General features: G+C 62.1%; 54 protein-coding genes, 1 tRNA gene and 1 pseudogene (2 of these 56 running past the window's edge). 34 read left to right on the forward strand and 22 right to left on the reverse strand.

The features are described from left to right. From NKJ81_RS23680 to NKJ81_RS23690, 3 genes are all read left to right on the forward strand, one after another. Nucleotides 1-922, forward strand: partial view of an ABC transporter permease gene (locus NKJ81_RS23680; RefSeq protein WP_023675966.1) — the 3' portion only. Its footprint begins 77 nt before the window's first position; the window shows 922 of its 999 coding nt (coding positions 78-999); its start codon lies beyond the left edge, outside the window; its stop codon occupies nucleotides 920-922. Further along, nucleotides 919-2100 carry an ABC transporter permease gene (locus NKJ81_RS23685; protein ID WP_352450251.1) on the forward strand — a complete coding sequence of 394 codons (1182 nt, stop codon included), beginning with the start codon at nucleotides 919-921 and terminating at the stop codon, nucleotides 2098-2100. Before NKJ81_RS23680 ends, NKJ81_RS23685 begins: the two co-directional genes overlap by 4 nt. Nucleotides 2101-2308: 208 nt before the next feature. Further along, nucleotides 2309-2788 (forward strand): class I SAM-dependent methyltransferase, encoded by a 480-nt coding sequence (locus NKJ81_RS23690; protein ID WP_352541938.1) that lies wholly within the window; start codon nucleotides 2309-2311, stop codon nucleotides 2786-2788. A 37-nt stretch (nucleotides 2789-2825) separates the two neighbouring features. Here NKJ81_RS23690 and NKJ81_RS23695 read toward each other — a convergent pair whose 3' ends face one another. After that, entirely contained in the window at nucleotides 2826-4241 is a 1416-nt protein-coding gene (locus tag NKJ81_RS23695; protein WP_352541939.1) for an adenylate/guanylate cyclase domain-containing protein, read from the reverse strand. A gap of 204 nt (nucleotides 4242-4445) precedes the next feature. On the opposite strand from NKJ81_RS23695, the gene NKJ81_RS23700 reads away from it, so the two are divergent. The 3 genes from NKJ81_RS23700 (at nucleotide 4446) to NKJ81_RS23710 (ending at nucleotide 7460) form a co-directional block, all read left to right on the forward strand. Beyond that, nucleotides 4446-5252 (forward strand): hypothetical protein, encoded by an 807-nt coding sequence (locus NKJ81_RS23700; protein ID WP_352541940.1) that lies wholly within the window; start codon nucleotides 4446-4448, stop codon nucleotides 5250-5252. Between the two features lie 93 nt (nucleotides 5253-5345). Beyond that, on the forward strand, nucleotides 5346-5870 hold the full coding sequence (locus tag NKJ81_RS23705) for a GNAT family N-acetyltransferase (RefSeq protein WP_352541941.1): 525 nt from the start codon (nucleotides 5346-5348) through the stop codon (nucleotides 5868-5870). A gap of 204 nt (nucleotides 5871-6074) precedes the next feature. Continuing rightward, entirely contained in the window at nucleotides 6075-7460 is a 1386-nt protein-coding gene (locus NKJ81_RS23710) for a hypothetical protein (protein ID WP_352541942.1), read from the forward strand. 78 nt (nucleotides 7461-7538) lie between these two features. On the opposite strand, the pseudogene NKJ81_RS23715 reads toward NKJ81_RS23710, so the two are convergent. Further along, nucleotides 7539-7749, reverse strand: a pseudogene (locus tag NKJ81_RS23715) (adenylate/guanylate cyclase domain-containing protein); the annotation flags it as partial. Nucleotides 7750-7920: 171 nt separating this feature from the next. Here NKJ81_RS23715 and NKJ81_RS23720 point away from each other — a divergent pair. Both NKJ81_RS23720 and NKJ81_RS23725 read left to right on the forward strand, forming a co-directional pair. Further along, nucleotides 7921-11220 (forward strand): adenylate/guanylate cyclase domain-containing protein, encoded by a 3300-nt coding sequence (locus NKJ81_RS23720; RefSeq protein ID WP_352541943.1) that lies wholly within the window; start codon nucleotides 7921-7923, stop codon nucleotides 11218-11220. A gap of 19 nt (nucleotides 11221-11239) precedes the next feature. Further along, nucleotides 11240-11920, forward strand: coding sequence for a peroxiredoxin-like family protein (locus tag NKJ81_RS23725; RefSeq protein WP_352470916.1), 681 nt, complete (start codon nucleotides 11240-11242; stop codon nucleotides 11918-11920). Between the two features lie 86 nt (nucleotides 11921-12006). On the opposite strand, the gene NKJ81_RS23730 is transcribed toward NKJ81_RS23725, so the two are convergent. Next, entirely contained in the window at nucleotides 12007-14979 is a 2973-nt protein-coding gene (locus NKJ81_RS23730) for a trifunctional glycosyltransferase/class I SAM-dependent methyltransferase/polysaccharide deacetylase (protein WP_352541944.1), read from the reverse strand. An 80-nt stretch (nucleotides 14980-15059) separates the two neighbouring features. Further along, on the reverse strand, nucleotides 15060-15191 hold the full coding sequence (locus tag NKJ81_RS23735; RefSeq protein ID WP_352541945.1) for a glycosyltransferase: 132 nt from the start codon (nucleotides 15189-15191) through the stop codon (nucleotides 15060-15062). A 408-nt stretch (nucleotides 15192-15599) separates the two neighbouring features. Here NKJ81_RS23735 and NKJ81_RS23740 point away from each other — a divergent pair, with 408 nt between their 5' ends. The 5 genes from NKJ81_RS23740 to NKJ81_RS23760 all read left to right on the forward strand — a co-directional run bounded on the left by NKJ81_RS23740 (nucleotide 15600) and on the right by NKJ81_RS23760 (nucleotide 23176). Further along, nucleotides 15600-16265, forward strand: coding sequence for a DUF3450 domain-containing protein (locus tag NKJ81_RS23740; RefSeq protein WP_352470876.1), 666 nt, complete (start codon nucleotides 15600-15602; stop codon nucleotides 16263-16265). A 7-nt stretch (nucleotides 16266-16272) separates the two neighbouring features. Further along, nucleotides 16273-18930, forward strand: a complete 2658-nt coding sequence (locus NKJ81_RS23745; protein ID WP_352541946.1) for an OmpA family protein — start codon at nucleotides 16273-16275, stop codon at nucleotides 18928-18930. A gap of 15 nt (nucleotides 18931-18945) precedes the next feature. Beyond that, nucleotides 18946-19437 (forward strand): Rab family GTPase, encoded by a 492-nt coding sequence (locus NKJ81_RS23750; RefSeq protein WP_254818889.1) that lies wholly within the window; start codon nucleotides 18946-18948, stop codon nucleotides 19435-19437. Nucleotides 19438-19440: 3 nt separating this feature from the next. Next, on the forward strand, nucleotides 19441-20511 hold the full coding sequence (locus tag NKJ81_RS23755) for an adenylate/guanylate cyclase domain-containing protein (RefSeq protein ID WP_352470874.1): 1071 nt from the start codon (nucleotides 19441-19443) through the stop codon (nucleotides 20509-20511). Nucleotides 20512-20950: 439 nt separating this feature from the next. Further along, a complete protein-coding gene (locus NKJ81_RS23760) occupies nucleotides 20951-23176 on the forward strand; it encodes a mechanosensitive ion channel family protein (RefSeq protein ID WP_352541947.1) in 2226 nt (741 codons plus the stop codon). 131 nt (nucleotides 23177-23307) lie between these two features. On the opposite strand, the gene NKJ81_RS23765 is transcribed toward NKJ81_RS23760, so the two are convergent. Beyond that, a tRNA-Gly gene (locus NKJ81_RS23765) sits at nucleotides 23308-23382 on the reverse strand. Between the two features lie 230 nt (nucleotides 23383-23612). Between NKJ81_RS23765 and NKJ81_RS23770 the strand changes: the two genes are divergently transcribed. The 4 genes from NKJ81_RS23770 (at nucleotide 23613) to NKJ81_RS23785 (ending at nucleotide 26347) form a co-directional block, all read left to right on the forward strand. Then, the gene (locus tag NKJ81_RS23770) at nucleotides 23613-24110 is read left to right on the forward strand and encodes a prolyl-tRNA synthetase associated domain-containing protein (protein ID WP_352458336.1); all 498 of its coding nucleotides are present in this window, start codon (nucleotides 23613-23615) and stop codon (nucleotides 24108-24110) included. 85 nt (nucleotides 24111-24195) lie between these two features. Continuing rightward, the gene (trxA, locus tag NKJ81_RS23775) at nucleotides 24196-25188 is read left to right on the forward strand and encodes a thioredoxin (RefSeq protein ID WP_352541948.1); all 993 of its coding nucleotides are present in this window, start codon (nucleotides 24196-24198) and stop codon (nucleotides 25186-25188) included. A gap of 163 nt (nucleotides 25189-25351) precedes the next feature. Continuing rightward, on the forward strand, nucleotides 25352-26023 hold the full coding sequence (locus NKJ81_RS23780) for an LON peptidase substrate-binding domain-containing protein (RefSeq protein WP_352470870.1): 672 nt from the start codon (nucleotides 25352-25354) through the stop codon (nucleotides 26021-26023). An 84-nt stretch (nucleotides 26024-26107) separates the two neighbouring features. Then, on the forward strand, nucleotides 26108-26347 hold the full coding sequence (locus NKJ81_RS23785; protein ID WP_023675986.1) for a Trm112 family protein: 240 nt from the start codon (nucleotides 26108-26110) through the stop codon (nucleotides 26345-26347). Between the two features lie 42 nt (nucleotides 26348-26389). On the opposite strand, the gene NKJ81_RS23790 is transcribed toward NKJ81_RS23785, so the two are convergent. The 4 genes from NKJ81_RS23790 to NKJ81_RS23805 all read right to left on the reverse strand — a co-directional run bounded on the left by NKJ81_RS23790 (nucleotide 26390) and on the right by NKJ81_RS23805 (nucleotide 32581). Further along, nucleotides 26390-29698, reverse strand: a complete 3309-nt coding sequence (locus NKJ81_RS23790; RefSeq protein ID WP_352541949.1) for an error-prone DNA polymerase — start codon at nucleotides 29696-29698, stop codon at nucleotides 26390-26392. Further along, the gene (locus NKJ81_RS23795) at nucleotides 29695-31173 is read right to left on the reverse strand and encodes a DUF6504 family protein (protein ID WP_352541950.1); all 1479 of its coding nucleotides are present in this window, start codon (nucleotides 31171-31173) and stop codon (nucleotides 29695-29697) included. The genes NKJ81_RS23790 and NKJ81_RS23795 overlap by 4 nt, the downstream gene beginning before the upstream one ends. Then, nucleotides 31106-32188 (reverse strand): ImuA family protein, encoded by a 1083-nt coding sequence (locus NKJ81_RS23800; RefSeq protein ID WP_352541951.1) that lies wholly within the window; start codon nucleotides 32186-32188, stop codon nucleotides 31106-31108. Before NKJ81_RS23800 ends, NKJ81_RS23795 begins: the two co-directional genes overlap by 68 nt. A 141-nt stretch (nucleotides 32189-32329) precedes the next feature. Then, a complete protein-coding gene (locus tag NKJ81_RS23805; RefSeq protein WP_352541952.1) occupies nucleotides 32330-32581 on the reverse strand; it encodes a hypothetical protein in 252 nt (83 codons plus the stop codon). Between the two features lie 114 nt (nucleotides 32582-32695). On the opposite strand from NKJ81_RS23805, the gene NKJ81_RS23810 reads away from it, so the two are divergent. Together NKJ81_RS23810 and NKJ81_RS23815 are read left to right on the forward strand one after the other, a co-directional pair. Beyond that, complete coding sequence (locus tag NKJ81_RS23810) at nucleotides 32696-33118, forward strand: metallopeptidase family protein (RefSeq protein ID WP_352541953.1); 423 nt, start codon at nucleotides 32696-32698, stop codon at nucleotides 33116-33118. Nucleotides 33119-33125: 7 nt separating this feature from the next. After that, nucleotides 33126-33551, forward strand: a complete 426-nt coding sequence (locus NKJ81_RS23815; protein WP_352541954.1) for a hypothetical protein — start codon at nucleotides 33126-33128, stop codon at nucleotides 33549-33551. An 11-nt stretch (nucleotides 33552-33562) separates the two neighbouring features. Here the strand turns inward: NKJ81_RS23815 and NKJ81_RS23820 are convergent, their stop codons facing one another. Continuing rightward, nucleotides 33563-33769 carry a DUF1737 domain-containing protein gene (locus NKJ81_RS23820; RefSeq protein ID WP_352458330.1) on the reverse strand — a complete coding sequence of 69 codons (207 nt, stop codon included), beginning with the start codon at nucleotides 33767-33769 and terminating at the stop codon, nucleotides 33563-33565. A 28-nt stretch (nucleotides 33770-33797) separates the two neighbouring features. After that, entirely contained in the window at nucleotides 33798-34679 is an 882-nt protein-coding gene (locus tag NKJ81_RS23825; protein ID WP_352541955.1) for an HpcH/HpaI aldolase/citrate lyase family protein, read from the reverse strand. Between the two features lie 278 nt (nucleotides 34680-34957). On the opposite strand from NKJ81_RS23825, the gene NKJ81_RS23830 reads away from it, so the two are divergent. The 5 genes from NKJ81_RS23830 to NKJ81_RS23850 are packed head-to-tail and all read left to right on the forward strand — an operon-like array spanning nucleotide 34958 to nucleotide 39975. Then, entirely contained in the window at nucleotides 34958-36220 is a 1263-nt protein-coding gene (locus tag NKJ81_RS23830) for a DUF4153 domain-containing protein (RefSeq protein ID WP_352541956.1), read from the forward strand. Beyond that, the gene (locus NKJ81_RS23835; protein WP_352541957.1) at nucleotides 36217-36507 is read left to right on the forward strand and encodes a hypothetical protein; all 291 of its coding nucleotides are present in this window, start codon (nucleotides 36217-36219) and stop codon (nucleotides 36505-36507) included. The genes NKJ81_RS23830 and NKJ81_RS23835 overlap by 4 nt, the downstream gene beginning before the upstream one ends. A gap of 4 nt (nucleotides 36508-36511) precedes the next feature. Beyond that, complete coding sequence (locus tag NKJ81_RS23840; RefSeq protein WP_352541958.1) at nucleotides 36512-37204, forward strand: response regulator; 693 nt, start codon at nucleotides 36512-36514, stop codon at nucleotides 37202-37204. Then, the gene (locus tag NKJ81_RS23845) at nucleotides 37192-38778 is read left to right on the forward strand and encodes an ATP-binding protein (RefSeq protein WP_352541959.1); all 1587 of its coding nucleotides are present in this window, start codon (nucleotides 37192-37194) and stop codon (nucleotides 38776-38778) included. Before NKJ81_RS23840 ends, NKJ81_RS23845 begins: the two co-directional genes overlap by 13 nt. A 30-nt stretch (nucleotides 38779-38808) precedes the next feature. Continuing rightward, complete coding sequence (locus NKJ81_RS23850) at nucleotides 38809-39975, forward strand: NAD(P)/FAD-dependent oxidoreductase (RefSeq protein WP_352450228.1); 1167 nt, start codon at nucleotides 38809-38811, stop codon at nucleotides 39973-39975. A 36-nt stretch (nucleotides 39976-40011) separates the two neighbouring features. Here the strand turns inward: NKJ81_RS23850 and NKJ81_RS23855 are convergent, their stop codons facing one another. From NKJ81_RS23855 to NKJ81_RS23870, 4 genes are all read right to left on the reverse strand, one after another. Then, nucleotides 40012-40500, reverse strand: coding sequence for an SRPBCC family protein (locus tag NKJ81_RS23855; RefSeq protein WP_352541960.1), 489 nt, complete (start codon nucleotides 40498-40500; stop codon nucleotides 40012-40014). Between the two features lie 38 nt (nucleotides 40501-40538). Then, nucleotides 40539-40985, reverse strand: a complete 447-nt coding sequence (locus NKJ81_RS23860; RefSeq protein ID WP_352541961.1) for an SRPBCC family protein — start codon at nucleotides 40983-40985, stop codon at nucleotides 40539-40541. After that, on the reverse strand, nucleotides 40985-41296 hold the full coding sequence (locus NKJ81_RS23865; protein ID WP_352450226.1) for an ArsR/SmtB family transcription factor: 312 nt from the start codon (nucleotides 41294-41296) through the stop codon (nucleotides 40985-40987). The genes NKJ81_RS23860 and NKJ81_RS23865 overlap by 1 nt, the downstream gene beginning before the upstream one ends. Before the next feature lie 92 nt (nucleotides 41297-41388). Further along, nucleotides 41389-41814, reverse strand: coding sequence for a GNAT family N-acetyltransferase (locus NKJ81_RS23870; protein WP_352541981.1), 426 nt, complete (start codon nucleotides 41812-41814; stop codon nucleotides 41389-41391). Between the two features lie 166 nt (nucleotides 41815-41980). On the opposite strand from NKJ81_RS23870, the gene leuD reads away from it, so the two are divergent. The 6 genes from leuD to NKJ81_RS23900 all read left to right on the forward strand — a co-directional run bounded on the left by leuD (nucleotide 41981) and on the right by NKJ81_RS23900 (nucleotide 46285). Then, nucleotides 41981-42586 carry a 3-isopropylmalate dehydratase small subunit gene (gene leuD / locus NKJ81_RS23875; protein WP_352541962.1) on the forward strand — a complete coding sequence of 202 codons (606 nt, stop codon included), beginning with the start codon at nucleotides 41981-41983 and terminating at the stop codon, nucleotides 42584-42586. 61 nt (nucleotides 42587-42647) lie between these two features. Then, a complete protein-coding gene (locus NKJ81_RS23880; RefSeq protein ID WP_352541963.1) occupies nucleotides 42648-43577 on the forward strand; it encodes an Ivy family c-type lysozyme inhibitor in 930 nt (309 codons plus the stop codon). 318 nt (nucleotides 43578-43895) lie between these two features. Continuing rightward, nucleotides 43896-44279: a RidA family protein gene (locus NKJ81_RS23885; RefSeq protein ID WP_352470853.1), complete on the forward strand. Its 384-nt coding sequence runs from the start codon at nucleotides 43896-43898 to the stop codon at nucleotides 44277-44279. Nucleotides 44280-44327: 48 nt separating this feature from the next. Next, nucleotides 44328-44681: a VOC family protein gene (locus tag NKJ81_RS23890; protein ID WP_352541964.1), complete on the forward strand. Its 354-nt coding sequence runs from the start codon at nucleotides 44328-44330 to the stop codon at nucleotides 44679-44681. Between the two features lie 136 nt (nucleotides 44682-44817). After that, entirely contained in the window at nucleotides 44818-45921 is a 1104-nt protein-coding gene (gene leuB, locus NKJ81_RS23895) for a 3-isopropylmalate dehydrogenase (protein ID WP_352541965.1), read from the forward strand. A 7-nt stretch (nucleotides 45922-45928) separates the two neighbouring features. Further along, nucleotides 45929-46285, forward strand: a complete 357-nt coding sequence (locus tag NKJ81_RS23900) for a hypothetical protein (RefSeq protein ID WP_352541966.1) — start codon at nucleotides 45929-45931, stop codon at nucleotides 46283-46285. 20 nt (nucleotides 46286-46305) lie between these two features. On the opposite strand, the gene NKJ81_RS23905 is transcribed toward NKJ81_RS23900, so the two are convergent. After that, on the reverse strand, nucleotides 46306-47022 hold the full coding sequence (locus tag NKJ81_RS23905; protein WP_352541967.1) for a DUF805 domain-containing protein: 717 nt from the start codon (nucleotides 47020-47022) through the stop codon (nucleotides 46306-46308). An 88-nt stretch (nucleotides 47023-47110) separates the two neighbouring features. After that, nucleotides 47111-48943, reverse strand: coding sequence for a DEAD/DEAH box helicase (locus NKJ81_RS23910; RefSeq protein WP_352541968.1), 1833 nt, complete (start codon nucleotides 48941-48943; stop codon nucleotides 47111-47113). Between the two features lie 202 nt (nucleotides 48944-49145). On the opposite strand from NKJ81_RS23910, the gene NKJ81_RS23915 reads away from it, so the two are divergent. Both NKJ81_RS23915 and NKJ81_RS23920 read left to right on the forward strand, forming a co-directional pair. Then, nucleotides 49146-49295: a hypothetical protein gene (locus NKJ81_RS23915; protein ID WP_352541969.1), complete on the forward strand. Its 150-nt coding sequence runs from the start codon at nucleotides 49146-49148 to the stop codon at nucleotides 49293-49295. Between the two features lie 106 nt (nucleotides 49296-49401). After that, entirely contained in the window at nucleotides 49402-50436 is a 1035-nt protein-coding gene (locus tag NKJ81_RS23920) for an aspartate-semialdehyde dehydrogenase (protein WP_352541970.1), read from the forward strand. 398 nt (nucleotides 50437-50834) lie between these two features. On the opposite strand, the gene NKJ81_RS23925 is transcribed toward NKJ81_RS23920, so the two are convergent. Beyond that, complete coding sequence (locus tag NKJ81_RS23925) at nucleotides 50835-51242, reverse strand: ACT domain-containing protein (RefSeq protein ID WP_352541982.1); 408 nt, start codon at nucleotides 51240-51242, stop codon at nucleotides 50835-50837. A 256-nt stretch (nucleotides 51243-51498) separates the two neighbouring features. Between NKJ81_RS23925 and NKJ81_RS23930 the strand changes: the two genes are divergently transcribed. Beyond that, on the forward strand, nucleotides 51499-51909 hold the full coding sequence (locus tag NKJ81_RS23930; protein ID WP_352541971.1) for a DoxX family protein: 411 nt from the start codon (nucleotides 51499-51501) through the stop codon (nucleotides 51907-51909). A gap of 191 nt (nucleotides 51910-52100) precedes the next feature. After that, nucleotides 52101-52364 (forward strand): YMGG-like glycine zipper-containing protein, encoded by a 264-nt coding sequence (locus tag NKJ81_RS23935; protein WP_023680734.1) that lies wholly within the window; start codon nucleotides 52101-52103, stop codon nucleotides 52362-52364. Between the two features lie 72 nt (nucleotides 52365-52436). Here NKJ81_RS23935 and rpsP read toward each other — a convergent pair whose 3' ends face one another. From rpsP to NKJ81_RS23955, 4 genes are all read right to left on the reverse strand, one after another. Then, complete coding sequence (gene rpsP / locus NKJ81_RS23940; protein ID WP_254817891.1) at nucleotides 52437-52838, reverse strand: 30S ribosomal protein S16; 402 nt, start codon at nucleotides 52836-52838, stop codon at nucleotides 52437-52439. A gap of 50 nt (nucleotides 52839-52888) precedes the next feature. Beyond that, nucleotides 52889-53215: a chorismate mutase gene (locus NKJ81_RS23945; RefSeq protein ID WP_352541972.1), complete on the reverse strand. Its 327-nt coding sequence runs from the start codon at nucleotides 53213-53215 to the stop codon at nucleotides 52889-52891. A 7-nt stretch (nucleotides 53216-53222) separates the two neighbouring features. Beyond that, entirely contained in the window at nucleotides 53223-54851 is a 1629-nt protein-coding gene (gene ffh, locus NKJ81_RS23950; RefSeq protein WP_352541973.1) for a signal recognition particle protein, read from the reverse strand. A gap of 409 nt (nucleotides 54852-55260) precedes the next feature. Continuing rightward, nucleotides 55261-55788 carry the 3' portion of a CPBP family intramembrane glutamic endopeptidase gene (locus tag NKJ81_RS23955; protein WP_352541974.1) on the reverse strand. The gene runs 441 nt beyond the window's last position, so the window shows 528 of its 969 coding nt (coding positions 442-969); its start codon lies beyond the right edge, outside the window; the stop codon is at nucleotides 55261-55263.

Genomic DNA, 55788 nt, shown 5'->3' on the forward strand with positions numbered 1-55788 from the left:
CATCGAACTTCCCCCAGGCGACTATTTCGACAGTTATGTTGCCGAGCTTCGGGCTCAGGGCGAAGCGGTGGATTCCGATCGCATCGAGATGATGCGCAAGGAATATGGTTTCGACAAGCCACCGGTCATTCGCTACTTCTACTGGGTCGGCGGGATGCTGCACGGCGATTTCGGCTATTCCTTCGAATATGAGCTGCCGGTTCGCGACGTCGTCGGGGACCGAATGTGGCTGACGGTGCTGGTTTCCTTCGTCACGATCATCTTTACCTGGCTCATCGCCTTTCCGATCGGCATGTACTCCGCCACGCATCAATACAGCTGGGGCGACTACGGCCTGACTTTCTTCGGCCTTCTCGGCCTTGCGATTCCGAACTTCATGCTGGCGCTGATCCTGATGTATTTCGCCAACATCTGGTTCGGAACGTCTATCGGCCATCTCATGGACCAGCAATATCTCGGCGAGCCGATGAGCTGGGCCAAGGCGAAATCGATCCTCGCCCATCTCTGGATTCCGGTCTTGATCATCGGCACCGGGGGCACGGCAAGCATGATCCGGCGGCTGCGCGCCAATCTGCTCGATGAGCTACATAAGCAATATGTCGTGACCGCGCACGCCAAAGGCCTTCATCCCTTCAGGGCGCTGGTCAAATATCCGCTGCGCATGGCGCTCAATTTCTTCATTTCGGATATCGGCTCTATCCTGCCGGCCATCATCTCCGGTGCCGAAATCACGGCGATCGTGCTGTCTTTGGAAACGACCGGGCCGATGCTGATCAAGGCGCTGCAAAGCCAGGACATGTATCTCGCAGGGTCGTTCCTGATGTTCCTCGCCTTCCTGACGGTCATCGGCGTCCTGATTTCCGACCTGGCGCTGGCGCTACTTGATCCGCGAATTCGTTTGCAAGGCGGCAGCACCAAATGAACACGCAATCGCCGCTGCCCGCTCCGGGTGCCCCACTGCAACACTACGTTTCCATCGAGCCCTTTGACCTGCAGTCGGTCGAGGCGATGACGCCGGAGCAGGAGAAGGTCTTTCAGGCGTCGCAGTTGCGGCTGATGTGGTGGAAATTCCGTCGGCACCGGCTTGCCCTTGTATCCGGCATATTCCTGGCAGCGCTTTATTTCGGGATACTGATCTGCGAGTTCCTGGCGCCCTACGATCTGCACACGCGCAACATGGACTACATCTATTCACCGCCGCAGCGGGTGCACCTGTTCCACAACGGCGAGTTCGTCGGGCCGTTCGTCTATGGCCGCCAGATGACGCTGGATATGGACACGCTCAAGCGGAACTACGTCGAGAAACAGGATGATGTTCAGCGGATCCGTTTCTTCTGCAAGGGCGACAGTTACCGGTTCTGGGGCCTTATCGAAGGCGACAGGCATTTTGTCTGCCCTGCCGAAAACGGCCAACTCTTTCTGGCCGGCACTGACAGGCTGGGGCGCGATGTGCTCTCGCGCATCATCTATGGCGCACGTATTTCACTGACAATCGGCCTCGTCGGCATCAGTTTCAGCTTCCTGCTCGGCATTGTCATCGGCGGACTGGCCGGCTATCACGGCGGTATCTTCGACCTGATCGTCCAACGGATAATCGAAGTTCTGCAATCGATCCCCAGCATTCCGCTATGGCTGGCTCTGGCGGCGATCATGCCGATAACCTGGAGTCCGATCCTGATCTATTTCGGCATCACCGTCATCCTCGGGCTGCTCGACTGGACCGGACTGGCGCGGGCCGTGCGTTCGAAGCTTCTAGCCTTGCGCGAGGAGGATTACGTTCTGGCCGCGCAATTGATGGGCGCCAGAAGCAGCCGCATCATCGGGCGGCATCTCATTCCTGGCTTCATGTCGCATCTGATCGCGACGGCGACGATCTCCATACCCGGCATGATCCTGGGCGAGACGGCGCTGAGCTTCCTCGGGCTCGGCCTGAGGGCACCGATAACCAGCTGGGGCATCCTGCTCACCGAGGCGCGCAGCGTCAGCGTGATCGCGTTCTATCCATGGCTGCTTTTGCCGATGCTCCCCGTCGTTCTCGTCATCTTGGCGTTCAACTTCCTGGGCGACGGGTTGCGGGACGCCGCGGACCCCTACAAATGACATCGCTGTTCCGCCGCGCGCTGCGCCGCCGATTCCACCCGGTATGATCCTTGTCGGCAGCCTGTTCGCTTGTTGCAGTGTTCATCGTTCGCCTCTACACGCGGCAAGACTCGATCGGGGTTTAGCTCGTCGGCCTGGGTTTCAGCCGCGAAACGCTCTGGTCGGGGGCAGTTGATTTCGTGAACTGGTTCTGGACATACAATCGCACATGAGTCGCCTTGACAGTTTCATCCGGAGGATGACCGCACAGCGCGACATACTCGATCATGTCTGCGCCGAGGTTGCGAAGATGGAGGGGCCCGTGCTCGAGCTCGGCCTCGGCAATGGCCGGACGTTCCACCATCTGCGCGAGCGCCTGCCCGGACGCCGGATCGTAGCGTTCGATCGCGCACTTGCCGCACACGCCAGCTCAATTCCCGAAGCTGAAAACCTCGTGCTCGGCGAAATACGCGAGACGGCGAGCAGGTTCATTGGCATCGACGCCGCTCTTGTTCATGCCGACATCGGCACCGGCTATGAAGATCGCGATGCAGTGACCTCTACCTGGCTTCCCGATCTGACCGCGCGCCTGCTTCGCGTCGGCGGCATCGCGGTCAGCGGCACGCCGCTCGATCACCCGCAGTTGCAACGCCTCTCGCCGCCACCTTCGATTGCCGCCGATCGTTATTTTATCTGTAGGCGCGTGTGAGGGGCCGGGACGAGCCAACTCTTCAGGGGCCAAGCCTTCAGGGGATCGTGTATACTGCTATCTCCCGGTCAATGCCGCGCAGCGAGACCTCGTGGGGCACGGGCGTCAGCGCGTTCCTATGTAAGAGATCGGCGGTGAGATTGTCGTCGACCACCGCTCGAGTGGCGAAGATCGCCTGTGCGTTGGCAAGGTTCTGCACCCGCGAAGCAATGTTGACCGTCTGGCCGAAATAGTCCTGTCGCTCATTCATCGACACGGCGATGCAGGGGCCGGCATGGACTCCGATCTTGAGCAGCAGATCCTCGCGGCCGCTCTTGTCGTTGAGCGTACGCATGGCATCGCGCATCCTGAGGGCTGCAGCAATCGCACGATCAGGCGTCGCGAAGGTCGCCATCACCGCATCACCGATCGTCTTCACCACCGCGCCTGCCTCCGCCGTGACGATCTCGTGCAGAACCTGGAAATGCTCGCGCACGAGATCGAAGGCTGAAAGGTCGCCCACCCGCTCGTAAAGCTCGGTCGATCCGCGCAGGTCGGTGAACAGGAACGTCAGGCTGGTGATCTTCAGGCGCTGGTTGATGTCGAGTGTATCCGTGCGATAGAGATCGCGGAACGTCTGGTTGGTGAGCAGGCGCTTGGCGGTCAGGAAGGGCCGGCGTTTTCCCAGGAAATCATGCAATGTCTGGCCGGCGATGAAGACTGTCGGCAGCACGCGGGTGTCGGTCCGGTTTTCCAGCGAAATGCGCAACGGGCCGGGTTGCATCTCCAGCGTCTGGTTCTGGACATGGTCGCGGTCGAAGGCCAAAGAGAGGCTCCGGCGCTCCTTTGTTGGTTCGCCCTTCCCGTCGATGAACTGCGCTGAATGGGTGACCGGCTCGAAGACGATGATGAATTCAGACGGAAGCTGTATGGTCAGAACCGCCTTTTCACCGGGCGCAAGCTCGATATCCTCCAGCGAGAACGCTTCCAGCTTTTCCGCGAAATCCTCTTCCGGCAGATCGACTCCGGACGCCCAGTAGATCTGGCGGAAATATTCCGCCACCGGCAGTTCGTGTGGATTGTGTGCGGCAATCCTGCGCACGCGGGGACTGACGGTGAATGTCACCTCGACCATCTCATCGAGAGTCGGTGAATAGCCCTCGGAGCACAGCGCGCAGGTGTATTCGTCCTTTTGCAGGGTTTTCAGCGTGGCGTTGGTGTCGAGCACGCCGCCGCAGCCGGGACACAGAACATTCCAGGAAATGTCGAAGATGCCCACCCGCGCCGCATGGAGAAAGGCGCCTATTGCGCGCTCCTCGTCGAGGTCATGCTTGCTGGCGAAGGCTGGCGCATTGATGCGGCAAAGTTCGCGGTCCTCGCCCTCCGCGATGGTTCGCTTGATCGCGTCGATCGCCTGCGGATCGACATCGGCCGATTGTCGCAGAAGTGAGAATAGATCCTGAGCTTCGTTCATCGTGCAGGCTCCGGAAAATGCACCTCGAGGCGTTTTGACCGGACCGATCTTTGGTCCGAGTGTTCCATCTTACTTCGAAACGGACCGTACGGCCATTCGAATGGATAAGCCTGGTGACCGTTCAATTTCCATTCGGCGGATTTTAACCGGCCGCAAGCAGCACTATGATGGTCCATGGAGCATTCATCTTTGGGATTTTCTCCCATGCCGACATCAGACAATCCGCCATTTCCCGCGGTCCTGCGCCTTTTTTCTGCGGGGGTCATCGTTGTCCTGATCGTAGGCGCCGGCCTGTTTTTCATGCCTGCGCTGGTGAAATCGGGCTGGCCTTGGGCCGTCACGCCGTTCAATGCGCGCTTCCTCGGTGGCTTCTACACCGCCGAAATGGTCGTGATGGCGGCACTGCTGGTCTGGAATCGCTGGTCGCCCGGCAGGCTCGTGCTCGTCATGGCCTTCATCTTCACCGTCATCGTGTCGGTGGCTTCGTTCATCAATCTCGGCTATTTCAACTTCGAGCGCAAAGCGCCTTGGCTGTGGTTTTTGGTCTATCTTGCTTCGGCCGCGGTATCCGGGCTGTTCCTGTGGCGGGCCAGGGCCCGTCCTTCTGCAAAAGGCGTGACCTTAAATCCCGCATGGCGCGGCTACATGCCGGCGGAATCCGCGATCCTTGGGCTCTATGGCGTCGGCCTGTTGCTGTTTCCCCTGACATTCAGTGGCATCTGGCCATGGCCGATCGATGCCTTCCACGCTCAGGTCTACAGCGCCATCTTCCTCGCCGGTGCGGGCGGTATATATCTCGTCTGGAGAAGCGCGCCGCGCGAGGAACTGCTGGTGCTCGGGTTGGCCCAGTTTCTGGTTGGCCTGCTTGCCATCCTCGGCGTCGTCATCACCGACGCTGCGGTGCACCGGATCGACTGGACGGCGACCGGGACATTGGGCTGGCTCGCCCTTTTCGGCTGGATAGGCATCAGCGGCGTGTTCAAACTCTACGCTGCCTCCCGGTATTTTTAGCCCGCAATCGGCATCATATAGGTCAGAGACGGCTGGATTTTCGGGTGGCGTCCGGTGCATCGTACCGGGCCGCTTGCCTTCGCCGGGAACGCCATGACCAGCACGACCTCGCCACCCGCCGAGAAAATCCAGCCGCTGCTGCGGTCCGTCCGGCCAAGCGATGCGGAGGCGCTTTGCGCTATCTTCAACATGCCGGGCTTCCGCTGGGGCACGCTCAGGATGCCTTTCGAGATGGTGGAGCAGGTGGCGCGGCGCATTGCCAAGTCCGGCCCGGAAACCACCTGGATCGTTGCCGAGCTGGACGGCAAGGTCGTCGGCCATGGCAGCCTGGTCGTGCAAGGTTCACCGCGCCGTTCGCACATCGGCGAGATCAATATTGGCCTTGACGATGCCTTTGTCGGCAAGGGTATCGGCTCTGCCATACTTGGCGCGCTGCTTGACGTGGCCGACAACTGGCGCGCCCTGAAGCGAGTCGAATTGACCGTCTATGCCGACAACGAAGCGGCCCTCCGTCTCTACAAGAGCCACGGCTTTGAGATCGAAGGCCGGCATGTGAAGGCCGGCTTTACCGACGGGCAGTACCACGACCTCCTGAGCATGGCCCGGCTGCGGTTCTAAGATCCGCTGTTTGCCTTAGCTGTTTAGCCTATCTGACAATTCGTGCCGAGGCAGCGAACAGGTGATTGCTCAAGGAGAATTGCGTAGGATACGGTCATTTCGTCTCACACCACCTTGATCGAATTGACGATCTATGTGGGCCGGCCGCATCCAGCAAGTCTGGTCTCGCTTGGCGTTTACACCGCAAGCGGCTAGACGGGACCAATGACCGCCGTCTTTGATCCAACCCCTACCCCTCCGCGGGAAATTCTGGCTGTGCTGTCGCTGCTCTGCCCGGAGGTCGTGCGCGACATCGAGCAGAACTGGAATGCACCGGTTTCCGACTACGCCCGCCATCTTTGGCGGCCGGTGGCAAAGCCTGCATCGGGCCCGGCGATCGCTGCCCGCTCGATCCTGCGCGAAGTCCTGCATCAGCGCCTCGGTAGGATCATGCAGCCTGAGAAGATCGGCAAAGCCCTCGACGAGTTCGAGCACAGACCGGTGATTCAGTCCGGCCTGCACTGCCTGCTTCTGATGGACCGGATCACCTTCGATGCTCTTCTGCTTGCCTGGCTCGGCGCGGTCGAAAACGGGCTGTCGGCCTTCGTCGGCTTCATGGGAACGACGATGACCATGGAGACAGTTGGCCGGGAGGGGCCGGGATGGCTCGATGTCGGCGACGACAAGGTCAACCTGTTTGGCATGGGACGCCACAAACTGTGCCGCAAAAGCGCCTGCGTGGCCGGTCCCGTCTCCCTCAACAAGCGCGCGCTCGAAGCGGTGGGCGATGAAACGGATGGCAGCCGCTGGCTGGGCACACTGCTTGCCAGCCGGGACAAGGTGTTTGAAACCGCCGCCGATGCGCTGACTGAACTGAATGAGGATCTGGTCGCCAATTGGGATCGTGCCAGCATGGCCCTGCCGGTTTTCGTCGATGATCGGGTCGCCGCGGCTGCCATGGCGCGGCATCTAGAATATGACGGCAGCCTTCTTTCCAGGCTGCTGATTGAACCCGCAAGACGCCAGCGTCTCGAACATGCCTGGCAAGAGGCCGCATCGAGCCCATTTGGCAGATTCCTGCCCAATGCCACGGACTATTTCTGGGGCATCCGCGAGGAGCGCGTGCGCAAGCTCGTTCTCGAGAACGGGCACCTGATCGAGCCCGACAGGCCGCAAGGTCTTTCCATCCCGTTCGAGCGGCCGTATCTCAGGCAGGCGCTGCTGGACGGCGTGCTGCTGCCGAACTTGTTCCTGACGTTCCTCGTCCTTGCCATATTGCCGCGCGTGCGGGTCGTGGGCGGCCTGAGACAGATTGGCTATGTAGCGCTTTTCCACTCGATCCTCCTGGCCGTGCTGGACGAAAACGTGCCGGAAGAGCGCGATCTGGCCGCGGAACTGCAGGTTCGGGAAAATGCCTGGGGCATGCGGGTCATCGATGAAAAGATATCAGTCCGCGAGCAGCTTGCCGTCCTGCCGGAAGGAGCGCTCTTCCCGGACCTGCTCCGGCAATACCGATTGCGGACATTTGCCGAGACGACCGACGACCTGAAACTGGTTCGCGAAAACGCCAGATGGCGCAAGATCGGCCAGGCAGAGATCAAGCCGACCTGAGCCTAATTCGCAACCGCAAGCGACGGCGATCCATCGGGGAGCCTCTGGCGTCTGACCCCGCCGCACAGGCCTCACCTGTCATTGCACCACACCGCCCTTGCGGAGCCCATCCACCACGTGTTCGAAATCGACCGGTTCTTGTGGCAGACCAAGACTTTGTAGCGGTATCCAGCGAATAGTGGAGATTGACGCGAAGCACCTCCTGCCATGGCGCGCGGGCCTCGGCGAAGCGGCCCAGATGACCGTAGCTGGCGGCCAGAAACGCGCGCGAGACGTCGGTGACAGCGTTTGCGAGCCAGCCGTTGCATCAGAGGTCATGGGTAGCGGTCTGCCACCGGACCCACACGGATCGCCCGCTGCCGCTTGCCCGCCGACGGCTATCGGTGCATCCTTGTGAATAGCCTGGCCGTGAAGTGCGAGCGAGATCACGCCGTCACGGCCACTAGTGAGGTCTTGTTCGATGGACTGCTCGGGCTGCGGTTTCGAGATTGAGGGCGGTTACGCCTTCTGTCCGAGGTGTGGCAGGCGCCAGCCCGTGCCATGCGCCAGTTGCGGCTACACCTGCGCACCTGATTTCGAGTTCTGTCCGAAATGCGGGGCAAGCGTCGGTGCGCCCGCAAAAGCCGTCGAACGGCCTGCTCCGGCACCAAGCCGGACCATTGTGTCGCCTTCTCGAACTCCGTCGCTGCTTCCGAACATCGAAAGCGAAGAAGGGCTGCATCCCGTCTCTGACGCCGATCGCCGGACGGTAACGGTCCTGTTCGCCGACCTTTGCGGCTTTACGACACTCAGCGAGCAGCTCGACCCCGAGGTCATGCAAGCGCTGCAGAACAAACTGTTCAAGGAATTGACGGCGGCCGTGCGAAACTTTGGTGGGTTCGTCGACAAATTCATCGGCGATGCGCTGCTCGCTTTGTTCGGTGCGCCGGTCGCGCATGAGGACGATCCGGAACGCGCGCTTCGTGCCGCTCTCGACATGATCGCCCGGACGGCGCGGCTCGGCGAAAGCACCCCCCACTCCGGCTCGCCTCTGTTACTCCACATCGGCATAAACACTGGTCCGGTCGTTACTGGCGGATTGGGCATCGGCACCGCCAGATCCTATTCCGTGACCGGCGACACAGTGAATACGGCGCAACGCCTGCAATCGCTGGCCGCACCGGGTGAGGTGCTGGTAGGCGAGCTCACTCACAGGCTGACCCGGCATGCCTTCTCTTATGAGTCGCTGGGTGATGTCGTGTTTCGCGGCAAGGCTGGCAGCGTGCTCGTTCATCGACTGGACGCACCGCTAGCGGTGCCGCGTGCAGCGCGCGGGCTCGAGGCGCTCGGCCTCAGTGCGCCGCTAATAGGTCGTGGTGCGGAGCTCAATAGAATGATGGCGAGCCTTGACCAGGCGTGCGGCGGCTCGGCCCAACTTGTCCGCCTCGTCGGAGAAGCCGGCATCGGGAAATCGCGGCTGGTGAGTGAGTTCGTCGCCCGCGTCGGCGACGACGAGCGTTTTCGCAACGTCGCCGTGCGGCAGGCCACGTGCTCACCGCTGGGTGAACAATCTTTTGGCGCCTTGGGCGCAGTGGTGCGCAGCGCTGCCGGGATGATGCAAAACGACAATGGGGACGAAATGCGGGGGAAGCTCGCAGGCTTGCTTGCCGATCTCGGCCTGCAGGGCGAGGAGGCGAAGCGGCTGATGCCTTTGCTCTACCATGTGCTTGGCCTTGGCGACCCCGATGCCACCTTGCAGCATGTCGAGCCCGAGCAGCTGCGGCGGCAAATTCTCTACGCAGTCCGCACAATCATCGAACGGCGGCTTGCGTTGTCGCCGCTATTGATTGTCGTCGAAGACCTGCACTGGGCCGACGCCGTGTCGCTCGAGGCACTACGTTTCGTGATGGACAGGTTGGAACGCACGCGGTTGATGTTGCTGGTCACGCATCGTCCGGCGCCGGACAACGACCAGCTCGACTCAAGTCGGGTCAGTCACACAGCGCTCAGGCTTCCGCCACTCAACAATGATGACGGACGCAGCCTGCTGGCAGCGCTTTTCGGCGAGAGCTGGGTAAGCTCCGCGGGAGGGCTTCTCGACCAGATCCTCGAGCGCGCGGGCGGCAACCCCCTTTTTGTAGAGGAAATCGTTCGCGGCCTTATCGATCGCGGTGTACTGGTGCGAGAGGGCCAGCGATGGCGGACTGTGGCAGGCGAAGTCGCAACCGGCATCCCCGCCACTATCCAGGCAATGTTGCTTGCCCGCGTCGACCGGCTGCCCCAAGAGGTGCGCCGGTTGGCCCAGGAGGCCGCGGTAATCGGCCCGCGCTTCGATGCCACACTTCTGAAAACCGTGACAGCCGATCCCGGCCGGCTCGAAGCCGGCTGCGAACTGCTTTGCGATGCGGAAATCATCGAGGAAGTTGCCGGATCAGGCTCGGTCTCGTCTCAAAGCTACCGCTTTACGCAAACATTGCTGCAGGACGTGATCTACCAGAATCTGCTCCTGCAACGCCGGACCGAAATCCACGGGCGGATCGGTGCTGCCTTGGAGCAACTGTGCGGCGACGAGCCGGAACGGCTCGAGGATTTGACCGTGCTGGGTCATCATTTTGCACAGAGCGCCGAGCGGGAGAAGGGCGCGCATTACCTGCAGGCGGCAGGCGATCGCGCTCGCATGATATATGCCAACGACGACGCCCTTCGTTTCTACGAGCGAGCACTGACTGCGTTGGGCGCGATCGGGCAAACACCGCTCAAACTGGCAATTGCAGAGCGCATTGCCGATTTGAGCGGCCCGGCAGGCCGCCGTGAGATCGCGCACCACCACTACGAGACGGTGTTGCAGGCATACCGCGAGTCAGCCAATCGCGTCGCCTCGGCGCGAGTTTTGCGTAAGATCGGTCGGCTACTCTGGGATGTCGGCAAGCGGGACAAGGCAGAACCCCGCTATGCCGAGGCGGCAGCGCTCCTCGATGGAGCGGATGCCCCGATCGAGCAGGCGCATCTGTGGCAAGAACGTGGCCGACAGGCGTTCCGTAGCGGAGATCACGCTCTCGCGGCAAAATGGGCAGACGCGGCGCTGGATTGCGTAGGCACACTGACAACGGAGCATGTCTCCGAGGTAAGGTGTGATGCCACTCTTGTGACCGCCGAGGCACTCAATACCAAGGCTGTCGCGCTGGCTCGCCTTGGGCGAAACCGTGAGGCCGTGCGTCAGGTTGAGCGTAGCATTGAATTGGCCGAAGCCGCCGGTCTGCTGGGCGCGGCCTGCCGCGGCTACACCAATCTCGGCGTGCTTTACACGACCATCGATCCCGCAAAGGCGATGGAGGTCTGTCGGCGCGGTCTTGAAGTGGCGCGCCGTATTGGTGATTTGGGTTTCCAGGCGCGCCTCCTCGCCAATCTGGCGGTCGCTTGTTGTACTTTCACGGATCGCTGTCCAACGGAGGGCGTACCCGCTGCCGAGAAGGCCATTGAGATCGACCGTGCGCTCGACCAGCGCGAGCACCTGCCGGTGCCTTTGATCGTGCTTGGGCAAATCCACCAGTGCAACGGCCGCCCGGACCTGGCGGTTGGGTTGTTCCACGAAGCACTGGACGTAGCTCGCGAAACGGGCGAACCCCAACTGCTGTTTCCGTGTTATGATGGTCTCGCAACGCTTAATCTCGATCTCGACAATCTGGCCGAGGCCGAACGCTACTTTTCCCTGGCGCAGGGTATATGCGCCCAGCACGGGCTCGACCCGGAAGCGCTTGTGGTGCTGCCTTTTCTCGACTAGCCGGGGTTGGAGGTTGGAAATGTCCGCGCGTAGTGACTTGGTGCCGCTTCAACCGGGCGACCGTGCGCCAAACGTGGTACTCGACGCCATTACCCAGGAAGGCAAGATCGCGCTTGACGATTTTCGCGGCCAAAAACCGGTGCTGGTCGGCCTGTTTCGAGGTCTGCATTGCGCGTTTTGCCGGCGCCATATCGCCGCCCAGGCGCGGCTTGATCCGGAGCTGCGCGAAAGGGGCGTGGAGAGCCTGACGGTGGTCAACACGCCGATCGAACGGGCGCGTCTCTATTTCCGCTACCATCCGATGCCGAATCTGCTTGCGGCCTCCGATCCTGAACGCGCTTCACATCGTGCTTTTGGACTGCCCAATCTCGAATTCACCCAAAACGAGACGAACTGGCCGTACAAGGTCTCGATGGCAGCGGCAAAGGATATGCGGGTCGACATACCAGGCGAGTTGCCCGGTCCTATGGATCCTCTTGCGGCCAGTGAAATGCTCAACAAGAGGGACCATTACGAGCTGACCGAAGCCGACGAGCAGATGCTAGCAACGGGACACGGACAATTGGTCGGTCAGTTCCTGCTGGACCGGCAGGGGATCGTCCGCTGGAGCTTCACGGAGGTTCCAGAGGGTGGGCGATACATGTTTGGGGCGCCAAGCCCGCAGGAGCTGATGTCAGCCGTATCCCAAGTCGCCCAATAGACTTGCGAACGAGGTAAGCGGGCGGGACACGGAACAAAAAAGCGGAACCAATTTGGTACGAATCTAGACACTGACAAGTTCACGGTTCATGCGAGCACGGCCTCGACAACGGCAACAAAGTCATCGAGCGAACGATCCCCACGAATCTCGATGCGCGGAAGGTCGATGGGATCGCAATCGAGGTCCGCCGGTCCGTGTCTGCCGCCGAAGCCGATTCGATAGCCGCACTCCTTGGCCAGCCTGCCAAGCCGTCGGTCGGTGACAGAGAAGGGTGCCGCGAACGCCGCGGTTGGCCGACCGGTCCACCGTTCGATGAACATACGAGAGCGCAGGAGCTCGGCGGCCAAGTCAGAGCTCGACAGACCATCGATCGCGCGATGCGTCGCCAGATGGCTTCCGAAGAACGCACCTTCGCCGGCGAGGCGTCGCACCGTCCCGGCGTCCATAAGCTGCGTCGGCGGGCCGCTGTAGGCGTCCCACTGTGCACTTTCACCCACCAAGTCCGTCACCAGGAACACTTCCGCGGTCAGGTCGTTCGCGCGCAAGGCCGGCCAGGCATGGTCGGCAAAGTTCTGGAAGCCGTCATCGAAGGTGATGAGCACTGGGCGGCCAACGAAAGGCTGACGGTTGGCGATGAACCATTCCAGCTGCTCGGAGCTAATCGCGTGAAAGCCATTGGCGCGCAGCCATGTCATTTGGCTGGCGAATGCGGCGGGCGCGAGCCGAAAACGGGCGAGCGCGGCCGGACCTTCATCGGAGACGCTGTGATACATGAGGACAGGGATACGCTGCCGCCGCTCGCTATGTGCGACGTCGCGGCGCAAGGCCCGCGCCCCGCCCCAGACGATATTTCGTGCGACTCCGATTTCGACGGGTGCGCGGATTGGCACATGATCTATCGTCGGTTCCGTCGCCACGTCGCCTGGTGACAGGCGGCGGAAGCGGTCTATGCGGTAGAGCTCGGTCTGGATCGATTGCTCGAGAACGAGGCCGTGGCCCGCTGCCAGCGTCTCTGAGATCGCTTGTGCACCGAATGTGTTCCAGTCGAAGCCCGTCCTTTCAACATTGTCTCGTAGCACGAATGCGTGTGCGCTGATGAAACTGCCGCCAGGCGCCAACGCCTCAACAAGTTTTTTGGCGATGCGCCGCAACTCGGTGAGATCGTCCAGGTAATAGAGCACTTCCGAACAGACGATCAGATCCATCTCGCCCGGCAGCGTGTCCGCAGAAAAATCCAGTACGCCGAACTCAACGTTCGGCTGATCACTGCATCGCGCGCGCGCCCGCCCGACGGCTACGGCGGAGATGTCAGTTGCGGTCAAATGGCCCACGCGCGGCGCCAGCTGTCGCGTGAAGTGGCCCTCCGCGCAGGCCAGCTCAAGCGCCCGTCCGATGGGACCGGCAGGCAGAATTTCGAGCTGCCGCTCATATTTTTCCTGCTCATAGAGCGAACCGTAGTTCCAGGGATCCTCGATCGCAAAATGGCGATTCCAGAAAGATGTGCGGTCATTGTCGCGCCCATCCGCGGCCCGTGCACGGCGCGGCGCTGCAAAAGGCTCTTTAGTTTCGGCGCTCGACCGAACCAGCGCCTGCGCTTCCGCGGCCAATCCCGCAAGTTTGCCGAAATGGCTGTCCCGATCAGACCGGCGTCCCGCCATGGACAACAATGCCTCGGCTGCAGACATGTTTGACTTGTCGGCACCGGCGCCCTTTTGCGGTGCATCTACAGGCGATCGCCTCGCAAGTCGCGCGGCACTGTGCATAGGCCGCTCAGAGGGCAGGAAATTCAGGATCAATTCAATCCAATGACGCCTCGTCACTCTCCCGAGTACGCCGAACTGCACGAGAGCCTCGATCTGGCCATCCATCATCAGATGGGCATAGATTTGATCGATTCCTTCCGGTACTTCGATCGAGGCCGGATTTCGCGCGTCGACACGAATTCCAAGTGTCCGCGCCAGCCTGCGCGGCGCGGCAAGATCGTCGACATCGAGCAGCATTTGCTCAAAGTGATACTGCACGCGGCGAGCCGCGTCCGGATTATTCCAGACCTTGCCGAGTTCGAGGATCAACTCGGTGAGGGAAGCGCCGAACCTGTCCCACCTGGCAGCCAATTGCGCTGGCACCGACAGGCTTCCTACCATAAGGCCATCGACGGCCACCTTGGCGATCTCACGCGCCCACTTACGTCCTGCTGGGAGCGCGCGCAGGGACTGCGGGTTGATCGAGCGCGAGCCGCAGCCGCAATCCGATGCGGCGTTCCACAACGCGAACCACGCGAGTGCTTCTGAAGCGGTGTGGCCGTTCGCGTCGGTCGCTCCATTGGCGTGAGCCGATGCCGGGTGTTTGACCCTGGGATCGGCGGAAAAGCCGCGAGCGATCACGACTTCGCCATCTGCCAGCATCTGCGCCGAATTGCGGCTGAGCGCGTTGGGGCTGGCCCGATAGAAAGCGAGCGGCTCGTCGACCATCACCCAATTTTTGCCTAGACGTGCGAGGCGCTGCCACAGATCCCAGTCCTCGCAGGTGCGCAGCGACACGTCGAAACCGCCCAACTCGACAATTATCTCCCGATCGACCAGCAGCGCGTGAGTGCGGACAGCACACCGGCGGGCGAACGTTTCGAAGGGTTGAATCGCAACCTCCGTTGCGATGCTCGACGCCGTGAGTTCGCCATCGGGCATCACGCGTCGGGAACCGCAATAGGCAGCCACTGCATCGGGAGCGGATTTCAGTGCGGCCAGCATTTTGGCAAGGAAGCTGGCATCCACCCAATCGTCCGCATCCAGAAACATGAGCCAGTGGCCGCGCGCCTTCGAAATCCCGCTATTGCGCGCGCCGGCGGGGCTATGCGCGCAAGAGCTCAACATCCGAAATCGGGCATCGTGCTCTACATAACCGGCGATGATCGCAGGGGTGCGGTCCGTGGAGGCGTCGTCGACGATGATCGCCTCCCAATCCATTATTTCCTGATCAAGAAGGCAATCGAGTGAGCGCGCCAGCGTTACCTCCGCGTTGTGCGCAGGAACCACGATTGAAACCAAGGGATCATGCGCCACGCCGTCTTACCCGCGCCTGGTTCGAGGTAGAACAAGATGTGTTGATCTTTCTCGGCGTAGGCCGTCACAATCGACGCCGATCAGTCCGTCGACCCATCGTCCATCACCACTATATCCAGTATCTGGCAGGTCTGCCGGCGGATGCCGGCAAGCATTGCGCCGACGGTTTGCTCGGCATTGAGCATCGGTACCACACCGCCCTGCGGTAGCATCCTGGATCATCGAGCTTCCGTTTTCCTCGGCAAGAGTTGGCAAATGTCAAAACCGGATGACGGCATCGGCTGGCAGCACTGCCCTGTCAAGATAAGGGCGAATTAGAGGCGGGCAAAAAAGACTTGAACACAGGCTGAATGGCAGCGCGAATGCCCGACGGCTTGGAGCTGAGGTCGATGCGCCAGGGCATCTCCGCTCTCGCATTTCATCTGCATAAAGATGATCGCGGGCGAAGACGCGAGCGCGAGCTGATCCGGATCGAGCCGCATGTCGAAATCTACCCGAATGGGGGACGTTCGAACCGACTTAAGCCGAGAAGATTCCGGCTTGCGGGTCGACAATTTTACTGGCAAGTTTACCAGTTGCTAAATTAGCGTTGTGGCAATGTTCAAAAGAAGGGGCATGGGATGGCCAAGGAATCTTCGAGTACCGCTTCTTCGGCAAATAAAGCGGACGCAAATCTGATAAGTAATGCAGACGGAAGCGGGCTGACCTTCATGGCGGGCCAGGCTCGCGAGAGTGGGGCCCCCGGCGACGCTGTAGGTGTCGACAAGATACGTGATCTGCTGTTCGGCAACCAGATGCAGGACTATGACCGCCGCTTTTCCAAGCTTGAAGAACGGGTCTTGCAGCGCTTCAAGGATGTCGAATCCGAGGCCAAGCGCAATCTTGAAATGTACGAGTCAAATGCAAAGAAGCAGGTCGACTCGCTTGCGGCGCAATTGCGGAACGAAAAGGACGCGCGAGCCGACGCCGATAAGGAGATTGATCGGAATCTTCGCGAGCAAAATCAGGCGCTCGAAAAGCAGGTGCGCGCGTTGTCGGATCAGTTGAGCGAGCTTGAGCGGGAAGTTGCGGACCGGATAAATCGAAACGATCATTTGCTGCGTGAGGAAATCAAGCAAAAGAATGAAAGCATTCAGATGCTGATGGAGAAAATGTTTTCCGATCTTGGCAATGTCAAGACCGACCGAAATCTTTTGGCTGGCCTGTTTGTTGAGGTTGCAAAATGTCTAAATCAGGATCCCGTCGGCAGCAAGAACAACTCGGAGCGTACCTGGAAAGTGAGTTGATCGGAACTTGACGTCGACTGTCGACCCAATCAGCCTCCCTCAAAGAGCAGCTTCGAACGATACAGAGATTGATCGCGAGGCGCTGGCTCGCCTTTTGATCGAAATTGCCCGGAACGTTGATCCGGACTATCGTGCGCGTCTCGACGGAATCCCAACCGCCGACCCTCGCATGGATACGCTGCGCCAGTTGCTGGTCGGCCGCGAAATTTCGGAGCTTTCACGAGTTACGCACCTGCTCGACGAACCCGAGCAGCTTGCGGCTGCGGTGGGGAGCGTTCTCCCCAGTGCAGCCGCACGTGCGCCTCATGCGCAACTCGGAGAGGCCCTTGCGCCAGCTGTCGAGAGGGCCGTGCAACGGTCCATCCAGAAGAGCCCGCGTACGCTGACGGATATATTGTACCCGGTGTTTCTGCCGGCTATTCGCAAGTCGATCGGCGAAAAGATCGACCAGACCTTTCAATCGTTGAATGAAACTTTAAGACATATATTTACCTGGCACGGGCTCAAGTGGAGACTTGAAGCGTGGAGAACAGGAGCAAGCTTCTCAGAAGTTGTTCTTAAGCATTCTCTTGTTTATCGTGTAGAACACGTCTTTCTAATCAATCGCAATTCCGGGCTTTTGATAGCGCATGTAACTGCCGATAATGCAACTAGCGAAGATCCTCAACTCATTTCTTCTATGCTTAGTGCAATTCAAGATTTTGTAAAAGACTCATTTAACGAGAAAGAACAGAGCGGCCTGGATACCATTCGTTTCGGAGAGCTTCGTCTCTGGTCGGAAGTTGGACCGTTTGCGACCTTGGTTGCGGTGATCCGGGGAAATCCGCCGGAGGAATTACATGAAATAATTCGCGATGTATTGCTTCGCATCCATGATGAATGCTCACAGGCTCTAGAGCAGTTTGACGGCGACAGTTCGCAGTTGGCCGGCGTAGAGACGCAGTTGCAGACCTGCGTTGAACTGAAGCAGGAGGAATCAAACCAGGGATTTCCGTGGCTGGTCGTGGCTGCAGTCCTGCTGGTTTTGATTCCGGCAGGCGGTTGGTTCTTTCTTTCCTGGCAATCCGTGCAGCGCTGGCAGACCTATGTGTCGCGACTGGGGACCCAGCCGGGCATCATCGTTGCCGAACAAAAGGTGCGTGATGGCCAATTCTATATTGCCGGTCTGAGAGACCCGCTTGCCGCCGACCCGCAGTCGCTGTTGGCCGGAACGCAGGTCGATCCCGCCCGCGTTCATTCACAGTGGCAATTCTATCAGAGTCTTGATCCGGAGTTCGTATTGAAGCGGCTAACGGCGTCGCTGGTTCCGCCGGATTCAGTACGACTTTCGATCGTCAATGGTCGCATCGTTGCCGAGGGTGAGGCTCCCAACACCTGGATAGATCGGGCGCGCGCAGCGGCCCAACAACTTTCGGCAGGCGGACCGGAATTCGACATCTCCAGGGTTCGTGATGTGAGCCCCGAAGCACGCGCGGCGGAGCACTGGCAGACTTATGTGTCGCGACTGGAGGCCCAAGCGGGAATCATCGTCGCCCAACAAAAGGTGCGTGATGGCCAATTCTATATTGCCGGCCTGAGAGACCCGCTTGCCGCCGACCCGCAGGCTCTGCTGTCCGGAACGGAGGTAGATCCCGCCCGCGTTCATTCGCAGTGGCAATTCTATCAGAGCCTTGATCCGAAGTTCGTCCTGAAGCGGCTGATGGTATCGCTGACCCCGCCGGATTCAGTACGGCTTTCGATCGTCAAGGATCGCATCGTTGCCGAGGGTGAGGCTCCCGACATCTGGATAGACCGCGCACGCGCAGCGGCCCGACAGCTCTCGGCAGGCGGACCGGAATTCGACATCTCCAAGGTTCGTGATGTGAGCCCCGAGGCACGCGCGGCGGAGCACTGGCAGACTTATGTGTCGCGACTGGAGGCCCAAGCGGGAATCATCGTCGCCCAACAAACGGCGAGGGGGGGACATTTCTATATTTCCGGCCTGAGAGACCCGCAGGCCGCCGACCCGAAGGCTCTGCTGTCCGGAACAGGGGTCGATCCTGCTCGCGTTCATTCACAGTGGCAATTCTATCAAAGCCTTGATCCGAAGTTCGTGGTGAAGCGGCTGATGGCGTCGCTGACTCCGCCGGATTCAGTACGGCTTTCGATCATCAAGGATCGCATCGTTGCCCAGGGTGAAGCTCCTGCCGCCTGGATAGATCGGGCGCGGGTCGCCGCCCAACAGCTGTCCGCGGACGGACTCTCTCTAGAACTCTCCGAGCTGCGTGAGTTGACCCCTCCGCAACTCACTCATTTGAGGGAGGCTATTCAAGCGGTCAACATTTTCTTCGATTCTGGCAAGGCTGTACCGGGACCAGAGCAACTGCCGGTTCTCGACAAATTGGCGAATCAGTTGAAGGAATTGGCCGAGGACGCCCGCAAGGCAGGCGTAACAGCACAGTTCATGTTGACCGGCCATTCGGACGAGACGGGCCGTGAAACGGCCAAGTTGTCGATCAGCGCCGCGCGCGCGGAGACAGTTCGTGCGCTTCTCAAGAAGCGCGGCGTCGATCCGGAGTTGCTCTTGGTTCGCGGCGCGGGCACCTTTGAGCCAGCGGAGATTGAAAATAGCCGAACCGGGAACTCCGCCAACCGCAGAGTTTCGGTTACGGTAAACTTCCACTAGGCGGAGCCCAGGATATTGCAAAAGAAGATCTGTATGTTGGGCGGGTTCGCTGTCGGAAAGACGAGTCTGGTTCGCAGGTTTGTGCAAAGCATCTTTTCAGAAACCTACTTGACCACGGTGGGAGTGAAAATCGACAAGAAGAGTGTCGCATTCCCGGACAAAACCGTGGATCTGATTTTGTGGGATTTGGCCGGCGAAGACGATATCGGCTCATTCCGCGTCAGCTATGTGCGAGGTGCGAGTGGGCTCGTGCTTGTCGTCGATGGAACACGCGCTGCTACTCTTGCCGTTGCGCTCACGTTGCGCGAGCGGGCCGAGGCTGAATTCGGCGCTATGCCGTTTGTATTGCTGTTCAACAAATCCGATCTGGCCGATCGATGGGCAATATCGGATAGTGAAATTGACGAACTGAGGCAACTTGGATGGCAAATCTATCTGACAAGTGCGCTTTCGGGCGAACATGTTGATGATGCGTTTCGTCAACTTGCTTCGATGGTCAGCAAATAAACCATGGATGTCTTGCCAAGAGAAGTTAGAAGCTGGATTTACGATTTCTTCTACAAGGAGCGCTCGGTCGCATATCTGAAAATCGACGCCCAGCTTTGCATAGCTGCGAAGGGCGGTAACGTTAACCATTACGGACTCTCGTCAGTTCGCATAGGTAAGCCTGTTGCCGAGCAGCTTGAATTCATGGAAGGTTTATTGCCCTGCCCCGAGCTTCCATATGATATGGCCATGGTCGAACTGCCCAGCGGGCGTGTCGCGGACCTCCATCTTTTTGCTGACAATGCCTGCGTGTGGCTGCTCTTTCTTGACGCCACTGCCGAACGCGACAATAGGCAGCGGCTTCAACAGAAGGCTTATGAAATGACGCTTCTGCAAGAGAGGGAGCGTCAACTCAACGAGAAATTACAATCGACAAACGAGGCGTTGAGGGCGAGCCAAGAGGGATTGTCGCGTGAATACCAGCGCGCCGAAGCCCTACTCCTCAACATTCTTCCGGCGTCGATCGCGGAGCGGCTAAAAGCGCACGAACAAATTGCAGACAACCATGCGGAGGTGAGTGTGCTTTTTGCCGACATCGTCGGCTTTACGGAAAGAGCGCGGAGCGTCGGAGCCGTGACGACGCTCGCTATTTTAAATTACTTCTTCAAGGCGGCGGATCTGCTCTCGGAGCGATACGGCTGCGAAAAGATCAAGACAATCGGCGATTGTGTGATGGTGGTCGCTGGCCTGCCCACCGCGCGATCCGATCATGCGGAAGCCCTTGCGCACTATGCACTTGAACTGCGGAAGGCGGTTAAGCGCGAACGCTTCGCAGGAGAACCGATAAGACTCAGAATTGGAATTCACTCAGGACCAATCGTGGCGGGCGTCATAGGCAAAAGGCGGTTTGCCTATGACCTATGGGGCGACACCGTTAATCTCGCCGCACGTATCCAAACGTCCGCGGAGCCCGATGAAATCCGTATTTCGGATGCAACTCATCAACTGCTTGGACCAAATTTTGCTTGCGACCCACTCCAGGAAACGGAATTGCGTGGTACAGGTCGTGTGCGAATGTGGCGGCTCCCGGCCTGATTTGCCGCATGGCAGTGCCGACCCGGAAGCGCATTGCATCTCAAGCAACATCATGGTTTCGAATGTCCGCAGCGGTGCGCGAAGCAGTTGACCACCGAGCGACCGCCAAAGGTCTGTCCTGGTCAACTCAGGAAATCAGTTCCTGAGATTTAACGTCGATGCCCAGTTCATAGAACGGCCGGAGGCCTGGGCCGAGGTCGGAATGTCCTGCCCCCGCGGCTAAATAAACACCGCCAAGTACCCGGCGCAACGGTCTGGCTCGGAACGATGACGTCTTGCACCGCAACATCGGTTTCTTCAAGGTAGGGCAACAACGGACATAGATGTCGTTACTCGCCGATCCGACCGGAAGGTTAACAGCACGATGCCACTCATGACTCGACGATTGGGCGCCAGGAACCTGGCGCGCCCGGCACGGCGTCTCGGAGACCTGACTGCGATGTTTGCCCTGATTGCCAGGCCGCTCGTCTTTGCGATCGCCCTTTTGTTGGCTGGTCAGGCGCAGGCGCAGGCGCCCGCGACCGTCCCGCCTGAAAGGGTCAAACAGCTGCTCGAGCTTCTCGACGATCCGTCAGTGAAGGCCTGGGTGGCCGAACAGCGAAATCAGGACGCCGGATCAACGGGAGCGCCCGCCGAGAGAGGGGCTTCGCCGACCGACGCATCGTCCGGCGCCGTGGCCGCACCAGGCCAGATGAATACGATGGCATCCTCGACGCTCGATGGGATCAGGCATCATATCGAAAGAATCGTGCGAACTTTGCCCTTGCTGCCAGGCCAGTTCGCGCGCGTTCGGGCAGAGACGATGGAGGATATGTCCAGCAAGGGGCCTGCCGGCGTATTTGTGCTGATTGCAATGTTCATAGCTGCCGGCCTGGCACTCACTTGGGCAACATTCAAGCTCACCCGTCCATTTCGTCTTTGGATTATCGCGCAACTGAAGGATACGCCTGTTGGGCGAGCCAAGAAGATTGGTGGCCGCCTGCTTTATTCCAGCATGCTGATAGTCTCTTTCGCACTGGGCAGCGCCGGCGCGTTCATGTTGTTCGACTGGCCGATGCTTATCCGCGAGATTGTACTGACATTTCTGATGGCGGCAGTCGTTACATGGGGTGTGCGCATGTACGTCATGGCCATGCTCGTCCCTTCCTTCATGAACGTCGAGAACGCCGTCGAGGTTCGTGCTTTGCCGATCACCAACGAAGCGGCTGACCATTGGTCCTACTGGCTACCCCGGATCGTCGGCGTCTTCGCCTTCTTCGGCGCCGCGTTTATCCTCTTGCCAGGTCTCGGCATCGATCAGGACGGAATGATGGTCCTGTCACTGGGCGCCGATTTCGTGCTGCTGTTGCTCCTGCTGCTCGCCATTTGGCGTCGGCCAAGAACGCAGCGAGACGGTGCGCGCCACATCGGTCACACGGAAGCGACATGGCTATTGACTGCTTATTTCGTCGTCCTGTTCCTGCAGCGTATCGCTGGCCTTTATACATACTTCTGGTTCACCTTCGCCGCATTCTTCCTGCCTTTGGCAATCGTGGTGACGCAGCGCGGGGTTAATTTCGTTCTGCGGCCAGGTTCGGAAGATGTCGGCCGGCCCACGATCCCGGCGGTGACGATCGCTGTCATCGATCGCGGAATCCGAATGATTTTCATCCTGGCGGCGGCTTACCTTCTCGCACGTGTCTGGGGTCTGGACATGCAATCCATGCGGGACAGCGATACGACGACGACGTTCATATTGCGCGGCTTGATCAATGTCGTGGTCATTGCCCTCGCCGCCGACTTCGGCTGGTCGATCATCAAAGCTTTGATCGAACGAAAGCTGGGCATAGAAACACCGCACCCTGTGATCAGCGACGAGGACGTCCCGATCCTCGATCCGCAGCAGGCACGGCTGCACACGCTCTTGCCGATCCTCCAGAATATTCTGCTCGCATCGATCATCGTGATGGCGGTGCTTATGATGCTCGCCTCGCTGGGTATCCAGATCGGCCCATTGATCGCCGGCGCTGGCGTCGTCGGCGTCGCCGTGGGCTTTGGGGCACAAACCATTGTCAAGGACGTCATTTCAGGCGTGTTTTTTCTGCTCGATGATGCGTTCCGTGTTGGCGAATACATTTCATCGGGCAATTACAAGGGTACTGTGGAAAGCTTTTCGCTGCGCTCGGTGAAGCTGCGCCACCATCGTGGTCCGCTGTTCACGATACCTTTCGGTGAACTCGGGGCAGTCCAGAACCAGAGCCGTGACTGGGTTATCGACAAATTCAACATCACCGTTGGTTATGACACCGATATCGACTTCGCTCGCAAGCTGATCAAGCGGATCGGCCTCGAACTGGCGGAAGATCCCGAGTTCAAACACTGGGTGCTCGACCCGATCAAGATGCAGGGCGTACAGGAGTTCGGCGAATACGGCATCGTATTGAGGGTCAAGGCCACAACCAAGCCGGGAGGCGCCTTCGGTATGAAACGCAAATTCTATGTACGCCTCCGCCAGGTCTTCAAGGAGCAGGGCATCGAACTCCCATTTCCGACCGTCCAGGTCCAGGGGCTACAGAACCAACATGGGGCAGAGAATGCACCGTTGGAGATCACGCCCGAGTTGAAAATGGCCGTCGCGCAGTCGCACACTATTCGGCGCAGAAAAAAAGCTAGCACAACGGAATAGAAAAGCTGCGACACCTGCTGGTCACAGCGCGGCTTTCCGCGCATCGCCATGGCAGGGACACTCTTTTCGCCACGTAAGCAAAAGGCGCCCCGAAAGGCGCCTCTTAATCGCTTGATTCCCCTCAAGGAAACTGGAGCGGGTGAAGCGATTCGAACGCTCGACCCCAACCTTGGCAAGGTTGTGCTCTACCCCTGAGCTACACCCGCTCGCGCGGCTTTTGGGCCGCAAGCCGCGCCTATATGGCTGAAGAGCGCGGCGATTGCAACAGGGAATTCGCAGGCTTTTTGCTTCGCCGGCAATGCGGAGAAGCGCTCCTCGGGACGTCGCAAGGCAATCACCCCCGCGTTGCGCGACGGGCTTGTCTTGGCCGCATCATTGGCCGTAAACGGCGTTAGCCGAACAAGCCGTTGAAAGCGGGCCATCAGAAGAAAGACCGATGCCGAAGACCGAAGCCGAACTTTTCGCCTTTCTTGCCGGACTCGGGATCGAGGTATCGACGCGGCGGCATCCGCCGCTGTTCACGGTCGCCGATTCGCAGGCGCTGCGCGGCGAGATTGCCGGCGGCCACACCAAGAACCTGTTCCTCAAGGACAAGAAGGACAATTTCTTCCTGGTCAGCGTCGACGAGGAGGCGGTGGTCGATCTCAAGCAGATCCACCATCTGATCGGCGCTGCGGGGCGCGTGTCTTTCGGCCGGCCGGAGATGCTGATGGAGCTTCTCGGCGTCGTCCCGGGCGCGGTCACGGTGTTCGGGCTGATCAACGACACCGAGCGAAGGGTCAAGGTCGTGTTGGACGAGGAGCTGATGAGCCATGCGGTGGTCAATGCCCACCCGCTGACCAACGAAGCGACGACTTCCATCGCTGCCGCGGACCTGGTCAAATTCGTCGAGGCAACCGGACATGATGCTGTTATCTTGAAAGTCTCGGCATGATCGCCACATGGGTGACTGAAACCGGGTTCTAAAGAAGGATGTTGCGCCCGTCCCTTGGCCGGCGGCGCGACCGAAAGGCGACGAGATGAGTGATAGCAACCCCTTTGGCGGCCCATTTGGCAGCAATGGCGGCCGGTATGCCACCACCGTGCAATATGGCGGCACCGATGCCGCGCGTGAGAAGGTCGCGCTTGCGGAGGCGCCGGCCGACATCATCAAGGACACAACGACCGCTGGATTTGCCGCTGACGTGATCCAGGAATCGCGTCACCAGCCGGTGCTGGTCGATTTCTGGGCGCCGTGGTGCGGCCCTTGCAAGCAATTGACGCCGCTGCTGGAGAAGGCGGTGAAAGCCGCCGGTGGCAAGGTCAAGCTGGTCAAGATGAATATCGACGACCATCCATCGATCGCCGGCCAGCTTGGCATCCAGTCGATACCGGCGGTCATTGCCTTCAAGGACGGCCAGCCGGTCGACGGCTTCATGGGCGCCATTCCCGAGAGTCAGATCACGCAATTCATCCAAAAGGTCGGCGGCAAGAACGGCGGTGCGCCGCAAGTTGCCGAGGCGCTTGCCGCGGCCGCCGAAGCGCGCGACGCCGGGGACGTGCAGACGGCGGCCGACATTTACGATGCCATCCTGGAACAGGCGCCGGAGACAATCGAGGCGATCGCTGGCTTGGGCGATCTGCTGTTCGAGGCCGGCGATGCCGAAGGTGCCGAGGCGGTGCTGGCGCGGGCGCCGGAAGCAAAGAAGGATGCGCCCCAGCTCGCCGCGCTGCGGGCCAAGATGGCGCTCGCCGCGCAAGCAGCAGTGCTCGGCAATCCGGCGGAACTGGAACGGCGGCTGGCCGAAAATCCCGGGGATCACCAGGCACGGTTCGAGCTTGCCATGATCCAGAACGCCAAGGGTGATCGCATGGCGGCGGCCGACAATCTGCTGGCGATCATCAAGGCCGACCGCTCGTGGAACGACGACGGCGCCAGAACCCAGTTGCTGCAGCTCTTCGAGGCATGGGGCATGACCGACGAAGCAACGCTGTCGGCACGGCGCAAACTGTCGTCGCTGCTGTTTTCCTGAGCCGGCGCAGACTGTTTTGTCGCGCGGGCTTGCGGTAGGCCGCGGCTGCGCCAGATTAGGTTTTCGGACGGCGTTCGATTTCAGGTTTCCGGTGTTGCGCCTTGTGCCGGCCGGGAGGAGACGGATTTTGTGCGCTTCCTGACAAAGCGATCGGAGGATTGAGGTGCAGGCGGGAAACGCGCATTACCGGCTCGCTGCGGACTTACCGTCGACCATGCCGATCTTTCCGCTTGAGGGCGCATTGCTGCTCCCGGGAGGCCGCATGCCGCTCAACATCTTCGAGCCGCGCTATCTGCAGATGGTCGACGAGGCGATCGCCGGGCCGCGGCTGATCGGCATGATCCAGCCCAGCCTTAACGGTGCGCTGCGTCCCGACGGCGAGCCGGAGCTCTGCAATGTCGGCTGCGCCGGGCGCATCATTGCGCTGTCCGAGAGCGGCGACGGCCGTTACCTGATTTCGCTGCAGGGCGTGTGCCGGTTCCGTATTGTCCAGGAGCTCACGGTCAAAACACCGTTCCGGCAGTGCCGGTTGGCACCCTTTCTCGCCGATCTCGACGAGGAGCAGGCAGACGCCGAGATCGACCGGCCGGCGCTGCTCAAAGCGTTTCGCGCCTATCTGCAGGCTAACGATCTGGAGGCCGACTGGGAAAGCGTCAGCCGCGCCGAAAACGCCATGCTGGTCAACGCACTGTCGATGATGGCGCCCTACGGGCCGGCCGAGAAACAGGCGCTGCTCGAAGCGGCCGATCTGAAGACACGCGCCGAGACCCTGATCGCCATCACCGAAATGGCGCTGGCGCGCGACAATGAGGATTTCGGTTCGAGTTTGCAGTAGGTTCTTGCCTTCTCCCACAAGGGGGAGAAGGGGAAGTCCGCGCTCGAAACCTTAACCGATTGCCTTGTGGAAAGGATGGATCGAATGGCGGATGGACGTGACGGGAACAGGACCGTCGACCCCAAGCTGCTGGAACTCTTGGCCTGCCCGCTGACCAAGGGGCCGCTCGCCTGGGATCCGGAGCGCGGCGAGCTTATCTCGCGGGTGGCAAAGCTTGCCTATCCGGTGCGGGACGGCATTCCGATCATGCTGCCATCGGAAGCGCGTGTCATCACCATAGATGATGCCATGCCACCGCCGCCGCGCCTGGGTGGAACGCCCTGAGTGCTGCGGTTCAGAGCCGCTCCGTCGCGATCTTTCGCGCCTCTATTGAAAATTGCGCCCTTTGGGCATGACCTTCTCCGCCTTTCCCAATAGTTCCGTTTGCGCGATGGTGTCAGGCTGAGCCTCGTCTGCACTGCTCGACAGTCTGTCCGCGGGCCCTGCCTGTTCAAGCAGCACCGACAGCCACGGCGTCAGATCCTCGACCTTCTCGGCGACGATATGGATGACGTCAGATTCCGATTGCAGCTTGCCGGTGACGCGGATGAGACGCGCGCCCATGACGATGGGGCGGAAGCGGTCAAAAGTCCTTTCCCAGAAAATGATGTTGGCGACCGCATTCTCGTCTTCCAGCGTCAGGAAAATCGCCTTGCCATTGCCCGGCCGCTGCCGCACCAGCACGAGGCCGGCGACCGAAACGCGCCGGCCGTCCCGCACCTGGCCGAGCCGCACATTGGGCGTGACGCCGGAACGATCCAGCCTTTGACGCAGGAAGGCGACCGGGTGCGCCTTCAGCGACAGGCCAAGCGAGCGGTAGTCGTGGACGACGTGCTCGCCGAGCGGCATTGTCGGGAGCCTGGTTGCAGGCTCCAGATCGCGCAAGCGGATCGCCGGCTGGTCGAACAGCGGCAGCTTTTCGGCGGCACTCTTGCCGTCGAGCGCGCGGACCGCCCATAGAGCGTCGCGACGGTTCAATCCAAGCGACCGGAAAGCGTCGGCCTGCGCCAGTTTTTCGATCTCGTCGACGTTGAGGCCCGAGCGCAGCCAGACGTCGCGTATGGATGCATAGCCGGCGCCGCGCCTCGACACAAACGCTTCCATGCGCTCCTTCGACAGGCCCTTGACCTGGCGAAAGCCGAGCCGGACGGCATGGCTGGTCCGGATGACGCCGCGCATCTGGGCATGGCGGTCAAGGATACGATCCGGATCGAAAGGCGATTTCTCCAAGGCGCAATCCCAGCCGGAAAAATTGACGTCGACCTCGCGGATCTCGACGCCGTGGTCATGCGCGTCGCGGACAAGCTGGGCCGGCTGGTAAAACCCCATCGGCTGGGAATTCAGGATCGCGGCGCAGAACACGTCGGGATAGAAGGTCTTGAACCAGCAGGAGGCATAGACCAGCAGGGCGAAGGAGGCGGCGTGGCTCTCGGGAAAGCCGTATTCGCCAAAACCCTCGATCTGCTTGAAGCAGCGCTCGGCGAAGTCTTTTTCGTAGCCCTTGGCGACCATGCCGTCGACCATTCTCTTGCGGTAATTGCCGATCGTGCCGGTGCGCTTGAATGTCGCCATGGCGCGGCGCAGTTCATCGGCCTCGCCCGGCCTGAAGCCGCCAGCAACGATGGCGATCTTCATCGCCTGCTCCTGGAACAGCGGCACACCCAGCGTCCTGCCGAGTATTTTTTCCAGTTCCGGCTTGGGATATTCGGGTTTTTCCTTGCCTTGCCGGCGGCGCAGATAAGGGTGGACCATGTCGCCCTGGATCGGGCCGGGCCGCACGATCGCCACCTCGATGACGAGGTCGTAAAAGCTTTTCGGCCGCAGCCGCGGCAGCATCGACATCTGCGCGCGCGATTCGATCTGGAAGACGCCGATCGTGTCGGCACGGCAGATCATGTCGTAGACATGCTTGTCCTCGGCAGGCAGAGTGGCCAGCACATAGGGCAGGCCGTACTCGTCCCGCGCCTGCGGATAATGATCCTGGAGCAGGGTGAAGGCGCGCTGCAGGCAGGTCAGCATGCCGAGCGCCAGCACGTCCACTTTAAGGATTTTCACCGCGTCGAGATCGTCCTTGTCCCACTCGACCATCTTGCGCTCGTCCATCGCCGTCTTGACGATGGGCACGATCTCGTCGAGCCGGTCCCGGGTGATGACGAAACCGCCGACATGCTGCGACAAATGACGGGGAAAGCCCATGATCTCGTTGGCGCATTCGATCACATGCCTTGTCGATGGATCGGTCCGATCGAGGCCGCCGGCCTTTGTCTCCTTTTCGCCGAGCTCCGAGGTCGACCAGCCCCAGATCGAACTGGACAGCGCGCCCCGGACGTCGTCCGACAGGCCCATCGCCTTGGCCACTTCGCGCATCGCCGAGCGGCCCCGGTAGCTGACGACGGCGGCGGCCAGCGCGGTGCGCTTGGTGCTGTATTTGGAATAGATGTACTGGATGACCTCCTCTCGCTTTTCATGCTCGAAATCGACGTCGATGTCGGGCGGCTCGTTTCTTTCCTCGGAAATGAAGCGCTCGAAAAGCGTTTCGATCTTGTCCGGGCCGACTTCGGTGATGCCAATGCAGAAGCAGACGATCGAGTTGGCGGCAGAGCCGCGCCCCTGGCAGAGAATGTTCTGGCTGCGGGCGAATTTGACGATGTCGTGGACAGTCAGGAAATAGCGCGCGTAGTTCAGGCGCTCGATCAGAGCGAGCTCCTCCTCGATGCGCTGCGTCACAAAAGCGGGCACGCCCGAGGGGTAGCGGATGGCGGCTCCCTCCTTGGCCAGCCTTTCCAGTTCGGCCTGAGGCCCAAGACCCGATTCCGTCGGCTCGTCGGGATAGTTGTATTGCAGGTCACTGAGCGAGAAGGTCAGCTCGCCGGCAAAACGCAGCGTTTCCGCCAGCGCTTGCGGATGCCTGCGGAAAAGCCGTGCCATCTCCAGCGGCGGCTTTAAGTGACGCTCGGCATTGGCCGCCAGCTCCAGCCCCACCTCAGCGACGGGCACATTGAGGCGGATCGCCGTCAGCACGTCCTGCAGCGGGCGCCGTTCCGACGTATGGTAGAGAACATCGTTGGTCGCCATCAACGGGATGCCGGCCAGATCCGCCATCGCTGCCGCCTGCTCGATACGGAAGCGGTCGTTGCCGCGGTAATCCGGCGAAACCGCAAGCCGCAGGTTTTCACCGAAACGATCCTTGAGCCGGCTAAGGAGTGCGAGGCTGGTTTCCGCGTCCGCCGACACATCCGGCAGTATGGCGAGCGACAGGAGATCGCCCCATTCGAGAAGATCGCTCTGTTTGAGGAGCGTCGCCCCTTTTTCGTTCTCGTCACGCAGATTGGCCTGTGTCAGCATGCGGCAGAGATGCCCCCAGCCCTTGCGGTCCTGCGGGTAGGCGAGGATGTCCGGCGTGCCGTCGCAAAAAACCAGGCGGCAGCCGGGATGATAGGAAACACCCTCCACCTTGGCCTGCTGCCAGGCGCGCACCACGCCCGCCACCGTGTTGCGGTCGGCGAGACCGATCGCCGAAAACCCCAGGAATTTTGCCGCGACCACCAACTCCTCCGGTTTCGAGGCACCGCGCAGAAACGAGAAGTTCGACTGGATGCCGAATTCGGCATAGGGGTTGGCCGTCAGCGCATTCATGCGAAGATCCCATGCATGAACCAGCGCGGCGAGGGCTGCGAGGCGCCGTAAAGGCCCTGGCGATAGAGCCAGTAACGGCGGCCGTCGGCATCCTCGATGCGGAAATAATCCCGGGTCGGGGCATCTTCTCGTCCCGCCGCCCCTCGCCACCATTCCGGCGCGATGCGCTCCGGCCCTTCGGCGCGCGCGACCCGGTAGAGCGCGCGCCGCCAGCGGAAGTTCAAAGGCGGGCCTTCCGGCATTTCGGTGGCCGGCACCTCGATCGGCTCGGGCGAACGGAAAAGCCGGATCGGCCGTTCCGGCTGGAAGACGGTCGTGGGAGCGTCCTTCGCCTTGTCCGGCTGCTTCGGCGGCGAGCTTCTCTGCGGCGCCTCCGTGAAGGGAAGGGTGGCGACGGCGCGCTCCGGCAAATGGCTCTCGACGGCGACCGGCTTCAAGACCGCGCCTTCGCCGAGCCGGGCGCGAATGCGGTCGGCAAAAAGCGCGATATCGGCACCGTCGTCGCTCGTCTCGCCGGCAAGGTCGGCCTGCTGCATGTCGAAGGCGGCGGCGGTCAGCACCGAAAGGCGCACGAGATCGAAGCCATAGCCGGCGTCGATATCCTGTTTGAGCGCGGCAAGCCTTTCGTGGAACAATTTCTGGATCAGCCGCGGCTCGCGCAGAGGCCGCGAGGTGCCGACGGCGATGCGGCTGACGCCGCCATCGACGCGGAAAAGCAGCAGCGCCAGCCGCCTTGCGCCTTCGCCGCGACGCTCGAGGTCGCTCTTCAAGGTGGTCGCCAGCATGCCGGTCAGCCGCTCGATGTCCTCGGTCAGCATGATCGGCTCGGCAAGGTGACGCTCGACCGAAAGCGGTGCCACCGGCAGGCGCGGCGACACGGCCTCCTCGAGGCGGCCAAGCGCCTGGTCGAGGCGCAAGAGCAGCGATGCGCCGAAGCGGCGGGCCAGCGGCGCGCGCGGTGCCGCCATGACGGCGCCCGCCGTGCGCAGGCCGACGCTTTCGAGGCTGGCGCGTACCTCCGGGTCGATGCGCAGCGCCGCCAGCGGCAAGGGCGCGAGAAGCGCTTCCTCCTCACCATCGGGCACGATGCGGTCGCCAGCAAACCGCGCCGCCGCCCAGGCAGTACCAGGCGTGGCGGCAAGCCCGGCGCGGACATCGAAGCCCTGATGGAAAAAACGCGACAGGATATCGTCCAGCATCGAGCGTTCGCCGCCGAAAAGATGGGTGCAGCCGGTGACGTCGAGATAGAGGCCGTCGGTCCCGTCAAGCGCCACCAGCGGGGTATAGCGGTCGCACCAGTCGGCGAGGCCTTCGAGCAGGCGCCGGTCGGCCTCCGGATCGGCCTCCACGATGTCGATCGAGGGATGCATGGCGCGTGCGTCGGCTATGCCCATGCCGCGCTTCAGATTAAGCGCCTCGGCCCGCTCGTCGAGGGCGGCGATGCGCTGGGCGTTCCGGTCGCGGTGACTGATCACCAGCGGCAGGTGATCCGACGGCCGGGAACGCCAGGACCGCCCCAGACGCGGCCGCAGGATCCTCTCGGCGGCGAGATGCGGAAACCACAGGGATAGGATTCTTTGGCCGTTCTGGGGTCCATTCCTGAGACCTTCCTTGCTCGCCCCGTCTTTCTTCGAATATGCGTTCATCGGGGTTCCACTCCAGTGTGAATTTTCCGGGCAAGGCCGTGCGGCTCTTGCCGATGGCGACGGTGAAGGCGGGTCGGCCGATCGAGCCGGCGAGCGGCCCGGCAAGCGTCTTACGCGTTGCCGCCGGTGCCGCCGACAGGATGAGGCGGACGGGCGCTGCCGTCGGTTCGGGCTCGCCGGCCTGGCGCAGCAGGAACAGCGGCCGGCCCGCACTCTGCGCGCGGGCGTGCAGCCGCCGCGTCGCGGTGAGGTCAAGCCGCTGCGGGCTGCCGCGGATTTCGAGGATGACGGCGGCCAGCGCCGTCATCCGGGCAGCCTCCTCGGCGATCCACAGCGCATCGAGCAGCCCTGGCGCCTCGGAAAACAGCAATTGCTCCGGCTCGATGCCGAAGAAGGCGTGAAGCCCCCTGGCATAGGGAAAGCCGGCCTCGCGGAAAACCTCGGATGTGCCGATCCACAGCACCGGCAATCGCGGCCCCTGGCTGAGGATCAGGCTGACGAGCGACAAGGCAAAACCGGCAACGGCCCCGGCATCGCGGGTCGCGGCGCCATGAAACTCGCTCACCGCCGCCTTCGGCAGGCCGCCGCTCAGCGCAGCATCGAGGCGCTCGGCGCCGGTGCGCAAAAACGCATCGGGCGGCGCCACGGCGAGGCCGCGCCGGACAATGGTCAGATTCCGAGCGGGTGTCGGATGCCGAGAGGGTGTCAGACTCTGACGAGGGACATCCGCGTCAAACGACGAACTGGCCGGCGCCTCCAGGCGCTCGGGCAAGGTCCCTTCGATCTTCGCGATCTGGCGGCGCAGGGCAAAAACAGTCTCCCGCGCCACGGCGCTTGTCGCCATGACGGTCAGCTTCCACTCACAATTGTTCCTGTTATGTTCTTATAGATTCCAGAGGGAGGATGAAGAGTCAAGCGGAGTCATGGGGAATTTATTCCTGCCCGATTTTAGCGGGCCGTTCACGAAACAGGAACTTCCCGTGAGTTATCGACCCGGCCGCTTCCGGGCCATCCCTAAAACCAGCCAGACGATCATGACGCCTATGATGGCGCCGACAAGCATCCGAAGCAGGCTGACCAACTCGGAATTCCTGCCGAGATAACTGGTCAAGACCACCAGCACCAAAAGAAGCAGTGCGCCAAACCCTCCACAAATTGCTGCGCTTCTGACGAATTGGTTGCTGAATGGCATTTGAACACTCGACTCTGACAGAACGATGGAGGCGACGTCCATCATCCCGCAAAGGCCATCCCTAGACCAGAGCGGATGACAGATTGCGCCCTTGAATCTGCGGCGTCATTTGCCGAGTCCGACCCGAAAGCCTATATGCCGGGATCAAAGGGATAACGCATGGCTCGCATCTACCAAACCCGCATCTGGCACGACCAGCTTTCGCCGTCGATGGAGGAAATCGAGCTCCTGGCGCTGGAGGCCTATGCCCATCTGCCGGAGGAGTTTCGCAAGCTGACCGGCGAGATCGTCATCCAGATCGCCGAATTCCCGACCGACGAGATCATGGACGACCTGTCGCTGGAAACGCCCTTCGACCTGCTCGGCCTGTTCGAGGGGCGCGGCATCGCCGAGCGCTGGAACCCGCAGACCGGCGAGGGGCCGAACCGCATCACGCTCTATCGCCGCGCCATCCTCGACTATTGGGCCGAGAACGAGGAAACGCTGGGCGACATCGTCACCCATGTGCTGATCCACGAGATCGGCCACCATTTCGGCCTGTCGGACGACGATATGGAGCGGATCGAGGAAGCGGCTGAATAGCACTCAGATGACAGAAGCAGAATTTGCCGATCTGATCGATTGCAATTGGCCGTATCACGACATTTCACTGAGCCGGGAACTGATCGAATCCGCAGTGAGGATTTCGCCGAATGCCGCGTTCTTAGCACTTAGCGAGCTTTGCCATCTGCCCGCAAGTGCTGCCGTCGAGCCCGCCATTCTCCTAGCTCTGGTCGACTTTTGGCTATCCGAAGTCGACCACCCGGTGGCATCTCTGACTGCAGAATGCGCGATCTCCTTGGTCGAACGCAAGCGACTGCCGGTTCCCGAGATACTTACGAAGATGGGTTACGTCTCCGGTTATCCCGGCCTGCTTGCAGCGCTATCGATACTCTATTTCAGCTGCGATGACGTCGACGGGCTCGCAGACGCGCGGCTCAACGAAATCAGAGCCGTCTGGGAAAGGCTGCCGTAGCTGGTAGCACCCTACCAATCGCTGAGCTTGGTGTCGGGGCCGTATTCCTGGCCCTCGATATCCTTCACCACCGCCTGGCCGCAGCGCATGGTCTTGGCCTCCTTGTCATAGGCATAGGTCGGCGAGCCGAACAGGTGCCAGCCCTTGTTCAACGCCGCCGTCACCTTGTGGCAGAAGCTGGCATCGTCCGGGCCGGACAGAAAGCGGTAGAGTTTCATTCTTCAATCCTGTCGTCGGTTACGTTAGTCATGCGCGAACAGCGGCGGCCTTCGCCAGCAGTTTTTCGGCCTGCGCCAGATGCAGCCGCTCGACCATCTTGCCGTTCAGCGCAACTACCGCCCTACCGGTATTTTCGGCGAGCGCGAAGGCATCCTTGACCGCGCGCGCCTCGGCTATTGCTTCGGGCGACGGTGCAAAGGCGCGGTTCGCGGCTTCGATCTGAGCCGGATGGATCAGCGACTTGCCGTCAAAACCCATGGCGGCCGCTTCCGTGCACTCGCGCGCAAACCCGTCCATATCGCGAAAATCATTGAAGACGCCATCGAGCAGGTCGAGGCCGCCGGCACGCGCCGCGAGCACCATTTGCATCAGCCATGGAACGAGATAACGCCGATCGGGCGTGGCGAGAATTCCGGTGTCCTTGACCAGGTCATTCGTTCCGGCAGCGAAACAAGCCAGTCGAGAGGCCGGATCGCGGCCGAGCTCGGCAATCGGCCCAATGTTGAGCAGCGCCTTAGGCGTCTCGATCATCGCCCATAGCTTGACTTCGTCGGCGATAAAATTGTCGTCGAGCACGTCGCCGGCCTCGAGAATGTCGCGCGGCGTGTCGACCTTGGGCAGCAGGATGGCGTCGGGCGTGCATTTTGCCGCGGCCAGCAGGTCGGCGCCGCCCCATTCGCTCGACAGCGCATTGATGCGCACCACCATCTCGCAGCGCCGGTTGGAACGGCCGGCGAAAATCGCCGCCAGTTTTTCGCGCGCGGAAGGCTTGTCGGCCGGGGCGACGGCGTCCTCGAGATCGATGACGACGGTATCGCAGGCCAGCGATTGGATCTTGGCCAGCGCCTTGTCGTTCGAAGCCGGGACGTAAAGCACCGAGCGGCGCGGGCGGTAGCTTTCGGTGGTCATCTCCGATCTATGCCGTCTGCAGCCGGCCGAGGCAAGCCGTGCATAAAAACTGCACGCAATTTCGGAAAATCTCCTCGTCTCCGCCCCGCTTGCCACCCGACCGGATGCGACAAGCGCGGCATGCAAGAGCAAACGAACTCCCGCTGGTCCCTGCCGTACCGGCTTCGCCGCGAAAGCTGGTGGCTCGTCGATCCGCCCCGGACTTCGGTAAACCTCCTTCCTTTCGTCCGGAAATCCCCGCCCACCGGCCGCATCAAAGCCGCCGAGAAAGCCCGATCATGATAGTATTCCTCCCGGCGGCGCCGAGCTATTGCAACCGCTTCGGCGTTGCCGTCCTGCTCGTCGCGCTGGCCGATTTTTTCTTCTATGGCCAACCGGCGGGCATCACGCTTTTCCTGTTCGGCGTTGCGATTGCCGCGGCGAGCATGGCTCTCCATCCTCTCGGCTCCTTCAACGATGGCAAATTCTGGTTCAAGCCGGTTGCGCTGCTCATGGCGCTGCTGCCGCTTGTGGAAAATGTCAGCGCACTGTCCGTCTCGATCGCGCTGGCGGGGCTGGCCATCTTCGCGCTTTCACTGGCCGGACGGTTGCGGCGCGGCCTTGCCCGTATTGCCGGCCAACTCTCGCTGTTCCTGGTTGCAACGCCATTTCGGCTCGTTCTTGATTTCTTCCGCTGGCGCACGGCGGCGCGGCGGCTTGGCCGGCGGCGCGTGCGCCTTGCGGCGATCGCCGTCTGGGTCATGCCGCTGGGCCTCGGCGCAGTGTTCCTCGCGCTGTTCGGCGCCGCCAATCCGGTCATCGAATACTGGTTTTCGCTGATTGATCTCTTCGCCCTGCTCAACCTCATGCAGTTGCCGCGTCTTGCCTTCTGGCTGTTCGCGCTCGCCGGCGTATGGGCCTTTCTGCGGCCGCGCCTGCCGCGGCTTCTCCGGCATATTCCCCGGTTGGGAACGCCTGCCAGCACACCGACGAGGCCAGCCATAAGTCCCACGATCGAAGATATCGTCTTCGGCAAGGCCGCTATCCTCCGCGCGCTCGTCGTCTTCAACATCCTGTTCGCGGTGCAGAGCGCACTCGACGCCACCTATCTGTGGGGCGGCATCGCGCTTCCCGACGGGCTGACCTATGCCGCCTACGCGCATCGCGGCGCCTATCCGCTGATCGTCACGGCGCTGCTGGCCGCCGGCTTCGTGCTGGCGGCGCTGCGGCCGGGAAGCGCGACCTCCGGCGATCCGCTCATCCGCCGGCTGGTTTATGCCTGGGTGGCGCAGAACATCCTCCTGGTGATCTCGTCGATCCTGCGGCTCGATCTCTATATCGGTATCTATGCGCTGACCTATTGGCGTGTCGCTGCGTTCGTCTGGATGGGGCTGGTGGCGGCGGGCCTTGTCCTGATCATGGCCCGCATCGCGCGCGAAAAGTCCAACGAATGGCTGCTTGCCGCCAATCTTCTGACGCTATCGGCGACGCTCTATGCCTGCTCGTTCATCAACTTTGCCGCGCTGATCGCCAACTACATGTCGACCATTGCTTCGAAATGACCGGCCAAGGCACCCAGCTCGACGTCTGGTACCTGCGCTCGCTCGGGCCCGGCGCCTTGCCGGCGCTCGATCGCTTCGTCCAGCACCAGAGCAGGACGGTTTCCGCGGAGGATGCCTCCATCCGCGAACTCGCCGGCTGGTATGCACAGGACGAAGCACGCTTCCGCGCCGGCCAGGAAAACTGGCGGGGCTGGAGCTTTCGTGACTGGCGGCTCAACCGCGCCCTCGACAGGCGTGGCCCGTTCGTGGTTCCTCCGATGTCCGAACCCTTCATGCCGGGCCGCTGATTTGATGCCGCACCACATACTGGTCGCCGACGACGACCCGCACATTCGCGAAATCATCTGCTTCGCGCTGGAAAAGGCCGGCATGCAAACGCTGGCGGTGCCGGACGGCGCGGCTGCCTTGCAGGCGATAGAGCGCCATGCGCCCGATCTCGTCGTGCTCGACATCGGCATGCCGGAAATGGACGGGCTGGAAGTGTGCCGGCGGCTGCGCCACACATCCGACCTGCCGGTGCTGTTCCTGTCCGCGCGGGATGAAGAGATCGACCGCGTCCTCGGGCTGGAGATGGGCGGCGATGATTATGTCATCAAGCCGTTCAGCCCGCGCGAGCTGGTCGCCCGCGTCAACGTCATTCTGCGCCGCGCGCGGCCCACGCCGGAACCAGCCGACGACCGGCAATTCTCGCATGGCAGACTGTTGCTGGTGCCGGCAAGCCATACAGCCAGCTTCGACGGCAAGCCGCTGGCGCTGACGTCGATCGAATTCGCGATCCTGAAAGGCTTTTTGGCGCGGCCGGCGTATGTGCTTGGCCGCGACATGGTGATGGCCAACGCCTATGCGGCCAATATCCATGTCGCAGACCGCACCGTCGACAGCCATATCCGCAATATCCGCGCCAAGCTGGCGGCCGTCGGCTGCGTCGATGCGATCGAGACCGTGCACGGCGTCGGTTTTCGGCTGGGTAAATGCGGGAGTTGAGCGCCCAAAAATGGGTTGGCAGCAAATGGCGGCCACGGCTTGCCACGGTCGTCATCGCCATCCTGATCATGGTGATGGCGCTGCCGCTGGCCGGCCTGTTTTTCTTCCGGCTCTACGAGAACCAGCTGATCAGGCAGACCGAGGCCGAGCTGATCGCCCAAGGCGCCGCCCTTGGCGCGATCTATGCGCAAGAGGTTCGCGAGGCCGGCATTGCCCCGGAAAAGCTAGGCGCACCCGTGCCTTCACCCAACACCAGCGATCGGGCCTCTCCCTACCAGCCGATCGAACCGGGCCTCGATCTTGCGTCCGACGGGATCCTGCCGACCCGGCCCGCGGCCACCGCGGCCAGCGCCGATCCCGCGTTCGCTTCAATCGGCGCACGCCTGTCGGGCATTCTTGCCGAGACGCAGAAGACCACGCTCGCCGGCTTCCGGCTGCTCGATCCCAGAGGCGTGGTCATCGCCGGCCGTGAGGAGGCCGGCCTGTCGCTCGCGGCTGTCGAAGAGATTCGCGCAGCGCTTGCCGGCCGCTACGCCAGCGCGCTCAGGCTGCGGGTTCCCGACCAGCCGTCGCCGCCGCTCTATTCGGTCAGCCGCGCCACCAAGGTTCGCGTCTTTGTCGCCATGCCGGTTGCGGTCTCCGGCAAGATCGCCGGCGTCGTCTATCTGTCGCGGACGCCGAACAACATCGTCAAGCATCTCTATGGCGAGCGCGGCAAGGTGGCGCTGGCGGCAATCGCCATCCTCGGCGGCGCGCTGCTGATCGGGCTGGTCTTCCTGCGCGCCGTCAGCCGTCCGATCTATGCGCTGATGGAACGCACGAAACGCATCGCCGCCGGCGACCGCGCGGCGATCAGGCCGCTCGATCACCACGGCACGCGCGAAATGGGTGAACTCTCTGCTGCTTTCCTCGACATGGCCGAAAAGCTGCACGCACGCTCCGACGGCATCCAAACCTTTGCCACCCACGTCTCGCACGAGCTCAAATCGCCGCTGACGGCGATCCAGGGGGCCGCCGAACTGCTGCGCGATTCGGGCAGCGCGATGGACGAGGCCGAGCGGCGGCGTTTTTCGGACAATATCGTCACCGATGCCGGCCGGCTCAACCTTCTGGTGCGCCGCCTGCTCGACCTGGCGCGCGCCGAAAATCTCGAACCGAGCGGCGAAAACACGTCGCTCACTGCTGCACTGGCGCTGCTGCCGGCCGACCACAGGCTGGCGCTGCGCCTCGAGGCGGGCGCCCAGATCGGTCTGCGCATATCGGCCGAAAACGCGGCGATCGTGCTGGCCAATCTCATCGACAATTCGGCGCGGCACGGCGCAACGCTGGTTTCGATCACGGCCGCAAGCGCGGACGGCAAGGCCACCATTGTGGTGGACGACGACGGCGCCGGCATTTCGCCCAGCAACCGAGGCCGCATCTTCGAGCCGTTCTTCACCACGCGCCGCGATTCCGGCGGCACCGGCATGGGCCTCGGCATCGTGCTGGCCCTCCTGAAAGCGCATGATGGCACGATCCGGCTGGTTGACTCGGCGAGCGGCACGCGCTTCGAGATCATCCTGCCGGCGGCGTGACGCGGCGGTTCAGATCGGAAGGGCCAAAAGGTGCATTACGACATCGTCATCATCGGCGGAGCCATCGTCGGCTCCTCGGTCGCCTATTATCTGCGCGAGGAAGGGTTTTCGGGCTCGATCGCGCTTGTCGAGCGCGACCCGCAATTTTCCCGCGCCGCGACCACGCTGTCCTGCGCCTCAATCCGCCAGCAGTTCTCGATCCCGGAAAACATCCGGCTGTCGCAATTCACGCTGAAACTGTTCCGGCGGCTCAGGGAAGAGTTTGGCGCGGACGCCGATATCGGCTTTCGCGAAGGCGGTTATCTCATCCTTGCCGGCGAGAACGGGCTGCCGATCCTGCGGGCCAACCACGAAGCGCAGATGGCCGAGGGCGCCGACATCGTGCTCGAGGATGCCGAGGCGCTCGTCCGCCGCTTTCCGTGGCTGTCGGTCGAGGGCATTTCCGCCGGCGCCTATGGCCGCAGCGGCGAAGGCTGGTTCGACGCGCACGCGATGCTGATGCTGTTCCGCAAGGCACTGCGAAGCAAGAACATTGATTTCATCACAGCGTCGGTGACCGGTATCGAGCGGCAGGGGAAGCGCGTCGCCGGTGTGACCCTCGACAATGGCGAGCGGCTCGAGGCCGGCACCGTCGTTAACGCCGCCGGGCCGAATGCCGGCAAGGTGGCAGCAATGGCCGGGCTGGCGCTGCCGGTGGAGCCGCGCAAGCGCAATGTCTTCGTCTTCGAGGCGCGCGAAAAATATGACGACATGCCGCTGCTGGTCGACCCGAGCGGCATCTATGTCCGGCCGGAGGGCTCGGTCTACATCACCGGCGGCGCCGAGCCGGAAGAGGGCGAAGGACCGGCCGACCCCGCCGACTTCGACCCCGACTGGCCGCTGTTCGAAGAGGTGATCTGGCCAGTGCTGGCGACCCGCATTCCGGCCTTCGAGGCGATCAAGCCGACGCGCGCCTGGGTCGGCCATTACGACTACAATACGCTCGACCAGAACGCGGTGATCGGCCCGCACCCGGAGGTCGGCAATTTCCTCTTCGCCAACGGGTTTTCCGGTCACGGCTTGCAGCAGGCTCCGGCGGTCGGCAAGGCGCTGGCCGAACTGATAGTACATGGCGGCTATCGCACGGTGGATTGCTCGGCGTTCGGGTACAGCCGGATTGCCGACGGGCGGCCGTTTCGGGAATTGAATGTAATTTAACGCTGGCGCGAAGGGATGCTACCGTTGCTTGGTGGATTAAGCCGCCGCCAAGCCGCCCGTACCAAGATACGCCTGAAGCCAGCCCAGCACCCGGGCCCAGCCTTCGGCATGCTTCGTTGCGGCAGCAGCGATGCCGGCGAAGCCGCCATGGCAGATGGTGACGCGTGTGCCGCCGGCGATCGGCTCCAGCAGCCAGGCGACTTTGGTTTCGCGGCGGCCAAGCGTCGGATGGTCCCAGTCGTATCTCCGCGTCTGCACGATCCGGCGCGGCTCTTCGATCTCCAGGAATTCGCCGCTGGCGGGCAGGTGTCTGCCGGCCGCCGTCTCGACGGTGACGCTCCAGCGGCCGCCGACGCGGAGGTCGGCCGCCCATCCGGTCATCCTGTAGGTCCTGGCGGACCCCCACCAGCGCTCGACGTCGCGTGTAACGAGGGCGTCAAATATCCGCTCGGGCGGCGCGCGAACATCGGCGCTCGCCATAACGGTCTCGCCATTGGTCATGCTGTGCACCGCGGAACTGTACATCGCCCTGCCTCCAGAAACGTTTCGCTATCGAAACAACCTCAAGCCTTCGACGCCGGGCGCGACAGGCCTTTGCCGGTTTCGAGCAGGCTCTTCAGGCTGGACAGGATGAGCGGCCAGCCGTTCGCCACATGGCCAAGCAGCTTGTGCGGTCCATCGGCTTCGTGTGTGATGGCGAGCTTCATCATCTCGCCCTCCTGCTCGAGGGCGAAGGTGCAGCGTGTGTAGCCGTCCGCCTTGACCTCGGGCATGAACTCGTTGCGCCATTTGAGCACGATGCGCTTGGGTGGATCGATCTCGAGGACCTCGCCGCTGTCGGTGACGCGGCCGTCGGTGTAAACCATCTTCCACGCCGAACCTTGTTTCCAGTCGCTTAGCATCTGAGCGCCGAGGAAATATTGCCGCTGGAACTCCGGCTCGGTCAGTGCTTGCCAGAGTTTTTCGGGCGAGGTGCGGATGTAGGTGACATAAACGAAAATGTTGCTCATCAGTCTTCCCTTTCGAGACGTTTCTTCAAATCGCCGAGGGCGCCCAGTCGCCCCCGCTCGAATTTGCCGATCCAGCGTTCGGCGATCTCGTTGATGGGAACGGGATTCAGATAATGTTGCTTCTCGCGTCCCTTGCGGATGGTGGCGACGAGGTTCGCTTCTTCCAGGATCGCCAGATGCTTGGTCACCGCCTGGCGCGTCATGTCCATCTCACCGCACAGCGCGTTCAGCGTCTGCCCGTTCCTGGCATGAAGGCTGTCCAGCAATCGCCGGCGTGTCGGGTCGGCCAAGGCGCGAAAGACGGCATCCATGCTCATGACTCTAATATGCAACCATTTGGTTGCATGTCAAGAGGCAGAACCGTAGCCAAGAATGCGCGGGTTGAGGTCGCTGGGAGTGGATTTCAGCGCTTGCGGCCGAACCAGAATGCGTTGGGCATGCGCTCCATGCCGATACGCTGATAGAAGCCGACGGCGTCGGGTATGGAGATCAGGCTGATGGCAACGGAAGGTCCGAGTTGCCGGCGTGCCTCATCCATCAGGCCCTTGCCGATACCCAGCCCTTGCGCCGATGCAGAAACAGCGAGCTCGGAGATATAGCAGACCCAGGAAAAGTCGGTGATGCCGCGAGCGATACCAACCAGCGGCTTGCCCGGTGCATCGATGCGCGCGGTGAGCACCAGGTCGGCACTCGTGAGCATCGCCTTCAAACGGGCATGATCATCGACGGGCCGTGTCTCGCCGAGGCCGGATTCCACCAGAACGCGGTGGAACTCGGCGATGCCGAGGCCCGGTTCGCTGGCGTAAAGGATCGTGGATCGCGTTGTCATGTCGACAAAAGTGCACCATGGGCCGGCGGTTTTGAAGCTGTTTGTACCGATTTTGTGTTTCGATCGACGACGGAAGTCCAAAAACAGCCGTCTTTTATTTGCCCGCGGCATTGTGTAAACCGAGCGCCAGCAATTCCCCGCAACGAGAAGAAGACGGGCAAGAACCATGGAAAAATTCACCAAGCTCACCGGTGTCGCCGCGCCGATGCCGATCGTCAATGTCGACACCGACATGATCATCCCCAAGGATTATCTCAAGACGATCAAGCGCACGGGGCTCGGCACCGGCCTGTTCGCCGAAATGCGCTACAAGGACGACGGCTCGGAAAACCCGGACTTCGTGCTCAACAAGCCGGCCTACCGCAAGGCGCAGATCCTGGTCGCCGGCGACAATTTCGGGTGCGGCTCGAGCCGGGAACATGCGCCGTGGGCGCTGCTCGATTTCGGCATCCGCTGCGTCATCTCGACCTCGTTCGCCGACATTTTCTACAACAACTGCTTCAAGAACGGCATCTTGCCGATCACCGTCAGCCCGGAAGACCTGGAGAAGCTGATGGACGATGCCTCGCGCGGTTCCAACGCGACGCTGTCGGTTGATCTCGAAGCCAAGGAAATCCGCGGGCCGGACGGCGGCGTGGTCAAGTTCGACCTCGACGAATTCAAGCGCCACTGCCTGCTCAACGGGCTCGACGATATCGGTCTGACCATGGAGAAGGCCGGCGCCATCGCTTCGTTCGAGAAGAAGAACGCTGCTGAGCGCCCCTGGGCCTGAGCGGTAGGATGACCTGGCCGGGACAGGCTGGGTTCGTGGCGGCTGAACGGAGGGGACAGTCATGACACGTTCGCTTCTTGCCGGGGCCTGCGCGCTGGCGTGGATTCTGATGCCGGTGGCAGGCGCGCATGCACAGACCGACATGGTGCTCGTGCCGGCTGACGATGCGTCCGGCGGGGCCGCCGACCAGGGCGCGGTGAGCAATGCGGCCCTAGCCGACAATGACAAACAGGCGCCGATTTCGTTCGAGGGCGGCCAGCTGACCATCACTCAGGAGGAAGAGTACGGGGAACGGGTGCTCGCTTTCGACGGCAAGGAACTGGCGCGCAATTACGACGTCTTCTTCGACAAGATCGTCGAGGTCGGCGGCGTCAAGGTGGCGCTGGTCGATGTCGGCGACGGCGGCAATCAATGCGGCCCAGCCAAGGTGATCGTTTGGAAGCCGGAAGGCGGCACGATCCAGACGGTCACGGTCGAGCAGGATGAATGCGGCGCGCCGCCGGCCGCGATCTCCGACAGCGCCGTCTATTTCGTGCCCTATCTGCTGCCGGGTGATTCCAAGCCGGCGCTGCAATGGTCGCCGACGGCCGGACTGACGACGTCCGGCAATCTGACCTACATGCCGGAGCCGGGCACCGACTGGAAGGACGTCGATCCGTCGAAATACGACAACATCATCGACGCCTTCCACAACGAGGCCGTGTACAAGCAAGCTGAGACGCTGCTTGGCAAGGACATGCCCGACATGGCGACCAGCCTGCTGGTCGGCGGCGGCACGGAAAAAACCGCGTCGGGCGCCTTTTTTGCCAGCGGCTGCGTGCCGCATGATTGCGGCGGCAATGACGGCTTCATGGCGGTCGACCCGGTCAACCAGAAGCTCTATTTCGCCCGCCGCGGCGACAAGCCCGAGCCGGACGCGTGGCCAGCGGTGAGTACATGGCCGGCCGACGTGAGGGAAGCGCTGGACAAGGCGCTGGGGTCGGCGAATTAGGTTTTTTGCGCGGCGCGGCGACTACCCTGCTTTCGTCATCCTCGGGCTTGACCCGAGGATCCATGCCGTAACATCGGCCGAAGTGTGCAGCGAAACAGAATTCTGAACCGTTGTGTCGCTCGGATGTCACGGCATGGATCCTGGGGTCTGCGCCGCGTCGCTTCGCTCCTTGCTTCGCCCCAGGACGACGACTGGAGAGATGTTCTGGCCAATCTCCAAGGTCTGCGCTTCCACGTCGTAACAACAATCGGTTGCCTCTGGCCCATGGCCGGGTGGACCCTATACCTTCAGGATGGCCGCAACCACTGCGAGGAAGCCATGCGAAAACTGATCTCCACCGGTTCGCCCTTCGAGAAGACCGCCGGCTATTCGCGCGCCGTGGTGCAGGGCGACTGGTGTTTCGTGTCCGGAACGACCGGCTATGATTATGCGACCATGTCGATGCCGGAGACCGTAGAGGCACAAACGCGCAATTGCTTGGCGACGATCGCCAAGGCGCTCGGGGACGGCGGCTTCGAGATGGCCGATGTGGTGCGGGCACATTACTATATTACCGATGCGGCTTTCGTGGATGTGGTGTTCCCGATCCTCGGCGAGGCCTTTGGCGAGATCAGGCCGGCGGCAACGATGATCGTGTGTCAGCTCAACAAGCCGGAGATGAAGATCGAGATCGAGGTGACGGCGCTGCGGCGCACAGCCTGATGCCTGTCACGGTTGCGAAAACGACACGGTTAGCACGAGCATCGGCCCATGGCGAAGGTCAGGCGCATCGTTGCAAACATAGACACGCAGGATATCGCGGCGGCAAAACCCTTCTATCAGGATGTGCTCGGCCTCGATCTCAAGATGGATATGGGCTGGATCGCTACCTACGGCTCGCAAGAGACGATGTCCGTGCAGGTCAGTTTCATCGCCGAAGGGGGATCAGGAACGCCGGTGCCGGACATCTCTATCGAAGTCGACGACGTCGATGCCGCGCTTGAAAGCATGAGGACGGCCGGCTTTGCCATCGAATACGGTCCGGCGGACGAACCCTGGGGCGTGCGGCGCTTCTTCGTACGCGACCCGTTCGGCAGGCTGGTCAATATCCTTTCGCATCTCTAGGCATTTTGTCTTGAGCATCGGAGTTTCCCAAAACCGGTTTCCACTTTTGGGTCCGATGCTCTGAACCGCAGGCTTGCGCGCCGGCCGCTTGGCGTTTAGCAAGGCCGCGGCTCACGACACAATCAGGACGGTTCTCATGGCTTCGAAAAATCTTCTCCTGCTTGCCGGCGACGGTATCGGCCCCGAGGCGATGGCCGAGGTGAAGAAATTGATCGCCGGCATGAACGACAGCCTCGGCAGCGATTTCGCCACCGACGAGGGCCTTGTCGGCGGTTGCGCTTACGACGCACATGGCGCGGCAATTTCCGATGCCGACATGGCCAAGGCAATGGCGGCTGACGCGGTGCTGTTCGGCGCCGTCGGCGGGCCGAAATGGGATGCCGTGCCTTACGAGGTGCGCCCGGAGGCGGGTCTGCTGCGGCTGCGCAAGGACATGGAGCTGTTTGCCAATCTCAGGCCGGCAATCTGCTATCCGGCACTGGCGGCGTCCTCCTCGCTCAAGCAGGAGGTGGTCGAAGGTCTCGATATCCTCATCGTGCGCGAGCTCACCGGCGGCGTCTATTTCGGCGAGCCGAAGCAGATCATCGATCTCGGCAACGGCCAGAAGCGCGGCATCGACACCCAAGTCTACGACACATTCGAGATCGAGCGCATTTCGGGCGTTGCCTTCGAGTTGGCACGCACGCGCAAGAACCACGTCACCTCGATGGAAAAGCGCAATGTGATGAAATCTGGCGTGCTGTGGAACGAGGTCGTCACCCAGACGCACAAGGCCAGGTATGCCGACGTCAAGCTCGATCACATGTTGGCCGATGCCGGGGGCATGCAGCTGGTGCGCTGGCCGAAGCAGTTCGACGTCATCGTCACCGACAATCTGTTCGGCGACATGCTGTCCGACATCGCCGCCATGCTGACCGGCTCGATCGGCATGCTGCCGTCGGCCTCGCTCGGCGCACCTGATGTCAAGACCAAGAAGCGCAAGGCGCTCTACGAGCCGGTGCACGGCTCGGCGCCCGACATCGCCGGCAAGGGCATCGCCAATCCGATCGCCATGATCGCCTCCTTCGCCATGTGCATGCGCTATTCCTTTGGCATGGTTGAAGAGGCCGACCGGCTGGAAGGCGCGATCGCCGCCGTGCTCGATCAGGGCTTGCGTACCAGGGATATTCATTCGCCGGGGATGACCGAGGTCGGCACGACCGAGATGGGCGACGCGATCATCGCCAAATTTTTGGGGTGACAGGTGTATGGGTGAGGTGCAGCGCGCCATTGAAAGGGATCTTCTCGGCGAGCACCAACGCCAGGTTGAGTTTCGCGGCGATCAACACCTCGCGCCATTGCTGCAGTTCATCTGCGACCGATATCAGGTCGAAAAGAGCGATTTCTACCTGCTAGAAGCCATTCCCGATCAATACGAGTTGTGTCTCTTGATCTGGCTTTGGCCGGATAGGGTGGTCGACTGCGAAATCGCCTATGAAGGGTCCACATTCGAGGTTGTCGGGACGGAAACGATCCAGACCCACAAGAAGACCCTTCGTGGTCATTCCGCGAAGGACTTCAAGATCATCGAACGCATCGCCTTGAGCGAACACAAGCAGCTTTAGCAGAACCAACTCAGGTGAGGTTATGCGGTCTTGATCCCCTCCGGCACCGGACCCCACTGGTTTTCGCGCGGCTGCGTCGGGATCAGCGCAAAGATCAGGATGATCACGGTGCCGAAGGTCGGGATCAGGAAAAGCAGGAAGAGCCAGCCGGTCAGGCCGGTATCGTGCAGGCGACGCACGTTGAGCCCGAACCACGGCAGGGCTGTCGCCAGCAGGAAGAGACCGGAAAGGCCGACCGTCACTGCCGGCAATTCACTGTTGTCGAGATTGCCCATGGCGTCGTCGATAAAGACGCCGAGTCCTATGACCACAATCAGCGCGATCGTCCAGAACAGACAATAGCCCCAATACTCCTTGCGGCGGGCACGGCCGGCGAAGTTGAAGTAATTCTTGGTCAGACCCCGCCAGAAGTAGCTCCACAGGCCAGCCGACTCGGCCGGACTTTGTTCAGCGGAACGGCCGAAATGTTGCGGCTGACGTGCCGCTGGCGCATTGCCGGCCTGAGACGGCGCGGCGGTTGCAGTGGAGGCGTCGGCGGGCGCACTGGCAGGTTGGGCACGGATCGAAAAAACATCGCGTGCCCGTCCGCCAGCCGGCTGGAATTCGACGGTCGTACCTCCGGCAACCGATGCTTCGCGGCGCAAATCTTCGCGCGCCAAAGTGTAGCGGTTGCCGTCGGCTCCGGTGATGAAGCCGAAACCCTGGTCTTCGTCGTAATGAAGAATTTCGCCGCGCATGTCCTGCCCAACCCCATTTCCCCGCCCCAGACTGTGCAAAGTTCCGGCAGACCGCAAGGGGCGTGCGGAAATGGAGAGTGCTGGCTATTTACCCCGGCCGTTTCTTCGATTTCTTGTGTTTCGCAGGTCCGCCTTCGAACTTCGCCTTGGCCGGTTTCCCGGCCCAGGGCTTCGCCTCGAATGCCGGGCGCTGGTCGGCCGGTGCGCGCTTCTCGAATTTGGGCGTGTTCTGATCGAAGGTGCGCTTGCCGCGGTGCGGCTTCCTGTCGGGCCGTGGTTCCTGATAGCCGGCCCGCGACAAATCCGGCGTGCCGTCCAGCCGCTTGACCGCAATGTTGCCCTGCAGCTTCCGGTCGGGGCCGATCGCAGCGAGGAAACGCTCGGCCCAGTCCGCCGCGATCTGCACGAAGGTTTCCTCCGGCTGCATCTTGATGGCGCCGATCTCGCGCTTGGAAATACCGCCTGTCCGGCACAGCATCGGGATCAGCCAGCGCGGCTCGGCATTCTGCCGGCGTCCGACCGACAGCGAGAACCAGATGCTGTCGCCGAAATCGTCGCGGCGGCTCGGGGCCTCGTCCCGGCGCGCAAATTTTTCGCCCGACGGCGTGAACGGTGCCACGTCGAGAAGATCCTCCGGCGCCGAGTGGCTGGACCGGCACATCCGCACGAAGGCGGCGGCAACCTGTTCGGGCCCGTGCTGATCGAGAAGCGCCTCGACGAAGCCGCGCTCCTCATCCTTCATAGGCTCGCTGAAGACCGGATCAGCGAGAATGCGCTCGTCGTCGCGCCGTATCACGTCGTCGGCCGACGGCGGGCTTGCCCAGGTTGCCGCAAGGCCGGCACTTTGCAGCAGCCGTTCGGTGCGCCGGCGGGCATTGTTGGGCACGATCAGCGCGCTGACGCCCTTGCGTCCCGCACGACCCGTGCGTCCGCTTCGGTGCAGGAGCGTTTCCGGGTTGGTCGGCAGGTCGGCATGGATCACCAGCTCGAGATTGGGCAGGTCGATGCCGCGTGCCGCGACGTCGGTGGCGATGCAGACCTTGGCGCGGCCGTCGCGCATCGCCTGCAGCGCGTGGCTGCGCTCGTTCTGGCTAAGCTCGCCGGACAGCGCCACGACGGAAAAGTTGCGATTGTTGAAGCGCGCCGTCAGATGGTTGACGGCGGCGCGGGTGTTGCAGAACACCAATGCATTCTTGGCCTCGTAGTAGCGAAGCACGTTGATGATGGCGTTTTCGCGGTCCGCCTGGGCGACGCTCAGCGCCCGGTATTCGATGTCGAGATGCTGCTTTTCCTCGCCGGAGGCCGAGATGCGCACAGCATCGCGCTGGTAGCCCTTGGCCAGCGTGGCGATGGAGCGCGGCACGGTCGCGGAAAACATCAGCGTGCGGCGATCGGCGGGTGCGGCATCGAGGATGAATTCCAGATCCTCGCGAAAGCCGAGATCGAGCATCTCGTCGGCCTCGTCGAGCACCACTGCCTTGAGCGCCGACATGTCGAGCGAATTGCGGGTGATGTGATCGCGCAGGCGGCCGGGCGTGCCCACGACGATATGGGCGCCGCGCTCCAGCACGCGCCGTTCGGTGCGCATGTCCATGCCGCCGACGCAGGACGCCACCGTGGCGCCGGTCAGTTCGTAGAGCCATTCCAGCTCGCGCGTTACCTGCAGGGCCAACTCCCGCGTCGGCGCCACGGCCAGCGCCAGGGGTGCCGCCGCGTGGGAAAAGCGCTCCGCGCCATCGAGAAGGGTCGGCGCCAAAGCCAGACCGAAGGCGACGGTCTTGCCGGAGCCGGTCTGGGCCGAAACCAGCGCATCGGCCTGGCCAAGCTCGAGAACGGCGTTCTGCACCGGCGTCAGCTCGACATAGCCGCGTTTTTCCAGCGCCTTTGCCAGCGCGGGAACAATAGCTTCGAAGTTGGACATCTTGCTCTTTCGAAATTCGGATTCTGAATACCCGGCGACGGGTCAAATGTCGGCAAGCGCCCACAGACGGGCGCCACGAGCCAGACGATGCTCGTTCGTACTTGGTGCCGCCGTCATTGTACAGGGCGGGCGGGTCGGCCTGCTTGTGATTGACTCTAGACGTAAACCGCGTAAAAGCCGGCACCGAACGGGATAGTTTTCGATGCGCGGCCTTTTGATGGCGCTTTCTGCCTTCGACATCCCCGGCCCCAATGCGAACCATTGGGCCGGGCGCGTCGCTGCGTCTCCTCGTTCCAGCAAAATCACGTTCTTGCTCAAAAGAACCGGCAAAACGACCACCAAAACGGTCTGATTCCCTTGGCCTAACCACCCTCTCCCGGGTCCGGCCCGGGGGTTGAAACCCGCATCGGCCGGCGGGTTTTCTCCAGAAACCGAGCGGAGAGGGACAGGAGATTTCGATGAGTTTCAAGGTTGCGATCGTCGGCGCCACGGGCAATGTGGGCCGGGAAATGCTCAACATACTGGAGGAACGCGGCTTTCCGGTGAGCGAGGTGGTGGCGCTGGCCTCGCGGCGCAGCCAGGGCACGGAAGTGTCGTTCGGCGACCGCACGCTGAAGGTCAGGGCGCTCGACCAATATGATTTTTCCGACACCGACATCTGCATCATGTCGGCCGGCGGCAACGTCTCCAAGGAATGGTCGCCGAAGATCGGCAAGCAGGGCTGCGTCGTCATCGACAATTCGTCGGCCTTCCGCTACGACCAGGACGTGCCGCTGATCGTTCCGGAAGTGAACCCGGATGCGATCTCGCTGTTCACGCGCAAGAACATCATTGCCAACCCGAACTGCTCGACGGCGCAGCTGGTCGTGGCGCTGAAGCCGCTGCATGACGCGGCCACCATCAAGCGCGTCGTCGTCGCCACCTACCAGTCGGTCTCCGGCGCCGGCAAGGAAGGCATGGACGAATTGTTCACGCAGACGCGCGCGGTGTTCGTCGCCGACCAGGTCGACGTCAAGAAGTTCACCAAGCGTATCGCCTTCAACGTCATTCCGCATATCGACGTCTTCCTCGACGACGGCTTCACCAAGGAAGAGTGGAAGATGGTGGCCGAGACCAAGAAGATGCTCGACCCGAAGATCAAGCTGACGGCGACCTGCGTGCGGGTGCCGGTGTTCATCGGCCATTCGGAAGCGGTCAACATCGAGTTCGAGAAGCCGATCACCGCCGAAGAGGCGCGCGAGATCCTGCGCGAGGCGCCGGGCTGCCAGGTCATCGACAAGCGCGAGGACGGCGGCTACATCACGCCGCTGGAATCGGCCGGCGAGGACGCCACCTTCATCTCGCGCATCCGCGAGGACTCGACCATCGATAACGGCCTGTCGATGTGGATCGTCTCCGACAATCTGCGCAAGGGCGCGGCACTCAATGCGGTGCAGATCGCCGAGCTGCTGGTCGAGCGCGGGCTGATCCAGCCGAAGAAGAAGGCGGCATAGTTCGCTCACGGCCGTATCGCCGCTAGCGCGGCTGGCCTCCGCGGGGGCGCCGGACGACCGGCGGCCTGCGGTCGCAGGCTCGGCCTTCGGCCGCGATTTTTGCTCAGCTTGCTTTTTCTCTCACGGCCGTATCGCTGCTGTCGCGGCTGGCCCTCCGCGGGGGCGCCGGACGACCGGCGGCCCGCAGTCGCGGGCTCGGCCTTCGGCGGTTGTTTTGCTCACGGCCGTATCGCCGCTACGCGGCTGGCCTCCGCGGGGGCGCCGGAAGGCCGGCGGCCCGCAGTCGCGGGCTCGGCCTTCGGCCGTTTTGCGCCCTTCTCGCCGTTCACGGGGAGAAGGTTCCGGCAGGCGTATGAGGGGCAGCGCAGGCGTCTCAAATAGGCAGCAAGGCGCCGGCGTCACAGCCGGTTCTCCTCCGCTAGGTCCAACAGCAACTCCAGCGCCTCCGCCGCCCGGTCGGCGGGCACGAACAGATGATCGTGGTAGAAGGCCGAGACCGGATTGACGCCGATGCCGGCGGTGGCCAGCCGCGCGGTGATGGCGGCGAGGAAGCCGACCGCTTCCAGCGACGAATGGATGTTCAGCGTCAGCATCCGGCAGCGGAACACGGTTTTCAGTCCAGCGGCCTTGGCATGGTCTTCAAGCACGATCAGCGTCATGCCCTCGCGCTCGCGAAATAGCATCACCGGGTGGAGCCTGTCGGGAACGGGCGCATCGGGTGGCAACGTGGTGAAGACATGAACGCCGGCAAGCAATTCCGGCGTCATTGCCGCCAGCAACTGTTTCAGGTCGGTCTCTCCGGCCATCGGTTGCTTTCGTTGTGCGATCAGGCGGTGGTTGCCGTCGAGCGCTCGGAAGACACCTCTACGGATTTTCAATAACGCCCTCCACCTCACCCCGCAAGGTGGGCCAGGTTCGTTGCTGACTGAACTTGCACATCCAAGGTCGCCGTCCCCCGGAGCTGAAAAAGAGCTGGAGGCATGTCGGATCGCCGTCATGGGCCGCGTCCTTGGTTCGAGCTGGCGGAGGAGCCAGTGCTCACAACGACCGGAGGGAACATCAATGACCATGTCTCAGGCAGCACCCGTCTCACCGCGTGCCCTGTGGGCCGGCCGCGTGCTCAGCGCCGTCATCGTGCTGTTCATGATCTTCGACGGCGTCATCAAGCTACCGCCGCTCGAAATCGTCACCCAGACCATGGTGCAGCTCGGCTGGCCGGCCGATGCCAATGTCTCGCGCATGCTCGGCACCATTGGACTGGTCTCGACAGCGCTTTACGCGCTGCCACGCACCTCGGTGCTCGGCGCCATCCTGCTCACCGCCTATCTCGGCGGCGCCGTCGCCACGCATGTGCGTATCGGCAGCCCTTTGTTCTCGCACATACTGTTCGGCGTCTATCTCGGCGCCATCCTCTGGGGTGGCCTGTATCTGCGCGATCCAAGGGTGCGCGCGTTATTCCCGTTCAGCCAATAGCGGCGACATCGAAAGCCGTTCGATGGTGGCCAGGCCGCCAGAGCGGGCACGGTGTGCCGCCGCCTTTCTACTCTTTGGATCAAATTGAGCGCCGCCGGGCGGCAGCCGATCTTCTTCTTTGGATCAAATCGCCTGGTTGCGAGTTAGGGGGTGCAGCGGCGAGGACGGCACCCTGTTGGAGAGGAACGACAATGAAAAAGGTGATGATCTTGATGGCCCTGCTGGTCCCGCTCGGTGCCTGCTCCCGTACTGAGCAAGGCGCGGCAGTTGGTGGCCTGGGCGGTGCGGCGGTCGGCGCTGCTGTGGCCGGCAACCCGACCAAGGGCGCGGTGATCGGCGGTGCGGCCGGCGCTTTGGCCGGTGCACTGATCGGCCGTGCCAGCGAAAGCGGCCAATGCCGTTATCGCGATCGTAACGGTCGTGTCTACGTTGCCAGTTGCCCGGAAGGCTATTGATCGGGCCGCATCATATGGATGCAATAGCAAAACGGCGGGCAGGGCCCGCCGTTTCGTGGTTGTGGAGATGATTTATTCGGCGCTGGCGGCTTCCGCCTCGGCCGGCGCGGCTGCGGCGGCGGCAACGGCCGCGGCGGCATCCTCCTGCGCCTTCTTCAGCAAGGCTGCGCGCTCCTGCGCCTTCTTGCCGGGCTCGGCCTTCTTCGGGTTGGAGCGCGCTTCGCGCTTGGCGATGCCGGCTTCATCGAGGAAGCGCAGCACGCGGTCGGTCGGCTGGGCGCCATGCGACAGCCAATGCTTGACGCGCTCGGCGTCGACCTTGACGCGTTCGCCGTCCTTGGGCAGCAGCGGATTCCATGAGCCGAGCGACTCGATGAAACGGCCGTCGCGCGGCGAACGCGCGTCGGCGACGACGACATGGTAATAGGGACGCTTCTTCGAGCCCGCACGGGCCAATCGGATTTTCAGTGGCATTTCTTTTCTCCTAAAAGCTCTGATTTGGTTGATCGGTTGGTGGCTGGTCCTCAGCCGGTTTTCGCTACGCCGTTGGATGCGGCGATCTGCTCGTGATGGCGGATCACTTCGCGGACGACGAAGTTCAGGAATTTCTCCGCGAAATCCGGGTCGAGATGGGCGTCCTTCGCCAGTTGGCGAAGACGGGCGATCTGCTCCTGCTCGCGCGCCGGATCGGCAGGCGGCAGGCCATGTTCCGCCTTCAGCACGCCGACTGCCTTGGTGCAGCGGAAGCGCTCGGCCAGCATGTGGATCAGCGCCGCGTCGATATTGTCGATAGAGGCGCGATAATTGGCCAGCGCCGTACGCGCGTCCGCTATGTCCTTCTCTTCGTTCATGGCGCCCTCACTTCTTCTTGCCGAGGCCATTCTTGCCAAGCATTGGCAGCCCGCCACCGCCCGGCAGGCCGGGAAGTTTCATGCCGCCGGGCAGCCCAGGCAGGCCACCGCCACCGGGAAGACCACCGGGCAGGCCCTTCATGCCGCCGAGCCCGGCCGCCTGGGCCTGCTTCTGCAAGGCTTCGAGCTGCTTGGGGTCCATCTTTGAGAGGTCCGGCATGCCGCCGCCCATCATGCCGCCTCCGGGACCGCCTGGGCCGCCAGGCATCATGCCGCCGAGCCCCATCTTGGAAGCGAGGCCGCCCATCATGCCGCGCATCAGGCCGCCGCCTTTGCCCTTGCCGCCCATCGCCTTCATCATGTCGGCCATGCCGCGATGCATCTTCAACAGTTTGTTGATTTCGGCCGCGTCGGTACCCGAGCCGGCGGCGATGCGCTTCTTGCGCGAGTGCTTCAGAATATCGGGGTTGGCGCGCTCGGCCTTGGTCATCGACGATATGATGGCGAGCTGGCGGCCGAACATCTTGTCATCGAGACCGGCGGCGGCCATCTGGTCCTTCATCTTGCCCATGCCGGGCATCATGCCCATGATGCCACCCATGCCACCCATTTTCGACATTTGCTGAAGCTGGCCGGCGAGGTCGTTCAGGTCGAACTTGCCCGACTGCATCTTCCTGGCCATCGCCGCGGCTTGTTCGGCGTCGATGTTCTCGGCCGCCTTTTCGACGAGGCTGACGATGTCGCCCATGCCGAGGATGCGGTCGGCGATGCGCTTGGGGTGGAATTCCTCCAGCGCGTCCATTTTTTCGCCGGTGCCGATCAGCTTGATCGGCTTACCGGTGACGGCGCGCATCGAGAGCGCCGCCCCACCGCGGCCGTCGCCGTCCATGCGGGTCAGCACGAGGCCGGTGATGCCGACGCGCTCGTCGAAGCTTTTTGCCAGATTGACGGCGTCCTGGCCGGTCAGCGAATCGGCGACCAGCAGGATCTCGTGCGGCGACGACATCTTCTTGATGTCGGCCATCTCGACCATCAACGGCTCGTCGATATGGGTGCGGCCGGCGGTATCGAGGATGACGACGTCATGGCCGCCGAGCTTGGCCGCCTGCACGGCGCGGCGGGCGATATCGACCGGCGTCTGGCCGGCGACGATCGGCAATGTGGCGACCTTGACCTGCTCGCCGAGCTGGCGGAGCTGCTCTTGCGCGGCGGGACGCCGCGTGTCGAGCGAGGCCATCAAGACTTTCTTGTTTTGACGGTCGGCGAGGCGCCTGGCGATCTTGGCCGAGGTCGTCGTCTTGCCGGAACCCTGCAAGCCGACCATCATGATGACGACCGGAGCCGGTGCATTGAGGTCGATGGCGACGCCCTCGGCGCCGAGCATCTCGACCAGCTCGTCATGGACGATCTTGACGACCATCTGGCCGGGCTTGATCGACTTGACCACGGCGGCGCCGACGGCCTTCTCGCGCACCTTGTCGGTGAAGGAACGCACCACTTCCAGCGCCACGTCGGCCTCGAGCAACGCACGGCGCACCTCGCGCAGCGCCGCCGAGACATCAGCCTCCGACAAGGCGCCGCGGCCGGTGAGGCCGTTCAGGATCGAACCAAGACGCTCTTGCAGGGACTCAAACATTGGTCAACCCGCCGCGCGACAGCGCCTTGGATTCATTTTGACCCCTGTCGGGCCGAAGGCCCTCCACGCCTCTTGTGCGTTCCTGTAGCGATTCAAACATTCTTTTTCCTTTTCCCTGGCACCCGGATGATGCCCGAGAGGTAATGCGTTCGCGCCAACTGTCCAAGCAAAAGCCGGTCCGGGCAAAGCCCAAAGCCAAAAAGCACCCGGGGGCGCACAGCGCTGCCGGGTGTTGGCCTCCGGGATCGATTTACAGCACTTCACCTCAAAGAGGTTTCGGCGTCCCGGTCGGTTTGCTCGGAGGAATACTCGTCGCGGAATTCGCGGCGTGTAGACAGGAAATCGGCCGCAGAGTCAAGCTTTGGTCAAGCTTTGCGTCAAATAGCTCAGGACGACCAGGCAATGCACATCAGCGCACGCTGCCGGCGCGCGCCATATCCGGCTCGACCTTCAGCGGTGAGCGCGGATGTAAAAGCAGCAGAACGGTCAACAGGCTGCTGACGATGCCGATCGAAGCGATGAGGACGGCGTCTGAAGTCGTCCAGCCCGCGGCTTCGAGCGGCTTGGCGTTGAACAGGGCGAAGGAATTATAGCTTTGCTGGTGCGAAATCAGCAGGAAGCCGGTCAGATTGTTGCCGAGATGGGCGCCAAAGCCGGCACCGAGATTGCCGGTTGCATAGACCAGAAGCGTCAGCAGCAGCGCAAAGGCAGCGATCGAGGCCAGCACGCAGGCATTGATGGCAGCGCTTGAACCTGGGCTCCAGTGCAGGGAGGTGAACAGCAATCCCGGCAGCAGCGCCCAGATGAAAGAGTTCCGGAACCGGCTCGCCAGGCCCCTGAGCAGATAACCGCGAAACAGCATCTCCTCCGACGAGGTCTGCAGAAAGGTCAGGGCGGCGATCGGGATCAGGAACAAAAGCCACGCGGACAAGCCGAT

Origin of the sequence: Mesorhizobium sp. M0018 (assembly GCF_040323955.1) — a bacterium.
Lineage (GTDB): Bacteria > Pseudomonadota > Alphaproteobacteria > Rhizobiales > Rhizobiaceae > Mesorhizobium.

Excerpts from the sequence above, each read along its gene's own strand:
- NKJ81_RS23685 (WP_352450251.1), top strand. The coding sequence starts at position 919 with ATGAACACGCAATCGCCGCTGCCCGCTCCGGGTGCCCCACTGCAACAC.
- NKJ81_RS23690 (WP_352541938.1), top strand. The coding sequence starts at position 2,309 with ATGAGTCGCCTTGACAGTTTCATCCGGAGGATGACCGCACAGCGCGAC.
- NKJ81_RS23695 (WP_352541939.1), bottom strand. The coding sequence starts at position 4,241 with ATGAACGAAGCTCAGGATCTATTCTCACTTCTGCGACAATCGGCCGAT.
- NKJ81_RS23700 (WP_352541940.1), top strand. The coding sequence starts at position 4,446 with ATGCCGACATCAGACAATCCGCCATTTCCCGCGGTCCTGCGCCTTTTT.
- NKJ81_RS23705 (WP_352541941.1), top strand. The coding sequence starts at position 5,346 with ATGACCAGCACGACCTCGCCACCCGCCGAGAAAATCCAGCCGCTGCTG.
- NKJ81_RS23710 (WP_352541942.1), top strand. The coding sequence starts at position 6,075 with ATGACCGCCGTCTTTGATCCAACCCCTACCCCTCCGCGGGAAATTCTG.
- NKJ81_RS23720 (WP_352541943.1), top strand. The coding sequence starts at position 7,921 with ATGGACTGCTCGGGCTGCGGTTTCGAGATTGAGGGCGGTTACGCCTTC.
- NKJ81_RS23725 (WP_352470916.1), top strand. The coding sequence starts at position 11,240 with ATGTCCGCGCGTAGTGACTTGGTGCCGCTTCAACCGGGCGACCGTGCG.
- NKJ81_RS23735 (WP_352541945.1), bottom strand. The coding sequence starts at position 15,191 with ATGCTACCGCAGGGCGGTGTGGTACCGATGCTCAATGCCGAGCAAACC.
- NKJ81_RS23740 (WP_352470876.1), top strand. The coding sequence starts at position 15,600 with ATGGCCAAGGAATCTTCGAGTACCGCTTCTTCGGCAAATAAAGCGGAC.
- NKJ81_RS23755 (WP_352470874.1), top strand. The coding sequence starts at position 19,441 with ATGGATGTCTTGCCAAGAGAAGTTAGAAGCTGGATTTACGATTTCTTC.
- NKJ81_RS23760 (WP_352541947.1), top strand. The coding sequence starts at position 20,951 with ATGTTTGCCCTGATTGCCAGGCCGCTCGTCTTTGCGATCGCCCTTTTG.
- NKJ81_RS23770 (WP_352458336.1), top strand. The coding sequence starts at position 23,613 with ATGCCGAAGACCGAAGCCGAACTTTTCGCCTTTCTTGCCGGACTCGGG.
- trxA (WP_352541948.1), top strand. The coding sequence starts at position 24,196 with ATGAGTGATAGCAACCCCTTTGGCGGCCCATTTGGCAGCAATGGCGGC.
- NKJ81_RS23785 (WP_023675986.1), top strand. The coding sequence starts at position 26,108 with ATGGCGGATGGACGTGACGGGAACAGGACCGTCGACCCCAAGCTGCTG.
- NKJ81_RS23790 (WP_352541949.1), bottom strand. The coding sequence starts at position 29,698 with ATGAATGCGCTGACGGCCAACCCCTATGCCGAATTCGGCATCCAGTCG.
- NKJ81_RS23800 (WP_352541951.1), bottom strand. The coding sequence starts at position 32,188 with ATGGCGACAAGCGCCGTGGCGCGGGAGACTGTTTTTGCCCTGCGCCGC.
- NKJ81_RS23805 (WP_352541952.1), bottom strand. The coding sequence starts at position 32,581 with ATGATGGACGTCGCCTCCATCGTTCTGTCAGAGTCGAGTGTTCAAATG.
- NKJ81_RS23810 (WP_352541953.1), top strand. The coding sequence starts at position 32,696 with ATGGCTCGCATCTACCAAACCCGCATCTGGCACGACCAGCTTTCGCCG.
- NKJ81_RS23815 (WP_352541954.1), top strand. The coding sequence starts at position 33,126 with ATGACAGAAGCAGAATTTGCCGATCTGATCGATTGCAATTGGCCGTAT.
- NKJ81_RS23820 (WP_352458330.1), bottom strand. The coding sequence starts at position 33,769 with ATGAAACTCTACCGCTTTCTGTCCGGCCCGGACGATGCCAGCTTCTGC.
- NKJ81_RS23825 (WP_352541955.1), bottom strand. The coding sequence starts at position 34,679 with ATGACCACCGAAAGCTACCGCCCGCGCCGCTCGGTGCTTTACGTCCCG.
- NKJ81_RS23830 (WP_352541956.1), top strand. The coding sequence starts at position 34,958 with ATGATAGTATTCCTCCCGGCGGCGCCGAGCTATTGCAACCGCTTCGGC.
- NKJ81_RS23835 (WP_352541957.1), top strand. The coding sequence starts at position 36,217 with ATGACCGGCCAAGGCACCCAGCTCGACGTCTGGTACCTGCGCTCGCTC.
- NKJ81_RS23840 (WP_352541958.1), top strand. The coding sequence starts at position 36,512 with ATGCCGCACCACATACTGGTCGCCGACGACGACCCGCACATTCGCGAA.
- NKJ81_RS23845 (WP_352541959.1), top strand. The coding sequence starts at position 37,192 with ATGCGGGAGTTGAGCGCCCAAAAATGGGTTGGCAGCAAATGGCGGCCA.
- NKJ81_RS23855 (WP_352541960.1), bottom strand. The coding sequence starts at position 40,500 with ATGTACAGTTCCGCGGTGCACAGCATGACCAATGGCGAGACCGTTATG.
- NKJ81_RS23860 (WP_352541961.1), bottom strand. The coding sequence starts at position 40,985 with ATGAGCAACATTTTCGTTTATGTCACCTACATCCGCACCTCGCCCGAA.
- NKJ81_RS23865 (WP_352450226.1), bottom strand. The coding sequence starts at position 41,296 with ATGGATGCCGTCTTTCGCGCCTTGGCCGACCCGACACGCCGGCGATTG.
- NKJ81_RS23870 (WP_352541981.1), bottom strand. The coding sequence starts at position 41,814 with ATGACAACGCGATCCACGATCCTTTACGCCAGCGAACCGGGCCTCGGC.
- leuD (WP_352541962.1), top strand. The coding sequence starts at position 41,981 with ATGGAAAAATTCACCAAGCTCACCGGTGTCGCCGCGCCGATGCCGATC.
- NKJ81_RS23880 (WP_352541963.1), top strand. The coding sequence starts at position 42,648 with ATGACACGTTCGCTTCTTGCCGGGGCCTGCGCGCTGGCGTGGATTCTG.
- NKJ81_RS23885 (WP_352470853.1), top strand. The coding sequence starts at position 43,896 with ATGCGAAAACTGATCTCCACCGGTTCGCCCTTCGAGAAGACCGCCGGC.
- NKJ81_RS23890 (WP_352541964.1), top strand. The coding sequence starts at position 44,328 with ATGGCGAAGGTCAGGCGCATCGTTGCAAACATAGACACGCAGGATATC.
- leuB (WP_352541965.1), top strand. The coding sequence starts at position 44,818 with ATGGCTTCGAAAAATCTTCTCCTGCTTGCCGGCGACGGTATCGGCCCC.
- NKJ81_RS23900 (WP_352541966.1), top strand. The coding sequence starts at position 45,929 with ATGGGTGAGGTGCAGCGCGCCATTGAAAGGGATCTTCTCGGCGAGCAC.
- NKJ81_RS23905 (WP_352541967.1), bottom strand. The coding sequence starts at position 47,022 with ATGCGCGGCGAAATTCTTCATTACGACGAAGACCAGGGTTTCGGCTTC.
- NKJ81_RS23910 (WP_352541968.1), bottom strand. The coding sequence starts at position 48,943 with ATGTCCAACTTCGAAGCTATTGTTCCCGCGCTGGCAAAGGCGCTGGAA.
- NKJ81_RS23915 (WP_352541969.1), top strand. The coding sequence starts at position 49,146 with ATGCGCGGCCTTTTGATGGCGCTTTCTGCCTTCGACATCCCCGGCCCC.
- NKJ81_RS23920 (WP_352541970.1), top strand. The coding sequence starts at position 49,402 with ATGAGTTTCAAGGTTGCGATCGTCGGCGCCACGGGCAATGTGGGCCGG.
- NKJ81_RS23925 (WP_352541982.1), bottom strand. The coding sequence starts at position 51,242 with ATGGCCGGAGAGACCGACCTGAAACAGTTGCTGGCGGCAATGACGCCG.
- NKJ81_RS23930 (WP_352541971.1), top strand. The coding sequence starts at position 51,499 with ATGACCATGTCTCAGGCAGCACCCGTCTCACCGCGTGCCCTGTGGGCC.
- NKJ81_RS23935 (WP_023680734.1), top strand. The coding sequence starts at position 52,101 with ATGAAAAAGGTGATGATCTTGATGGCCCTGCTGGTCCCGCTCGGTGCC.
- rpsP (WP_254817891.1), bottom strand. The coding sequence starts at position 52,838 with ATGCCACTGAAAATCCGATTGGCCCGTGCGGGCTCGAAGAAGCGTCCC.
- NKJ81_RS23945 (WP_352541972.1), bottom strand. The coding sequence starts at position 53,215 with ATGAACGAAGAGAAGGACATAGCGGACGCGCGTACGGCGCTGGCCAAT.
- ffh (WP_352541973.1), bottom strand. The coding sequence starts at position 54,851 with ATGTTTGAGTCCCTGCAAGAGCGTCTTGGTTCGATCCTGAACGGCCTC.